This window comes from Shewanella sp. SG41-3 (assembly GCF_014164545.1).
Taxonomy (GTDB): Bacteria; Pseudomonadota; Gammaproteobacteria; order Enterobacterales; family Shewanellaceae; genus Shewanella; species Shewanella vesiculosa.
Genome location: NZ_JACJFJ010000006.1, coordinates 115,343 through 173,013 on the forward strand (window position 1 = coordinate 115,343; position 57,671 = coordinate 173,013).

Here is a 57,671-nt window from a genome sequence, read left to right on the forward strand (position 1 = left end):
GAGGGATAGGGATTTGAACCCAGACTCTCGAATTAAATAGTTAAAATAGTCGTTTAAATTCATTTTGTTGCAGAATTTTACATCATCAGATTCTGCAATTGCTAAGTAAGATTGACTTTATTCCTGAAGTTGAAAAAAGTCAATAATTATGAACTGATTTCATTAGGTTCAGATTTCACTGTTAAGCCCGCGACTTTATAAATATCAGGGCAGTAAAACCACTTCTAGCGGTAAATGCGCGCATAAAAAGCAACGATAAGAGTGAGAATGCTGTACAGGAAACTAAGGCCAAAAAGCCTTCGGTGAGCAGAGTATTATCTTGACTCACCGGGAGCGTCCATATATGGCCATGTTTAATGTCTATGTTTAATTTCTTACCGCCAGTTGGTCGTCTTAATTATTTTCAGTTAATGGATTAACCCTTAATCTTGATAATTTACTTATATTACCGAAAACCCCACTCTTTGAAGGTTTTTTTTGGCTATAAATACCAATTACTTGAACAGCCTTTTGATTAAGACTTTCTTTAGCAAAGTCAAATACTTCTTTATCTACAACAACCTTTATTCTATCAAAAGAATTCTTATTCCCTCGGCTAATATCAACTGGATATAAATAGACTGAGTATTTACCATCATCAAAGTCACCCCAAACTTCTAACCATCCTTGAATCTGTATTTTTTTGCCATCCAAAACAGTCTCATTCGCAGCCAAAGTGAAGAAATTGACATCTTCATAATCAATTTCCTTTGTTGCTAACGTGTTGTTTGAAAAAATAATAAAATATACACATATTGAAAAAGACAACAATTTCATTATTAGCATTTTGTTCCACATATATTGACCTCTGCACCCTTAGAATATTTTTGTAAAACATATGATTTGAGTAAATAATTGTTCGCTCTAGACAAATACGCTGCTCTTGAATCAATCTGGTCTGCCCAGTCTGTATCAGCACCTATAGTAAAAGGTGCCGGATCAGGTCCGTGAGAATGCCATCTTCCAGATATATTTAATTTGGGATTGTTAACTGAACCTGATAAATCTACTTGGTTTCTCATATGAGAGGTCACAACAATACCCAAATAATACTTATCAACAAGCTCTTCTCCCGTCCAATAGGAGTTCTTAAATATTTCAGCTCCAATTTCTGTGTCATAATATATTGCTAATGAATTTACATTATTATGATACCATGCGGCAGCATCGTCTCTTCGTTCAAATCCACCATTTTTATTAACAACACCAGCTATAATATTCAATGCTTTCAACTTAGCTTTCAACTTAGCTTTCAACTTATCTTCAAGCTCATTTCGCTCTTTAGGGTAAGTATTAGATTCTCTTGGACTGTGAGTTCCTTGAACATTTTTTTCTTGTTCATGGGTATCACTAGCCCCTTCATCTTCATGTTTCTTTGAGCCATTACCCGTAGATTTTTCTTCGTTTTTCTCGCCATTTGAAGTTGATTTTTTAAGCGCTTTCATCGCTTTATTATATTGCATCTCCTCAACTGTTTTACGGAAGGAATACATGTCTCCCATGAACTCGTTTGTGGCCCAAGCAGATGCATTACCACCTCGAACAGCACTATACCCGGTCGGATCTGTCCCTCTCATCGGGTTATTCAAAATATACGAATACGGATTAGCGCTCTGGCTATTCTCTGGGAACTGTAAAAACGGGTCAACACTTAAAAAACGGCCGATGTTGAAATCATAAATCCGCCCGTTCATGTGAATGAGCTCTTGATCAATCAAATGCTCATGGTCGGTGTAGCCCTTAGTGACACCTTGCCAATTAGTACCAGATAATAATGTATTACCAGATGCGATGTCCCTTGGACGACCAAATACATCATAACCACGGTGCTGCAGTACAGCTCCGGTTTTGGCATCCATCAAGGTATCGACACTGCCTAAGTGGTCGCGCAGTACATGCTGGAACGGTGATTGATTATCTAAGCTGCCCACATGGGCTTTCATCTTAATAGTGTGGTCACCAATGTAGGTTTTATCTACCGTACTGCTTAGGGTCACTTCACGCTCAAAACTGCCCACATAATACGTGGTCGATACCACACTACCGTTTTGCTGCTTAACCTGTTTATAGCGGTTACCATTCGCATCGTAACTGAATATACTTTTTACATTATTGCTGTCTACCGTTAACGGCTTGTTTTGGTCGTTATAGCTTAACGTTACGCCATCACCGGTGAGCCGGTTACCGTTATTGTCATAGGTGAAGCTTGGGTGCGATTGCGCTCAGCTGTGTTTGGCTTTTGGGGTTCAAAGGGGCTCCCCTTGCCCGAGTTTATCTCCCATCTTTTTGGAACAAAAAGTGGGAGATAAACGTACCGGGTTACGTACTAGTCCCACATAATTGTGGGCTGCTTTTTGCTTCGCAGTCGATGACTGCGAAGTTGTACTTTTTCGCACTCACCAAGTGCGAAGTTAAGGTTTGTTTAGGCTTAGCCTAAACATTATCACGTCGTGAAAACAACTGACCATGCGGGTTTTATACTCTCACCATCTACAGTAATTTCATTTCAACACTAATGGGCTTCAAACATACATGTTGTTCAAACCTCAATTTATCAAATCGATATTTTGACTATTTCGCCTCATCCGTTTGCTCTCTAAAACGACCACTGACATGTTTAATGCCGCCACTGGCAGCGTAAGTGCCATCTATGGCAGCAGTGCTGCCAATTAGGGCTAGATAGCGCTATTGGCACAAACTACACTCCATAACTCGATACAAGCATAACCTCATGCCTGGCCGTCAATTTAAGTCTTACATTCGCAGCGATTAATAAAAAATCGGTCATCACTTTAAAAAGTAATGACCGATCCCCTGCTTATTTTGCGAGCATCTTATATTGTATTGACTCTAATCTGAGAGAATACGGTTAACGCATCATTTAACGAATATTGAACGCGTGCTTTATCACATATCCAATGAGTAGTTAATCTGACTGTCTTTGCGTGTTAACGCGTTTTCAAGCTCTGTATCGCCCGTATTATTCGTAATTTTTATTAGTGTTTTTCGGAGCTCAGCTGGCAAATCTGCACTAAAGGCTTTAATGATATGTTGCATGAACTCCGCCGCTCCCGCTCTTCCTTTTAGTATTAAGCGATTGTTCATGTGCTCCAACATTTTGTGTACTGGATACAATGCCTTAGTTGTCATTACGCTAAGTCTTTCTAAAATTGATTGTTTCTCAGCTATAGCGCTATCTAATTCTGTGTGTTTTTGCTGTTTAAGCAAAATCGATGTATCTAATTTCTTTTCTTTCTCTACCTTTACGTTCAAACGCTCATCAACTTCTTGTTCAAGCAGCATTTTTTTACTGAGTCTACGCTGCTTTTGTTGAACAACTATCTCGATATCAGATAGTCTTTCTTCTTGCTGAATACATTGTTGTTCAAGTGCGTCATGTTTTATTGTCAAAGCGTCATAACTTTCACTCACGTTAATAATTTTGCTCTCTACATCGCCAAGCACTTGTTTTTGCTCAGAAATTTTATCATCAAAACTTTTAAGCTGAATTTCTAAACTGTTTACATTTTCAAGCAGTCGAGCATGATAGTTGAATGCTCTATCACGCTTAGCCAATTTCGCTTCTCTGCGCATTTGCTTTCGTTTTTCAGATTTACGAACCGATTCCGGATGAAATGCAGCATTGATGTTCTTCGGATGAAAGAGATGTTCGTTGACGAACTCATAGAACATCTCTTGCATATGCTTTGCCACATCGCCTGCCTGCTCATAACTCAAACGTCCAGTTTCAGAAAATAAAGTCGCTGACATACCATCACGTTTGAATAGAAACTCATTCACTTTTTTAATTTGTGCGATACGTAAATCGTATTGATGCGTTAAAGCATTTTTCCCCGAAATAAAAGCATGCACATGACCGCCAGTTACTTCACCGGGTAGTCGTTCATCATGATGTAACACCATGAGTTTAATTGGATAATCAGGATAATAACGCTGTAAGAAACTTTTCATTGCGTGCATCATTTCTTCATTGCTCACAATGTCTGTACCTATCTGATTATTTATCGGGATTTTGAATAATAATTCTTCAAAATTGACAGAGTTAAGTGAATTAGGCTTATCTAACAATGCATTGTGGGCTTTGATATAATTCACCAATTGCTCAACTCGCTGAGCTTTACGCTTCATATCAAGCAAATTCAATCGATATGCAGCATGATGCACATTTATTAAGCTATCACTCGAGAAAATTTCATCGACTAACTCAATACCTTTCTTGCAAAAATGACCTGCCTTTATCCACTCTTTAAGTTTGTTTTTTGAGCGTGCTTTGTCTTGCCCCAATTTACGCGCATCAGCACTCTTCATTGTTTCGGGTTGCAAAATTTCGAACATCATTTGCTCTCTTTGCTCTTGTGAAAAGTTATCTAGAGGGACAATTCCATCAGGGGTATCAATCAAATTAGTGTGCGATAGCGAGCTATCCCATTCAATTTCGATCTCATTCTTTGAGCGCATCAGCTTCTGTGACTTAGTCAAATACTTTTGTTTAAGCGCCATTTCTTCTGTGAGACGTAATGAATGAAACAAGGTAGCTTTGCCAGCTCTGCGCCCCTTGTCATTAAATGCATAGTTAACAAATGCAAAGAAGAGAGTCGTTAATCTCATATCAACATCTCCCCAACATTCTGACTTAAAAGCATTTTTAGATGCTGTGTGATTAAATGAGGGTGACTAATGAGCAGTTGTGATAATTGTTGCTCTGAAAGCTGAATATCAGCTCCTGTTGGAGTATTTGAAGGTGCAGGTAATTCTGATGCGCAGGTATTTACTGTTGCTTGCTCAAATGCCTGTATTGGCGTAAATATCCCTTGAAACTGCTGCTCAACTTTATTAACAAAGTCTGGTGCATCTGCACACATCCACCTCGCGTAGTGAATATCAATCATGGCAGTGCTTTCGTGTCCCATTTGCCTTGCCAGCCATTCTTTTGAGATGCCTGATGTCAGGGCTTGACTTGCAAACGTATGTCGCAACTGTCCGGCTCCGCGGTGCTTCACTTTTGCAGATGCTAAAAATGGTGTAAAAAACGTTTTGTTAAATTGTTTTGCGCTAATGAAAGGTTGATTCGTCTGAGTGTTGTAGAAAACGAGTGATAAATTTTCTATTTTTTTCGTTTTATTGTCGCGTTGAAGCACTGATATTTTTCTAGCTTTTCGATGTCCAGTTATCAGTTTTTGTTGTGTTAATATACTGATAGCAGATGCACATAACTCAACTGTACGCTGTGAGCCTAGTGTTTTTGGTGTTTTATATTGTTTATCAACTAATGCGATTTTGACTTTGAGTTTTGCATTAATAAAGTCAATATCTTCCCAGGATATAGCTAAGAGCTCACTTATTCGGAGCCCTGTTAGAGCACATAACTGAAAAGCATTTTTTCCAGATAAACATCGAACCTCTGTTTGTGCTAACGCTGTTAATTCAGAGCGGGTAAATGGATTTGGCTCCGCGTGACAAACTGTCAGGTTAGGTACCCCGTCCATAGGATTTCTAATGATTACACCGTCACGAAACGCATTGTTAAAAACGGCGCGTAGAATGATATAAAACTCATTTATCGACTTGTTTGCATAGCTTTTATGCAATTTTTGACGCAGCTGAATGATTTCGCTGTGACAAATAGAATTAATCGCATGCTTACCAATTAATTTGATAATTTTTTTAGCTTTACACGTTTCTGAATTAAGCGTGGACGGAGCTACTTCATGTTTTCTAGAAGATAAATATTGTTCGACATAAAACTTGATGCTCAGGTCTTGCATAACTAACCCTTTGCAGCTCTAACGGCTGCTTTTTCTTAGGGTTAGATTAACATATCGTTAAACATACACAATACGAAAACAAAAAACAAATTGTTATATTTCAATAATTTACATAATTTCAATATCATAAAAAGTCAATATTACAACGTTTGGGTCATGATAAAACGTTACATAATCACAGTGTTAAATATCATAGCGAACACTTTTAAAATGAGTAAAATCATCATCAACAATTTAGATTATTGAGTACATTATTTTTTGAATATATTGAAAAATAGGCTAAGGAGTTAGGAAGTGTTAAAGGTTCGTCAGACACAGCAAGGTAACTGACATTGTTGCGCTGTCATACCATGCAGTAATTTAGTTAACCTGGCAGTAATCATTTCAATACCAAAAAAGTATCGCTAAATGAAATTATATATTGATGGGCAAAAATAATATTTGGCAGTTGTAACCACTTTAGCCGTTTATCTTGTGCTTAAGTGGTCTTTGCCAGTCAGAATGATACTTAACTAGCATTAATATTCGCCATACGGCAAATGATTGTCATGGAGTTGTGTCTAAATCTCGCTTCGATAAGATTATTCTCATAACTGCATTAAGTAGCATGTCACTCTCCTCTAACGTTAAATAAACCCTCACTTTACTCGGCAATCTTATGTCTTAACGTTATTGATTTTCGGGTGAAAGTTCTTTTTCATCGGGGATTAAATCATGCACTGAGCATTCAAGAATAGCAGCAATTACATACACTTTTTCAAGGCTAATGCTTTTCTCACCGCGCTCTACGATGCCGATATAATTAAGACTAAAGCCACATAGTTGAGACAAGTCTTTTTGAAGTAGTCCTTTTTCTTTTCTTTTTTCTTCGAGTTTTCTTCCAAACTCAATCGCAATCTTTTTTTTCATTCTTATCTTGTAGATCAGAACAAAACACACTATAGTGTGTTTTATGGTAATTAATCACTTAGCTAATATCAGTTTGCCGCTGCCACATTAGCTAAACTCCCGCCCACTGATGTTCGTATCAGTGGGTTCATTTACTCACAACTCGAATCCATCAAAGATGAAACAAATTGATTTTATAGCGATTATTAATAAACATTGCCCCGTTGTTTTTCAAACGGAGTTTTTATTACAAGCACTTATTGTTACCGCTAAAGCTAATTGCTATGAAGACATCGCTATTCTTCGAAAGTGTATGTATAACCACTTATCTCGATTAGAAAAACAACATCTAGTTAAACGGCTTTCCCCTAAAGGAAGCCGCAATGCCCATTATGAACAACTTTTTAGCCTAAAAAGCCCCATTCAAGTGTTCATCAAAAGACATGACAACACTCAAGGTAAGCACTGTCACAACCAGAGCCTGCTGAAAAGCCACTATAGTGTACTTCAACAACATATCAAGCAGTTAACACATAAACTCGATGCGTTTAAATTACTTAATGATAAGTTTGACTCATACAGCCCCATAATTAATCGCAAGCTCAAGCTGTTGGATGCAGAGCTGTATCTTAAAAGTATTGAGTTCAATGCGGTTAATGAGTTGATGGATGAGGTCAAAAAAAGCCATGCTACTTAGAAGGTGTTGTGGACTTGAATCTAGTGTAGTGACCGATGAATACTGCCACTACACAGCGAAAAGGTGGCACAATTAAGCAAAGATTTTTCAAGATGATTAGTGCAAAGGCTTTTTGAATAGGTTATCAAAGTTTTCTGCTTCAATGATTTGAGCAACTAATGGGTAAAACATCAAAACAGGCCCTAAGAATTTATCGCGAATGTGTGTTAAAGGGCGTGGTGTCTAACACCTCAATATGAAAATCTAAATCAAACTGTAAACTTTATACAAAATAGTTAATGCACTTGACTGTGAGTTTGATGAAATTCTACCTGCTAGGCTCAAATATAAAACTAGATTAGTGCTTATATTTAAATTGGGCCTAATTAATTTACATTTACAGCAGCACTTTAGTAATTAAAATCATCAACTTATTAGCTAAGGTTATAATGGAACTGATAAGAAAAGGTTCCAAAGCCATATTGTTTAATCAAATCTGCAACACTGGGCAAATGAGTTTGCAATACATATGCTGCTCGCAAGCGTTTATCATCCATTATGCAAGTTTCATTCATACCCTCGCATTCAATCAATGCGCTTTTCATTTCTTCAAACGAGTAAAATCCTAACCCCGTTGAAAAATAAGGCCCAGCAAACTCGTTAATTTGAGTCTTTGTACCGGATGCTATTACGTACGTAACACCTTCTCCTGTAGCAAAATACTCAGAAATACCAACGTATTTAGTATCCATAGAACTACTGTTTAAATCAGTTGTCATGAAGTTAAGCTTCCTATAATTAATTCAGAGTATTTGTCGTGATTTCAAGTTGATAAGCCTTTAAACAATGAGCTAGTTATGTGCTAATTTAACTTGAAAATGGACATAAACGAGTTAGACCTTTAGATCTAATTCGTGAGTTTCAGGTTAGATTCTCTATGGGTAACAAGGTTGTAGAATAACTCCAACAGCCAAATTCAATTAAATAACGAGCTCCTGTAATTAACTCTAAGCGTTTTTAAAGCATTAGGTAATGCATTTGGAACCCATAAAACAGGCTATTTTTCTTATAAAAGAGTAATTCTACAGCCTCAACGCCTGCTTAAAGGGAGCCTTAGGCGGCCTATCCTTATTTGTTAAAATTTTATTTGCACTTACACCAGTTTAAATCTTCTGATGCCTCCCACCCGTTGCCGTCAGATTCGAAAATAACATTTTGTTTAGGTGTAATAAAAGGTCTGCATAATGTACATGCTCTTTTAGCAACTGATTGCAAGTAAGAATTCCCTGGACGTGATTTATACTTTCCATCGCTACGAATCAGAATGCTTTCATCTGTAATTACATTAAGCTTTGCTAGTTCTTGATATGCGTTTTTATTATGTTCTGAGCCGTGGTGGGGAGCAGTAATAATAGAGTCGCTCCCAACGTGTTGTAAGTTATAATTAAAAGCTAAATCTGAGTCAGCACTGAAGAGAACATTTGCTCTTCCATTTTCTGTGGGAGAATGGAAAACCAGACTCTCTTTGTTAGCCTTGCTTAATGTTAAATAATCTAAAGCTGATTTACGCTTTGAAATTTGAAATATTTCTCTCGAATTAATAGGCTTCAGGTATCTTTCACCACAGGTTGGTGTGGGTGCTTGGCCGAATTCAAACCATCTTATTTTAGCCCCAGAATGATAGGCTAATATTGCCATCTCTCTAATCTTTTCAGCCGTTTGAATTGCATCAACATATATGTCTATATTTCTATTACGCATTTCATAGACATGGCGGTAGTATAACAAGTCAGGGAAATAATCAAATTTCCATTCATTGTTTTGTTCTTGTGCTTCAATTGCTGAATAGATCTTAGATATCTCTATATTTGGATCATCAGATCTTACATTTTCAATGCAATCTGGATTTATACTTTCATAGGTATCCTCCAGGTTGACCCCATAATCCAGATCTTTATCCCTTATTTCCCTGTAGACTTCAAAAATGAATTCGTCAGGTCTGTTTATAAGATCTTCTAATCTGCTGGTCCAAACACCTGGCAGCCAGACCTCTGCAACGCAGAAACCTTCATCTAATAAACCAAGTAAACCATTTATATGGTCAGCATCAGCATGAGTGCAAACTAATATATCAATAAATTCAGAATTTGTTGTTCTTGAAAATTGCCGTGTAAATCCATTTCTAGATTTTCCACCATCAACAAGGATTCTTCGTTCTGCCCTTTCTAAATAAAAGGCATCACCCTGATTGACACTTATTGAGATGAATTTTTCCAATTAAACTCCTAATGCTGCTAACGCCCGCCACAAGCGCGAGCTACTTGTTGCTAGTCGAGCCGCAAAGCGGCGTTTTGATGGCGATTGTGTACGCCCAGCATGGGCATGAACTAATGAGGTGAAAGTCCTCTGTGGGAAGTTCACTCCTGCTAAATTTGAAGAAACGTTTTTTTGGAACAACAGACTGTCGAGTAAAAGCTGGGAAGTTCAAGCCTTATTTATTTCACCCTAATACCCAATACTACTCAGGCGTCAAAAAATATCTCTTTATTCAGTGTGAGCAAAATCAAGTCAGTCATGATAGACGAAACCGAGTGCTCCAATGGAATCTCTCACCACAGCCATGTCAGAATCAGAGAGTAGTTCATGATCTAGGGCCAATACCAATTCCTTCTTTGCCCGTGTAAGCGCTACATAGACCTTTTTCCACTCTTTGTTAAAGTAACTGGCACTAGCTAGCTTGTTTTTTGTTAGATATTTCATTACGTTAGGTGTAACCACAATAACGCAAGTATCGGCGTCCAGCCCCTTAACAGAGTCAATACTTTGTATTTTAAATTGTACGTTGTCTTCAGCACATTTATTACATAGTTCGTTTAGTTGATGATAGTGATAGCCATTTAGTGCTAAAGAATTCCTGGTTTTCAGCCTGTTTATTGCTACTCTTGCACCTCCTTTAGCGACATCATCTATAAAGTCGGCAAAAGCTGCTTTGACAATTAAATTTTTGTCCTTCTTATGATTAGACTCACGAATCATTTCCTCAATCTCTTGTGGGAACGAATGTTTGATCTTAGATGAAGTTGAATAACGACCAGTTCTTTTGTCGATACAAACAATCTGTTTAGTTTCTATATATCCATTTAGTAACTCGTCGTACCGAGCATCGACTGATTCTACGTACGATAGCTCACCAACAATTTCTGATAATGACTCTTGCTGCTGATCTGCATAGCAGAAGCTGTTTGAGACAGCTAGGATTTCCTTGGGTACTCGTCTAGTTTGATTATTAATCTTTAATATCGTTGCGTATTGCTGCACTGAGACTTTAGCTACGAAAGTATCAAGTGCAGTGGGATACTTGATCGCTTGCTTTGGATCTCCGATCATATATACGTCAATGCCATTGCAGCCAAGTATCTCAAATATTCGCAACGCATCGCTATCTAAGTCTTGGACTTCGTCGATGAATATCTTGTCAAAGCAGTTTTCAAGAATAGCCAGGAGTCGTATAACCTTAGCTCTCTTCGCTCTGGTGTTATGCTTGCTAACTTTCTCATCAACAATTTGTTTGGCGATGTTGTAGACGTTCTCTGCGTGAATGACATTTCGTTCTCGCAGCCGTCTATAAAGACTATTTTTATACTTAACATCACTTGGCAATATCATAATTGAAGCGTCGTTATAGACATCGCCGAGAGTGAACGATGAAAACGGGTAGATAATTTCGTTCAGTAAAAAGCTATGCACTGTTTGTATGTAAAGATTTGGCGGGATAAATCCATGCTGTTTGATCATCTCTTGCTCGATCTTTGCTGTTGCCGAGTTTGTGTACGTCAAAGCAAATGTCTTTTTATGGTTAGTACAAGCTTTAATGTGTTCTACCAAGGATTCAGCTAATCCGTAGGTTTTACCAGCTCCAGCCCCTGCAATTTGCACCTCAATCATGATACAGCCTCAATGACCTGAGCAATGTGAGCGGGTAGATTGATGTCTAGTGGTTTTTCTTCATCTACCATTGCATCACATACATCTAACATTCTTGCTGTTTTACCATTGATCATATGGTCTGATACTTTTTTTACGTCTCCTTCCATGCTGAACAAACTATTAAGTAAAGCCAAGTTGTCCTTTGCTTCAACCAAATCAATCTCAAGTGTGTAATTCGTAGTAGTTCTTACAGTGACATTAAGATGAGAAGTGTCATAGGCATCATGTTTTGCTTTCGCTTTATCTGAATTGTCATAGTCACGAATAATACCGATTTTTTTGTTCGGGTTATCTTTGTTTAGTACAAGCCATATATCTAGGAAGGTAGCATAGCCACGTTGGCCAATAGCCATAATATCAATGTCGTTAAGAGCGGCTTTTTTCGATAGGTATGTGCTAATTAACATTTCTTCAGTTGGACCTTCAACAAGAATGACCTTGTTTGCGAACAGGAGTTTAAGGATATCGAAGTTCGGTCTCTTTCTTAGGTAGTCAACTAACTTAGTTGGAGTGTCTGACAAGCTAATCGCTTTCTCACCAGTAAAAGCTAACACATTAGAAATTTTTAGCTTGTTGATTATCGACGGATTGTGAGTCGAAATAATCGTTTGCACAAGCGAACCACTGTTATTTGAACTTTTCTCAATAAAGTCTCTTACCAGGCGAAGATTGTTTACACTCAAGTGAGCTTCTGGCTCCTCTATACAACATAGGTTGAAAGTATCACCGCACGATTTGTAGTAAGCGAAAAGGATCAGTATGTAGATAAGGTTTCTTTGTCCCAAGCCTTTTTGGTAAAGGAATTCATTGCCGTATTTGAGAGTGATGTTGGACAAGATATTCTTTAGGTTAGGCAGATTAGGAGTACATTCAAGCTGTTGGATAATACTGTCGTAGTTGTCAAAGTCTGGATTGGTTCCGATGATTTTGTCGAATGTTTCAGTGTTTTCGATAGCACTAAAGAACTCAGAGTACGCAGTGTTGATTTGGCTCTTGTCATCATCGTTTAGTGTGTTCATAAGAAGTTTTGTAAAAATGCTATTAGACTTCATTGAACTGCTTTCGGAGAAATCATCTCGCTCAGCATTAATACTATGGATACTAACGTGTTTTAGGTCACTATATGCGATAGGCTTTTCGTTATTCACAGATACTATTTGGTAGTCATATAGCTCGATAGGCAGTATAAACCAGTTAATGTCGTCGATTGTTTTACCGTCAAGCGACTTCTTAACGACTTCAAGTAAATCTATGTCGTTTTTTGGCTTAAAGTCATATCTGATTTTGTATGTTTCTTCGTCACCATCTGAAACCAGCCACTTAGCTAGTATTGCCGTTTCATAGCCATCTTGAGGATCTGCGAACTCTAATGTCACTGACACTTTTGGGATCTTCTGGGGCTGATCTGCATCGTTGTTGATTACTGACGTCAAGAAGTCAATAACAGCGTCTTTATTGATATCCGAAATGCTCAAACGCTTCTGATTGAAATCTATCTGATTGCCGCTCAGTGGTAACGAAAGTGCAGTGAAGAAGTTTGTCTTGCCCGTGTCGTTTTCTCCAATAACAACAGTTAGCTTTTGTAATTGAGCCTCAAAAGTTCGAAAGCTACGATAATTATTAATCGTTACCTTTTTGATGTACATAAGAATTTCCCTATAAAGCATACGAGCGCATATGCCATTAATGTACTACAAAAGGTCAAATTTAAATAAGCGTTTTACCATAATGATTACATTATCTAAGATTAGCCCCACATACCCTCGAACAATAGAAAATGTATCGCAAAACCATAGATGAGATTTAACTATTAAACTCACAATGGGGCAACTGTGAGTTACATTGGGAAGTGTTCATTTTCATATGTTTCAACTAATGAAATCCATTTTTCGAGCTCAGAACATTCTGCGGTATTAGGTATTGCATCAAACAATCCTTCAATTTTCTTTAATGCTGCACGATACTCATCATCAGAACTCAGAGGCGTATCTTCGCAATCCGTGATAATTTCATTTCCAACAGAAGGAGAATCAAGCCATTCAGCTAAGTCATCAGGTCTTGGTGCCGTTATGTCACATTTTGAGAGCAATATATTGAGTTTAGTATTCTTCATTATCAATTCTTCTCTTTGAATCGTCACCGTTACAGCAGCCACTCTGTAGTATGACTGAAATTGGGTCTAATTTATCCTGACACTTTGGGGCATAAACGTTTTAGCAGGTTTAATGCAGAATCCCTATATCTTTAAAAAATAAAGGTCCAGCTAAAACTACTTACTCACTCTTTAACACAAATTTTTTACTCTCAGTGAGAGCAAAAAGGTTTGTTTCGCACTCCCCTGTAGCTGATGATAGCTGGGTTGCAGAGCATTTAAGGCAATTTATTAAATAAGCAATGTTTAAAATACTTATTTGATTTACCTGTTATTTTTCGCACTCACTGACTGCGAGCCATTTTCAATACCATTATATTTCGCTCTCTGCTGTAGCGAAATAATTACAGTTTTGGCAGTGTTTGTGCCTCAACTGACACTGTTGCAGTCAATTGCGGCAAGCTTCTTTTCGAACTTTAATGTTTATCTATTTACAACACCCGATCATCAAATGTCATATTCAATTCTATCAATATCCTTGAGCAATGCAGCAACCCTTACATCTTTGCCGTAACGACTGAAAGTGATGTTGGGATTAGCGTGACCGACGATTTGAGCAACGATGTGCTCGCTGATATCCAGTTGCTTCATTTCATCGATAAATGTGTGTCTGAAGCCGTATGACGTGGGACGCAGGTTCGCTTGCATGCCTATCTCGGTTTGAAGCTTGGCGAGCTGTTTACAGTAAGTTTTTGACCAATCTTCAATGATGCCGACAGGTTTATAATCAAACAGCTGAGTATGAGTTGATTTTCTTTGCTCAACAAACGCAATAAAACCTTGCTCAAGCAAGTATTTGTGAATGGGCACATAACGTTTGGCATTGAGGTTCTTTAATCGTTGTACAGCACCACTGTCATCAATGCTAATACAGTGTACGCCATCGATTAGTTTGATATCTCTAGGTTTGAGCTGGCAAGCTTCTGAAGGCCTTAAACCACCATAAAGCATTAATCGGGTGACCCATTTGAAATCAGTTGTTGAAGCCTTGAATGATGAACTGCGAAGTAGTTGCTTAAGTTCAATGTGCGTCCAGCGGTCTCTAGCTTGATTCGGTTTAGCTTTTGGTTTTTGTCCGACAGTAACACTTTCAAACGGGTTGTGGCTGCAATAGATCATTAACTGGCACCACTTAAAAAACTGGAATACGGCAGCTAAGTACTCTTTATTGCTTTTGTAGCTTCGGCCTTGCGTTAGCAACTCATCACGATAGGTCATCGCATCTGCGCTGGTTACGTCGTGAACGCATTTATGCTCAGAGTTAAGTTTAGATTTAGGTTTGGTTTTAAGAGCGGGTTTTGATGATACGGTATCAATAAAATGGCGTATGCGTTGTTCAAGTTGCTTGATAGACAGCGGCCTGATGGCTGATTTTTGTTTTGAGATAATAAATGCGCTTAATGCTTCGTTTAACCCAAGAACAGGCTTTGTTTGCGCGATTGCTGTGGTTTCACGGTATTCTGACAGCTTAGCGTCCCTAATAGGGATAGCATGAGATTTAGGCGTGATGTTGAACGTGATATCAGAATCAGCTGCATCAAACTGAGCTCTGAGATGGTTAATGACCTCATCAACGTAGCGAATAAAGTCATTAATACGGGTTTTATGGTCAATAGACTTAATGATTTTTTTGAGTGTTCCGGCAACATCAATATTGCGGATGACCGCTTCTGCTCTATCTCGAGTCAGCAACGACACTTTTACATCAAAAGGAAAGCCTTTATCGCGAAGCGACTTGGCTAAACAGATACGTGTGAAATACACGTTGTTGGGTGCTCGATAAAGATACATTGTCTGAGTCAATCCTTATGGAGAGCCCCTCAAACGCCAGAAACAAAAAAAGCCGTTGATAATCAACGGCTTTTCTCGTATTTAATGTGGCGGAGGGATAGGGATTTGAACCCTAGAACGGGATAAACCGTTGCCGGTTTTCAAGACCGGTGCATTCGACCACTCTGCCATCCCTCCGAGCGGGCGAATAATATGATAATGCCCCTATGGTGTAAAGAGTAAATTGCAAATAATTTGTTAAGTGGCTATTTTATGCCCAAGTTCAAATCCCCTTTGCACATCTGCTATTAAACATGGTTTACAAAGCTCAGCTTGCTTGATGGTATTCACTCAATAAACACCCATAACCCGCTATTTGTAATAACACCTGTTTAAGCCACAACAAATAGCCATTAGCTTAATGCAAATGTGATTAAACGGTCGATAACAGCGACTTTGCTTGATTTGATTTAGGTTAATGTTTACCTTTACTGCAAGTAATGTTGCTAATGCCAAGGATAGCGAGATGCTTTCAGAACAAGCATTCGAAATGATAGATATTGTGGCCCGCGTAGGCAGTTTTACCGCCGCCGCAAATAAATTAAATAAAGTGCCCTCTGCGGTGAGTTATGCCATTAAGCAGATTGAAGATGACTTAGGGGTAATATTGTTTGAACGTCATCATCGCAGCGTGAGTTTAACCCCTGCTGGTGAACATTTTGTCGCCCAGTCTCGTGAGATCATGACCAAACTTAATAATATTAAGCGTGATACACAAAAAGTGGCTAATGGCTGGCGCCCTTCATTGTCCATTGCGATTGATAATATGGTTCGTGCCGACAAAATAAGTGGCTTAATAGCTGATTTTTATCGGCATTTTACCGACATTGAATTGATTATTCGCTTAGAAGTATATAACGGCGTCTGGGAAGCATTGTCTACAGGAAAAAGTGACATCGCGATTGGCGCTACCTCGAGTATTCCTGTTGGTGGCACCTTTAAATCTCGCGATATGGGGATGATCCAGTGGTCTTTTTTAGTCGGTAAGAATCATCCTTTAGCTAAAGCTGAGCACGCGTTAACCGATGAAGAGTTATTACAATATCCGTCAATCTGCCTGCAAGACACAGCGCATAATATTGCACATCGACCGAATTGGTTATTGAATAATCAACGTCGAATTGTGGTACCCGATTGGATCAGAGCGATAAATTGCTTTAGAGAAGGTTTAGGTGTGGGGTATATGCCATATCATTTAGCCGATATCTTTATCAAAGCTGGTGCGCTAATAGAAAAACAGCTCGCTACTCCCAAACAAGACACCGCCTGCTGTTTAGCTTGGAATACTGCCAATATGAGCCCTGCTCTACAGTGGGTATTAGATCACTTAGGTGACACTGAAAAACTGAAAAAAGAATGGCTTAGCTAAACAGATTATGCAAAATATGTTTTTGTTAATAACATTACTTATCGAATAGTTTATGATAAATTAGCGCCTATTAAGATGATGTTTGTTATGAATTAATTTTTGTTTAATGTACATTGCTTACGCTATAGAAAAAGATTTAGCTTCAGAGTGAGAAAGATTCTTTTCTCGTTGAGCAAATCATTGAGTTAACACCTGGAGACGATAATGAATCAACAATCAGTTATATCACCCAGTCTATCGACGACTGATGTCAATAAAATGCTAAAAAACACCTACATGCTTCTGGCGATGACATTGGCATTTTCTGCTGTTACTGCTGGTTTAGCCATGGCGATTAACCTTGGCCCAATGATGTCATTAGGTTTATCGCTTGGTAGCTTAGTATTGTTATTTGTGACCCTAAAAAAAGCCGATAGTGCTGCAGCCATATTTTGGGTATTTGCCTTTACGGGTATGCAAGGTGCGTCACTCGGTTATATTTTAAATCATTATGTTGGTATGGCGAACGGCCCAGGGCTTATCATGCAGGCGTTGGGCTTAACCTCAGTGATTTTCGTATCACTGTCGGCTTATGCTTTAACCACCAAAAAAGACTTCTCATTTATGGGCGGTTTCCTATTTGCCGGTATGCTAGTGATGATCGGTGCTGTAGTGATTAATATTTTCGTCGGTAGTTCAGTATTATTTATGGCAATGAATGCGGGTATTGCATTGCTTATGACCGGTTTCATCCTCTACGACACTAGTCGTATCGTGAATGGCGGCGAAACCAACTATGTTCGCGCGACCATTTCATTGTACTTAGACTTTTTGAACTTGTTCATGAGCCTGCTACATTTGTTAGGTATGGGCAACGACGATTAATCGTCGATAGAGTTCATTGGTAAATTACGTTAAAATGACCCTACATTAGGGTCATTTTTTTTATAATGAGCAAATTCATCATTCAAGTAAACGGAAGTGTTTATGGCTCAACAGCCAGCTTTCGTGCGTTATCTTTTTGCCAAAGCGCATTAGCTAACGGTCATCAAATCATCAATGTCTTTTTCTATCAAGATGGCGTAACCAACAGTAATGCCCTTACTTGTCCGGCATCTGATGAAATAGATATGCACTCACATTGGCAAAATTTGTCAGCGCAACACGCAATACCATTAACCAATTGTGTTTCAGCAGCATTGCGTCGTGGCATACTCTCACCACAAGATGCATCAGAAAATGGTAAGCCACAGTGGAATAGCAGTGGCGCATTTACCATGGGCGGCTTAGGTGAATTAGTGGTCGGTATTGAACAATCCGACAGATTAATTAGCTTTTAAGATATTTGTGGAATAGATAATGAAATCACTGGTGATTATTTTTAGACATGCACCTTTAGGCACCACGAGTACTCGTGAAGGGCTTGATTTTGCTATGCTCAGTGCCAGCTTTGAACAACAGGTGAGTATTGTGTTTACCAATGAAGCTGTATTGCATTTGCTGGCAGGCCAAACACCTGAGCAAGCAGGATCGAAAGATTATGTGTCGGCGTTTAAAGCGCTATCTCTTTACGATATTGATACCGTGTTGGTTTGCGCTGAATCAATGCACACATTAGGATTGCAGCCCAATGACCTCAGTATTGCGGCAACGGTAGCGACGCCAGAGATGATTAGGCAAACCCTGCAAGCGGCTGATGAGGTGCTAGTATTTTGATATTACATCATATCCAAGCATCAGTAATGAGTGACGATGCCTTAAGTACATGCCTGCGCTATATTCACCCTAAAGACAGTATTTTATTGTCTAGCGATGCGGTGAATTGTTTATTACAACCTCAATGGCAACAGCGTTTAGCAAATATTACACTGTTTGTACTACAAGATGATGTTGTCGCTAGGGGGTTATCCGATCGCTTGATGATTATTTTAGCCAATAAAGCTGCGGGTGATTTTGATATTATTGACTATTCACAATTTGTTGAACAATCTTTGCGACACGATAAGGTGATAACTTGGTAAACTTTTTTGAATTTAATGGCCTGCAAATTGAAACCGATCATCAAGGCTACTTAAAAAATATCAATGACTGGCAAGAACCTATGGCAACTGTGATTGCCGCCACTGAGAACATTGAGTTAACCGCGCAACACTGGGAAGTTATTCGTTTTGTGCGTGATTTTTATCTAGAGTACAAAACCAGTCCTGCTATTCGTGTGCTGGTTAAAGCTATCGGTCAACGATTAGGAGCCGATAAAGGTAACTCTAAATATTTGTATACCTTATTTCCTGGGGGCCCGGCTAAGCAAGCAACCAAAATTGCTGGGCTGCCCAAACCTGCTAAATGTTTATAGTTAATTAAAGCCTACAAAAAAGCCCGCTTAAGATAACTTAAGCGGGCTTTTAAATAATTAACCTCAATAAAGATTATTTAGGGAAAATGTTTTCTACCACTATCAATGCTGCTTGAGCTAGTTCAACAATTACCAACAAAATAAAAAAGAAGATAACTGATAAATAGATAAGCCTACGATTATCACGCCGACTTGAACCCATTGCTGGTTGTACCAATCCTTATCAATAATGCTCAACTTAAACAAAGTGGCACCAATTTAAATACTCTAAGTAAGCCCAAATATAATGCGTTGTTACCTCACTCTGTGCTCATAGCAATAAGCACAGAGTGATTAGAGAACCTAGCCAATAACGCTTAAGCCGCCCATGTATGAACGTAATACCTCAGGTACTGTGATAGTGCCATCTTGATTCTGATAATTTTCAAGCACGGCAACTAATGTCCGTCCCACTGCTAAACCAGAACCATTTAAAGTGTGCAATAACGCAGGTTTGTTATCTACCTTGCTACGGTATCGAGCTTGCATTCTGCGTGCTTGGAAGTCTTTCATGTTTGAACACGATGAAATTTCACGGTAAGTATCTTGTGCTGGTAACCACACTTCAATATCAAATGTTTTACTTGAACCAAAGCCCATATCACCAGTACATAACACCATAGTGCGGTGTGGCAAGTTTAATAACTGCAATACTTTTTCAGCATGTGCGGTAATTTCATCTAACGCATGCATTGAATTGTCTGGATGAGCAATTTGCACTAATTCGACTTTGTCGAATTGATGCTGACGGATCAAACCACGGGTGTCACGACCATAAGAGCCCGCTTCACTTCTGAAGCATGACGTTAATGCGGTCATTTTTATGGGTAGCTCACTTTCATCAACAATCATGTCGCGCACATAGTTAGTTAATGGCACTTCTGCGGTCGGGATAAGTGACAAGCCTTGGCCTTCTTCTGTTGCAGGTTTGGTGTGAAATAAATCTTCACCAAACTTAGGAAGCTGACCAGTACCTAACAAGCTGTCTTCGTTAACCAATAGCGGTACATAGGTTTCGCTATAGCCATGTTCAGTGGTGTGTAGGTCTAGCATGAACTGACCTAAAGCACGATTTAAACGGGCGATTTGGCCGCGCATGATAATAAAACGTGAACCAGTAATTTTAACGGCACTTTTAAAATCTAATCCGCCGAGTGCTTCACCTAAATCTAAGTGATCTTTCACTTCAAAGTCGAATACTTTTGGTGTACCCCAACGACGCACCTCTACATTGTCATTTTCATCGGCACCAATTGGCACAGACTCATCAGGCAAGTTTGGTATGCTCATGGCGATGCTATTGATTTGTTGCAATAACTCAGCAAGTTCAGCTTTCTTTGCATCAAGCTGCACACCTAAATCCCCTACCTGCGCCATAATGGAACTGGTATCTTCGCCACGAGCTTTAGCTTGACCAATCGACTTGGAGATCGCATTACGCGACGCTTGTAAGTCTTCTGTTTCTACTTGAAGCGATTTACGCTTTTCTTCAAGTTTGGTCAAATTATCAACCTCTAAAATAAAGCCACGAGTGGCTAAACGCTCGGCGGTGACGTCAAGTTCATTACGCAAAAATTTTGGATCTAGCATGTTGTGAGTTCTTTTTAGTTAAACGCGAGAAAATATAAGTTGTTGACCTACATACACCATAAATAGACATAAGGTGACATTCAACAACACATTTAAAATAGCTTTATGCCATAAGCCTTCTTGCAACAGCAGTAAGGTTTCATTCGAGAAAGTTGAAAATGTAGTTAATGCGCCCAATAGGCCAATGCCAACAAGCGCTTTAATTTCAGGGCTAACATGACTTAACTGCCCTAGCGCATAAACTACGCCCATTAAAAACGATCCCAGTAGATTGACCAACAGTGTACCAAAAGGAAAACTGCTTCCAAATAGCTGGATCATAAAAATTGATAGAAGATAGCGTAAAACTGCACCAATTGAACCACCTAATGCCACCAAGATCACATTAGTCATAGCGTTTGTCCTCGCTTTGTTGATCAAGCTGACGCAATTGCCCTAATTTATCTTGAATGCGTTTTTCAAAACCTCTGTTCGTTGGCTGATAAAACTGGCTGTGTTGCAATGATTCAGGGAAGTAGTTTTCGCCGGCAGCATAGGCCGCGGGTTCATTATGAGCATAGCGATATTCTTTACCAAAACCGATTTCTTTCATCAATTTTGTCGGCGCATTACGCAGATGATTAGGCACAGGTTCGTGTCCAGTTTGCTTAGCAAGCTCACGGGCTTGATTAAACGCACTATAAACGGCGTTACTTTTGGGCGCGCTGGCTAAATACAACACGGCTTGAGCAATTGCGCGTTCGCCTTCAGCGGGTCCGATACGGTGATAACAATCCCATGCGTTAAGTGCAACTGTCATGGCAATAGGATCGGCATTACCAATGTCTTCTGAGGCAATGGCCAATAAACGACGAGCAACATATAAGGCATCACCACCACCTTCTAAAATACGGCAATACCAATATAACGCCGCATCGGGCGCCGAGCCGCGCACAGACTTGTGCACTGCAGAGATTAAATCGTAAAATTGATCGCCATTTTTATCGTAACCCGCTGCTTGATGGCCCGCAACTTGAGTGAGCATCTCGGTGGTAAACGCACTTTCATCTGCAACTAAATCGCTCATTAACTCGATTAAATTAAGTGCTTTACGTGCATCACCCTCGCTAATATCGGCTAATTGCTTAGCCACTGTGCTAGGTAATGTTAATTGGCGTTTGCCTAAACCACGTTCAACATCAGTTAACGCTTGAGTCACAATTAAGCTGATTTCATCGGAGCTTAAGCGATTAATAAGGTAAACACGCGCCCGGGATAACAAGGCGTTATTAAGTTCGAATGAGGGGTTTTCAGTGGTAGCACCAATGAAGATAACCGTGCCATCTTCAATAAAGGGTAAAAATGCGTCTTGCTGGCTTTTATTAAAACGGTGTACTTCATCGACAAATAATAAGGTACGTTGACCGCGACTTTGGGCCACGGCTTTGGCTTGTTCAATCGCCGCACGGATCTCTTTCACCCCAGAAGTCACCGCAGAAATACGCTCAACATGGGCGTTTGCATAATGGGCAATAAGCTCAGCTAAGGTGGTTTTCCCGGTACCGGGCGGGCCCCACAGTAACATTGAGTGGGCTCGATTTGCCTCTAGCGCCTTACGCAGTGGCTGGCCCTCACCCAATAAGTGTGCCTGACCTATGTATTCACTAATATCCCTTGGGCGCATACGCGCAGCCAAGGGGCGAAAGTCTGGGGCGAAATCAAAACCTAAGTTAGCCATAAACTGCTTAGTGAGCTTGCTTTAAGCGTTGATCGTCTATATCGACGTTATCAGGTACAGCAAAATTAAAGATATTGGTCTCGTCTGCTTTTACGCTGCGCTGCTCAGTGAGCGAAAATTGGCTTAAATTACCTTGCTCGTCGGTTAAGTTAAATTTGACTAACTGCTTGGCGTCAAAGCACACACTAACAGCAATAACGTTACTGTTGAGTTTCTTAGGCTGAATATCAAAACAGCTAGATGTCGCATTAATAACTCGTTTGGTGACTGAATATTTAGCCCATGTGGCTTCATCTCGATGCACTAACAAAGCCATCGGCGATGCATCAACCGCTTGAGCAACATCCATTACGGTTACTTCTTCGGCGAAGGGGTTATAAATCCATAAATTAGCGCCATCGGCCACAATCAAAGATTCATCTGGCTGAGTTAAATGCCAGTAAAATTGATTGGGATATGCCAGGGCAAATACACCACTGCCAGTTTGGATTGGTTTATTATTAATATCGGTAACTTGCTGGGAAAATGTCGCATGCAAACTATCAATGTTAGACAGTTTTGCTCGTAGCTCAGTGGCGTCATCGGCCTTCGCGGCAAAGCAAGTTACGCTGGTGGTTAATAATAGGCTCAATACAGCAAAACGTTTATTCATTATCATTCCTATTATGATCTCGGTGGCGGTGGAGCCAATACTTCACGATTACCATTATGACCTTGAGCTGTAACAATACCTTGGCTTTCCATCATTTCAATAATACGGGCGGCACGGTTATAACCAATTTTAAATTTACGCTGTACGCTAGAAATAGAGCCACGGCGCGTTTCGGTAACAAACGCAACGGCATCATCATATAACGCATCTAACTCTTCTTCACTGTCTGAGGTTTCACCGGGTAACAATACTTGCTCGCCATCGGTGGCGCCGTTAAGAATGTCGTCAATGTATTGCGGTTTGCCTCGAGCACACCAATCGGCAACCACTTTATGAACTTCGTGATCATCAATAAACGCTCCATGAACACGATTAGGTAAACCGGTACCAGGTGGAAGATACAGCATATCCCCCATACCTAATAAGGTTTCTGCACCTTGCTGATCAAGAATGGTACGAGAATCAATACGTGATGACACTTGAAACGCAATACGGGTTGGAATGTTAGCTTTAATCAGACCAGTGATCACATCAACCGATGGCCGCTGTGTCGCCAATATTAAGTGGATCCCTGCAGCACGAGCTTTTTGAGCAATACGGGCAATTAACTCTTCAACTTTTTTACCAACAATCATAATCATGTCAGCAAATTCATCAACCACCACCACGATAGATGGTAGCTTTTCAAGCGGCGGCGCATCATCTAACATACTTTCAGATGACTTCCATAATGGATCGGGAATGTACTCCCCTTTTGCAGCAGCATCTTTAATTTTGATGTTGTAACCTTTAAGGTTACGTACCCCTAATGCCGACATTAATTTATAACGTCGCTCCATTTCACCGACACACCAACGCAATGCATTAGCAGCTTCTTTCATGTCGGTAACCACTTCACAGAGTAAATGTGGGATCCCCTCATACACAGATAATTCGAGCATTTTAGGGTCAATCATAATAAAGCGAACATCATCCGGGCCTGATTTATACAATAAGCTGGTGATCATCGCGTTCACACCCACAGACTTACCAGAACCTGTCGTACCGGCAACCAATAGATGAGGCATTTTACCTAAATCAACCACCACAGGTTCACCGGCGATGTCTTGACCCAGCACCATAGATAATGTTGATTTGCTGTCTTTAAAAGCGGCAGAATCGAGCACATCACGCATAAATACGGTTTCACGGAATTTGTTTGGCAACTCTAAACCGACATAAGCTTTACCAGGAATCACTTCAACAACACGCACGTTTTCAGATAATAATGAGCGGGCTAAGTCTTTCGAGAGATTGGTAATTTTAGAGGCTTTAACCCCAGGGGCTAATTCAAGCTCAAAGCGAGTAATCACCGGGCCAGGATAAACGCCAACAACATTGGCGATAATATTAAAATCCGCCAGCTTTGCTTCAACTAATCGAGCGACTTGCTGAAGTTCGGCTTCACTAATAGGGTTTTTCTTGCGATCAGGCACATCAAGCAAGGTAATGCTTGGTAAAGGATCCATTTTCTGGCGAGCTTGTTGCGTGGTTTGACCATCGATTACCACTACGCCGTCAACAATTCTGGCTTCTTTTTTCGGTTTTTGTTGTGCAACTAATGCCCCCTTTGAATGAGGTTTGGCAAAAGCTTCCTCAAATGGTTCATCACTATCAGAGTGATTCATACTCTGAGCAATATCGAGGTCATCATTGTCGTCGTCAAGATTGAAGTCAACGTCGTCTTTTGTCGCGACCCAAGGCGCAAATGGCGTGTCTTCATGATCAAATTGTATTGACGGTTCTTGACGATCGTCACTATCAAACTCTTGGTCATCAATGTCTGAAACCGCAATATCTTCAGCGGGTTTAGGCTTGCGACTAAAGAAGCTACGTTTCTTTTCTACAACCGGCGGTTTCTCGACTGCTTGTTTAATATGGATTGGCGTTTTAACTGGCTTGTTAGATTGAGCTCTTGTTGGCTCATGTTGATCATCCATTTCGTTACGACGTTGGGTAAATTTATCCACTAATGAAAGGAAGCCTTTAGTATCTTCGGTTTCTGTTTCACGTTTAAATAATTTAGGTAAATGCCATATTTTCTTGGCACACCAGATAGAACCTAAGCCGGTTAATTCAATAATGGTTAACCAACTAATCCCAGTCGCTAAAGTGAAGCCTGCGCCAAAAAAACACATTAGCAATAATGTGGTTCCTAGCTTATTAAAGTACGGCAGCATCGCCTGACCAATCACATCACCAGCGACCCCACCGGCTGAAAAGACGTACATATTGTCGGCATTCATACTGACCAATGCAGCTAAGCCTAACAACATCAAAATAAAACCAATAATTCTTAATCCGACTGAAAAATAATCTATTTCAAACAAACGATGTGCACGATTAAAAATAAACCAACCCGTGGTGGCTATCATAATAGGAATTAAAAAGGCGATGAAACCAAAGAAGTAAAACAGCACATCTGCAGTCCAAGCGCCAACAGCACCAGTCCAGTTGTGAATTTCACCTTGGAAATGCGACTGACTCCAGCCTGGATCACTTGGATTAAAACTGGATAATGCCAATAGAATGTATGTCGCGATCATGCAACATAAAATAAGGCCACCTTCAAGCAATCGTTGAAGGCCACTGAGTGTTTTTAGACTATTTTCCTGAGTCAAACGAAAGAATCCATAAAAAGTGAAAAATAAGGGTTAAGATAACAGAATATCACTGTATTTGCAGTGATTATGCACCTTGAATTAGTCAAGCTCAATCGATTGTTATACCGAATTAATCCAGAAACAAAAAAGCCTTAACGATTACTCTCAAGATGATGATTTTATATACAAAGATTAGTTCTATTTGATTAGATGATGAATATAAGTGGACAATGGTCATCTATATTCATCAATCAGCGGCTAAAGACTTGATGGGAGATTAAACTGTAGGATTAGCCTAAGTTGTATAACGCGACCTTATTCGTCTGTTTGACCTCTTCCATTACCACGTAAGTACGAGTATCTGAAATTGAGGGCAGTTTCAGCAATGTTTCACCTAATAAACGCCTATAAGCAGACATATCTGATACTCGAGTCTTTAATAGGTAGTCGAAATCACCAGAGACCAAATGGCATTCTTGGATATCATCGAGTAATTGTACTGCACGATTAAAGCGGTCAAAAATATCAGGAGTATCACGATTAAGGGTGATTTCAACAAATACTAATAAAGAAGCACCAAGGAAATGTGGATTAACCAGTGCAGTGTAGCCACTTATAAAACCTTGTTTTTCAAGCCTTTTCACTCTTTCTAAGCATGGAGTTGGACTCAACCCCACTCGTTTTGATAGTTCAACATTCGAAATGCGACCATCCAATTGAAGCTCATTTAAAATATTGCGATCTATACGGTCTAAATCTTTTACTGAAAAGCTTTTACTATTTGCCATATATTTAACCTTGCTTTGTACTTAAAACAATATTTTTGTCTATAAAAAGTGCAATTTCAGCAGCATAATCTGCTAAAGCAGCACTATACTAGAGTGGCTTGAAATAAGCACGTTCAGGTCACAATTAATAACAATTATACCCATTTGAAGTGGGTTTTATGTCAATCGAGGCTCAAAAATGATTATTGGTGTTCCAACAGAAATCAAAAACCACGAATACCGTGTAGGCATGGTCCCTTCAAGCGTACGTGAATTGACCTTAAAAGGTCACGATGTTTTTGTACAATCAGAAGCGGGTGTGGGGATTGGGTTTACCGATCAAGATTATATAGACGCTGGTGCCTCGATTTTAGCCACTGCAGCTGAAGTTTTTGCTAAAGCAGAGATGATTGTAAAAGTAAAAGAGCCGCTAACCGTTGAACGTGCAATGCTACGTCACGACCAGATTTTATTTACTTATTTACATCTTGCACCAGATTTAACACAAACAAATGAGCTAATCGCCAGCGGTGCTGTGTGTATTGCTTATGAAACCGTAACAGATGACCGTGGTGGATTACCATTACTTGCACCTATGTCAGAAGTGGCTGGGCGCATGTCAATCCAAGCTGGTGCTCGTGCTCTTGAGAAATCATTAGGCGGACGTGGTATGTTGCTTGGTGGTGTACCGGGTGTTGAACCTGCTAAAGTTGTCATAATTGGCGGCGGTATGGTAGGTACTAATGCTGCACAAATGGCTGTAGGTATGGGTGCTGACGTTGTTGTATTAGATCGTAGTATCGATGCATTACGTCGCTTGAATATTCAGTTTGGTTCTGCTGTAAAAGCGATTTACTCAACAGCGGATGCCATTGAACGCCATGTATTAGAAGCCGATCTTGTGATTGGTGGTGTATTGGTTCCTGGTGCAGCGGCACCAAAATTGATTACCAGAGATATGGTTAAGCGTATGAAGCCTGGTAGCGCGATTGTTGACGTGGCAATTGACCAAGGTGGCTGTGTTGAAACATCACACGCAACGACGCACCAAGACCCAACGTATATTGTTGACGACGTTGTGCATTACTGTGTGGCAAATATGCCAGGTGCAGTTGCCCGCACTTCGACGTTTGCATTAAACAATGCAACGCTTCCTTACATTATCAAGTTGGCGAACCAAGGTTACAAACAAGCATTATTAAATGACAAGCATTTACTTAATGGCTTAAATGTTATCCACGGAAAATTAGTCTGTAAAGAAGTGGCTGAAGCATTAAGCCTTGAATTTACTGAACCTAAGAGCATGTTGGCTTAATTTATTTTGACCTAACATTGCCTTACTAAATAAAAATGCCGCATTAATTGATGCGGCATTTTTTTTACTTCACTATTCTGATTAAGAAAATGAACTTATCAACCAGGATATGAATAAATAACTTGCTGGCACCACTCTACTCATCATTCTGGGTAATTGACGTTCTGCCGTTCTATTTTAATCTTGCTATTGATTCGGCTTGTTTAGCTAACAAATCGAAAAACGCCTCTTGTGGCATCGGTTTATGAAAGTAGTAACCTTGTACAGCGTCTATGTTTTGCTGCTTAATAAAATCAAGCTCTGCTTCGGTCTCCACTCCTTCAGCAACAATCGATAAGTCTAATGCACGACTCATGCTAACAATGGCTTCAATTAAGGATTTGTGACGTGAACCTGATGAAATTCGTTGAATGAATGATTTATCAATTTTGATTTGATCAACGGGGAAGTTAACTAAATACGATAAAGAAGAATATCCGGTACCAAAATCATCTACCGAAATCTGCATGCCGCGATGCCTTAGATCTGTCAGTAACTGATTTATGCTGTCTTGTTGCGTCATCATTAATGATTCTGTTATTTCAAGGGTAAGCAGAGAGTAAGGAAAAACGTCAAGCCCAAATTGTTGCTGTAACACATCAAAGTAAGCGGCAAAACGATGTTGTAAATCAGTATTCCAAAACTCAATAGTGGACACGTTAATGGATAACGGGATAGTAAAATCACTTTTTTGCATCGCGACAATACTTGTTAACGCTTGCATTCTTACCCACTCACCGATTTGGACAATTAGCCCAGACTCCTCTGCAATAGGAATGAACTCATCAGGGGAAATAAACTGGTCATCATGTATCCAGCGTAACAAGACTTCAGCTTTGGTAATTTGAGCAGTAAAAGGATTAACAATTGGTTGATAATACAACTGAAATTCATTTTGGATTAATGCGGTTTTGAGGTAGAGATGCAGTTCAGCATTTCTTTCGGCATCTTTTTGAATTTGTTGATTAAAAAACTGCATACAATTACGGCCATGCGCTTTGGCACTGTACATAGCTTGAGTGGCACAATTTAATATTTGTTCAACATTATCGGCATCATAAGGATAACGAGCAAGACCGGTACTCATTGATAACATCATATCTTGGTCGGCAATAATAAAATGCTTTTTTAACTCATCAGTGATGTTGTTAAACATACTTATCAATGACTCAGTACACATTTTTCCCGGTATGACCAAGGCAAATTCGTCAGCGGCAATACGGGCAATAAGGACATTCTCGGGAATTGTATTTAACAAACGTTGCGCGACTAATTTGAGAACCAGATCACCGTTATCATGGCCAAACGTATCATTAATTTGTTTGAAGTGATCAATGTCCATCAGCATCAAACTGAATTCTTGCTTTTTACCATCAATACTATTTTTGCACTTCATTGCTTGCAGAGTTTCAAACAAGTACTTGCGGTTTGACAATCCGGTTAATTGATCATAATTAGTTTGGAAACTTATTATTTTCTCAGCATTTTTACGTGCAGAAATATCAGTAATTAGCCATGCAAAACAATTTTGTTGAGTAAAGGTATCTCTAATAACCGTCACATTGAGCGCTATGTCAATGATATCATTATCAGTTTTAAGTCCTTTTAACTCCCCTTTCCAAGCATGCCCGCGTTTTAAATGTTCAAATAAATCTGCAACCTCCTCCGCTTTGGAGTGGCTTAAAAAGCGATGAACATCGAATAACTTAAGATTGGCATAATAGGTAGATGTTAACGACTTAAAAACAGGGTTAGCAGACAAAACGACATTATCTTCACTGGTGATCACTAGCGAGATAGGCAAACTGTTAAATATTGTGCTGCTTAAACGTTGAATATGCATGCCACGACTGCGTTCAATGGCTAAACTGGCCAAACGTGCCGCCTCTTGAATTAAGTATAAATCTAGCTCTGAAGGCGATTTAACCGTGTCATAATACATGGCAAACGTGCCGAGTACTTTTTGATTGCTGTCTTTTATCGGTTCTGACCAACACGATTTTAATCCCGCTTTAAGCGGTAATTCTTTATACTTTGTCCAATTGGGATGATGTTCAATATCTTCAACAATCACTCTTTCACAGGTATATGCCGCTGCACCACAAGAACCGACATCAGCGCCGATCTCAACACCGTTAATGGCATTATTATATTCTTCAGGCAGATTTGGCGCCGCCCCGAATAGTAGACGTTTACCGTCATCACTCAATAACAGCACAGATGCTCGAGTGCCTATCTTTTGAGCTTCAATCAACAATATTAAGGCGTGGAGCATTTCGCCTAATGGAAGGCCCTTTAGTACCATATCAAGTATTGCACTGTAACGCTCAATACTCGATTCACGAAAATCGGCTTGAGGCGTATCTTCTATGAATTTATTGATATGCGGACCTATATCCATAACACTCCAACATCACAACGAATGATTCGACATACTTTTTATAATACACATAAGATTATGCATTTGTGAGAATATTATCAATATATTAACGTTTTTTTAATAAATTAATTACACCTAAACCCTAAATATTCCCCATAAAAAAACAGCACAATATTTTTGCGCTGTTTTTAAGTGATTAATAATCAATGTCGTGCTTGTAAAAAAGAGTAATGATGAATAACTATTCTGCTATCCGTTCCATCTTAGCTAGATAGAAGCCATCAAAACCACGTTCCGACACTAAAATATTTTCATCTTCTATCAGCGAAAACTGCGGATTTTCAGCTAGAAAAGCATCCACTTGATGACGATTTTCTTCAGGCATAATTGAGCAAGTTGCATAAATTAACATGCCGCCCACTTTCACCATGCGGCTATAACTTTGTAAAATATGCTTTTGTAACTCAATCAATACCGGCAAGCGCTCTGGAGTATCACGCCATTTTGAATCCGGATTTCGTTTCAATACCCCAAGCCCAGAACAAGGGACATCTAACAATACCCTGTCTGCGGTTAATTTTAAGCGCTTAATGGTTTTCGAACTGGCGATAATCCGCGTTTCAACATTATGAGCACCTGCACGTTTAGCGCGTGTTTTAAGATTATCGAGTTTCCATTGCTCAACATCCATGGCTAACAAACGGCCTTTACCCTGCATCTGTGCAGCAATGTGTAAGGTTTTGCCGCCCGCACCAGCACAAGCATCAACAACTCGCATACCCGGTTTTGCGCCAACGGCATCGGCAACCAATTGCGATCCGGCATCTTGTTGTTCAAACCAGCCGTCTTTAAAGGCGTCAGTTCGAAACAGTGCAGAGTCAGAAGTTACCTCAATTGCAGAAGCCACATCATCCAAAGGTACAGCTGTTACACCTTCTTTTTGTAAGCGACTGATCAATTTTTCACGGTCACATTTAAGCTCATTAACGCGTAAATACCGTTTTGGTTGCTCGGCAAGTGCTGCACGTTCAGCTGGCCATTTATCACCTAATTGTGCTTGTCCAAGTAAGTCTAGCCATTGTGGACAACCGTCCCAAAGCACAGGATCCATTTTGGCCTGTTCAAGGTTAGCATCAAATTTCGCTTGCTCAATCTGCAATGAATACTGCATTTTGGGTAAATCTAAACCGTGAAAGACGTGCCAACCGTTAAGTAACTTCGATCCTAAACGATCGAATTCTTCCGGTTCAATATCCACCAGAAAACAATATAAGTTTAATCGACGTAAAATATCGCCAGTGACCTGCGTGATCCGCGCTTGCTCTGATGGGTTAAGCGTTAAACCAGAAAAATGCTCTGAGTAAGCTCTATCTAATGGTTTTCCTCGGGTTAACACCATAGTAAGTACATTTAAGACTAACTCTGATGAACTGCCTGACAACGGATAAGTCAACATGGGGGCTCTCTATCTAAGATTACGTTCAATTTAAAAACGTGCTGATCATAGGGATTAAAACACTTGATAGCAAGGCAATATCGGCCTTTGTCCCTTCAGTTGGGTGATTAAATCAGTCATTTCGTCAATCCATTTAACGTCAGTTTATTGCTTCAACTCATTCGGACTCTGTTTGCGAGTTATCCTCAAGATAAACCACAGACCAATGATATATTGCTTTAAATAAAAAAGCGGCCCGAAGCCGCTTTTTCATCATGACATAAGTGAGTGTTTACACGACACTACATTCTTGAGCCTTTAGCACCATAAAAGACAATAAAGGCATAACATACAACCGGCAGAATAAACGCCAATTGCAGCCCCATATTATCGGCCAACACCCCTTGTAACAGTGGTAAAATCGCCCCACCGACAATCGCCAAACATAAAATACCACTTCCTTGAGAGGTATGTGGACCTAAATCTCGTAGCGCTAAACTAAAGATGGTTGGGAACATGATTGAATTGAATAGACCTACAGCCAAAATTGACCACATGGCCACGGCACCACTGCTGTTCATAGCAATCAAAACCAAAGTCGCTGCGACACAAGCATTAAACGCTAATAAGGTCCCTGCAGGAATTTTCTGCATGATCACAGAGCCCACAAAACGGCCAACCATGGCGCCGCCCCAGTAGTAAGTAATGTACTTAGCGGCATCAGCTTCTTGCAAACCTGCAATTTGTTCTTCACCTAGAAAACTCACTAAAAAGCTGCCAATTGAGACTTCAGCACCAACATAAACAAAAATACCAATTGCTCCCAGGACCAAGTGAATGCTTTGTAATGCGCTAGTTTTACCATTGTGAGTTACCACACCAGTATCAGAAGTATCATTGTGTTCGGTAATCTTAGGTAAATTAAGCTTGGCAAAAATTAAAGCCAGCAAACCGAGCATTGCAGCAAGAATTAAATAGGGCAGCTTAACCACTTCAGCTTCGGCTTGGGCGTGATCCAGTCCATCTAATGCACCTGACGCTACCGACAAAATTAATACCGCGCCAAAAAAGGGGGCCACCGTGGTGCCAAGGGCATTAAAGGCTTGGGTTAAATTTAAACGACTTGAGGCTGTTTCAACTGATCCTAACGCATTCACATACGGATTAGCTGCCACCTGCAAGATAGTTATCCCTGATGCCAATACAAATAATGCACCTAAAAATAATCCGTAAGTTGCAAATGCAGCAGCAGGATAAAACAGTAAACAACCGATACAGGCAATAATAAGCCCTGTGACGATACCTTTTTGATAGCCTAATTTTTTGACTAACTTACCGGCTGGTAATGAAACTAAAAAATAGGCGCCAAAGAAACAAAATTGAATCAACATGGCTTCAGTGTAATTTAACGAAAATACAGCTTTTAAATGAGGAATTAAAATATCATTTAAGCAGGTAATGAATCCCCACATGAAAAATAATGATGTCAGTGACACGAGCGCAAAGCGGTAATTACCACTATTGCCTGTTTCTGTTGTTTCAAGGGTACTGTGAATTGCTGTAGCCATAGGGAGATCTCTTCTTAATGATTATTGTTATACTACTGTTTTTAATCGTTAAACTCACTATCACATCCGCTATGATAGTGTAAAACTTTATCGCCGATATACTGAAAATAGTTCAATCAAAAAATAAACCAAAAAAAACCGAAATACAGCAGTATTTCGGCTTAGTCATGCTATCCAAGTAGGCCATAAAAACTGGCGAAGCTTGGCAACACAATAGTTGCAGGGTCCAGTACATCTTGCGCGCCACAGAGTAACCCATGATCGTCTATAATTGAAGACAATCGTAACTCATTTAATGCAAAAGTTTGTTGCTCACCACACAAATTAAACAACACTAGCATGCGCTGATCATCTTGACTGCGGATGAAGGCTAACACATCAGGATGACTGTCGATAAAGGTAATATCACCCTCAATCAGTAAATGTTGCTTTTTGCGCCACTGTAAAAAATGACGGTAACTTTGCAAAATCGAATCTTGATCAGCTTCTTGCACATCCACAGCACTATTATTATGTGCAGGATCAATAGGTAACCAAGGCGTTGCTTCACTAAAGCCTGCATTAGCAGCCCCTTTTACCCAAGGCATCGGGGTACGGCATCCATCACGACCTTTAAACATCGGCCAAAAGGCAATACCAAAGGGATCTTGTAACTGGTCATATTCAATTGAGGCTTCAGTTAACCCCAGCTCTTCCCCTTGATAACTGCACACACTGCCACGTAATGAAAATAACATCGCATTGAGCATTTTCACCATTGTTGGGTTCACGCTGGCTTTACCCCAACGAGACGCAACCCGTTTAACATCATGATTACCTATGGCCCAACATGGCCAGCCATCACCAATACTAGCTTCTAGTTCTTCCACGGTTTGACGAATATAAGCCGCGCTAAAGTCATCGGTTAACAACTCAAAACTGTAGGCCATATGTAATCGGTCATCACCTTGAGTGTATTCAGCCATAGTGGCTAACGAGTCTTCAGATGACACTTCACCTAAGGTGACGGCGCCAGGATAACGATTAATTAACGCCCGCAGCTGTTCAATAAAGCCAACGGTTTGCGGCCGAGTATTATTGTAATAATGATATTGGTAAGCATAAGGATTATCTTCACTGAAACCACGGCCTTGGCGCTTATCTTTGGGTTTAGCAGGGTTGTCACGTAATTGTTCATCGTGGTAACAAAACGTAATCGCATCGAGGCGAAAACCGTCAACACCTTTTTTGAGCCAAAACTCAACATTGTCTAATACCGCTTGACGAGCCTGAGGACAGTGGAAGTTTACATCCGGCTGACTTTTGAGAAAGTTATGCAGATAGTATTGCTGACGACGAGGTTCCCACTCCCATGCACAACCACCAAAAATGGCGAGCCAGTTATTAGGCGCACTGCCATCGTCTTTAGGATCAGCCCACACGTACCAGTCAGCTTTGTCATTGTCTCGGCTTTGACGACTTTGCTCAAACCAAGCATGTTGGTCTGAAGTATGGCTTAGCACTTGGTCAATCACGACCTTGATATTTAACTGATGGGCTTTTTCGATAAGCTGATCGAAATCAGCCATGGTGCCAAACAGCGGGTCAATTTCGAGATAGTCGCTGATGTCATAGCCAAAGTCTTTCATTGGCGACTTAAAAAACGGCGAAATCCAAATTGCATCAACATTCAGGCTGGCAATATAATCAAGTTTAGCAATGATGCCCTGCAAATCACCAACACCGTCACCATTAGTATCCATTAAACTGCGAGGATAAACTTGATATATCACTCCGCCGCGCCACCAACTGACCTGACCCATTGCATCCCCTTAGAAGTAAGTTAACCCTGAAATAAATCGACGAGTTACCTTGATGTTGCGACTGCGTAACAGTTCGCTAGTGTTTTTTTATTACCCCGAGGATACGTGAATAAGGAAATCAGGTTCAATACACCTGCATACGTATGCAAAGAAATAATTAGCTTGCAACATACAACTGAAACGCCATAAGCCTCATTAATACAACGAATTAAGTATGATACCAAGCCCCACTCAGTTGTTTCAAAATTGTAAAAAACTGTCACTAATTAGCCATGATTAGCGCTGAATACGTATGCATAATATTGTCGGCAAAACTGAACTGGGAGTAGTATCGTCACTGTTGTGCAACAATTTGGTCATAACTTCAGCACTTATGCAGTCACTTACAAAAGTTAATTAAGCATGCTGAGGTAAAAACACAATAAAGAATGTAACCAAAAATCAAAAGGATACTAACACTCAACTTGTACTTTACGTTGTTAAGTATCCACAAAAGGGGAAATATTGATGTTGCTATTTAAACCGAGCCTACTCACGCTGGCGTTAGTTGCAGCAGGTGCAAGCATGACTGCTTACGCTGCTGATGACGTAAATACTACGGCAACTGCCGACGAAAATATTGAAGTGGTAAAAGTCACAGGTATTCGTCGCAGCTTACAAGAATCACAATCACTAAAAATGTCTTCGTCATCAATTGTTGAAGCCATTTCAGCCGAAGACATCGGTAAATTACCCGATGTTAGTATTGCAGAATCACTCGCCCGTTTACCTGGCGTATCAGCACAGCGCCTTGATGGCCGTGCTAACGTTATCTCTATCCGTGGTTTAGGTCCAGATTTCACTACTGCAACATTAAATGGTCGCGAGCAAGCCTCGGTAAACGATAACCGTGGTGTTGAGTTTGACCAATACCCTTCTGAATTATTAAACCGTGTGGTGGTATACAAAACACCAGATGCTTCTGTCATGGCGCAAGCCATCGGCGGCACGGTAGATATGCAAACGATTAGCCCGTTAACTCATGGCGAACAAACGATAGCCATGTCGCTTCGCGGCGAAATGAACGACTTAGGCTCACTTAATAGTGGTTCAAGCGATACCGGTTACCGTGGCAGTATTTCATATATTGACCAGTTTGCTGATGACACCATAGGTATTGCCCTAGGTTATGCCCGCATGATGTCGCCTAACCAAGAAGAACGCTGGCAGGCATGGGGTTACCCAGAAAATGATGCTGGTGACAGTGTTTTAGGTGGCGCAAAACCATTTGTGCGTTCAAGCGAATTAGAACGTGATGGTGTATTAGCAGTATTTGAATACGCACCTAACGAAAAATTCACTTCAGTTGTTGATATTTACTATACAAAATTTACTGATGATCAACGTTTACGTGGTATCGAAATCCCTGCTGCTTGGGGCACTAATGGCGGCGTAACATCGACCACTGCTGAAGACGGTTTAGTCACTCAAGGAACCATTAATGGTGCCGAAGTCGTTGTGCGTAACGATGTTAACAAACGAGATGCTAAATCGCTTGCGATTGGTTGGAACAACAAGTTTACCATCAATGATAACTGGCGCGTAGAAGCTGATATTGCCCTATCAAAAGCAGAACGTACCGATATTGGTATGGAAAGCTACAGTGGCACAGGCCGTGGAACCGGCGTCGGCGCAGTGGATGACTTAGGTTTTAACTACAATGGAAATGGCGGCTACGACTTCACCCATAGCCTTAACTATGCAGATCCTAATGTCATTAAATTAGGTGATCCACTCGGTTGGGGCAGCCCACTGGGCGCTAATACTCAAGACGGTTTTATTAACAAGCCTGAAATTGACGATGAGCTTAAATCATTCCGTTTAACAGCAGAATACGTGTTTGATGAAGGTGCAGTGCGCAGTGTCGAGTTTGGTGTTAACCGCACTAATCGCGATAAAAGCAAACTTGATAAAGGTTATTACCTGACTTTAGCGGGCTATGACGGATCTGATAATTACTTAGAGACCGTTCCTGAACAGTATTTACTATCACCAACTTCACTTGATTTCTTTGGCATGGGTGACGTACTAAGTTATGACTCATTAGCGTTTTATAATGCTGGTGGTTATACCGAAACTGACGTAGCAGATGTGGATTTATCACGTGCGACTAACTCTTGGGCTGTATCAGAAGAAGTCACCACGACTTATGTTAAAGCCAATATAGAATCTGAATTGTTCGGTTTTCCTTTAACGGGTAACGTCGGTATTCAAGCTGTAAACACAAACCAAAACTCAGACGGTACAGTGGCCACAGTTGAAGATGGCGTTGTGACTTTAACGCCTCGCACTGCGGGTGACTCTTACCTTGAATGGTTACCTAGCATGAACTTAGGCTTTGAAGTTGCCGATGGTCAAATGTTACGTTTTGCTGCTGCACGTACGTTAACCCGTGCTCGTATGGACAAAATGAACGCTAACGTTAACTTTAGCTACACTCAAAACCCTAATGATGGTGTTAACTGGTCTGGTGGGGCTGGTAATCCAGAACTACGTCCTTGGTTAGCGCGTCAATACGACATTAGCTATGAAAACTATTTTAGTGACCAAGGTTATTTCTCATTAGCAGTGTTCTACAAAGACTTAGAAAACTACGTTTATGATCAACAAACTAACTTTGATTTCAGCACTATTTTACCACAGAACCCAGGTGACAACCCAATTGGTAATGTTAGCCAACCTTTAAATGGTAATGGCGGTTATGTACAAGGTATTGAGGCCTCGTTATCAATCGACTTTGGTTTGTTTGCTGATTCTCTAAGTGGTTTTGGTACTATCTTAAGTGGTTCGTACAACGACAGCGAAGTAAAAGAAACTGCAGACAGCGATCCAACGACTCTGCCTGGTCTTTCTGAAAAAACCTTCAATGCCACTGTTTACTATGAAAACTCAGGTTTCGAAGCTCGTATCAGCTCTCGTTACCGCAGTGACTTCTTAGGTGAAGTGACTAAAATCAGTCTTCAACGTGAAAACGTTAACATCAAAGCAGAAACGGTTGTTGATGCGCAAATTGGCTATGACTTTACTGAAAGCGGTATCGATGCGCTATACGGTTTATCAGTACAGTTCCAAGTGAATAACTTAACCAACGAGCCATTTACGTCTTACACTGGTGATGACCAACGTTTAGTGCGTGATTATCAAAACTACGGTCGTAACTTTATGTTAGGCGCAAACTACAAGTTCTAATGGGCTTGTAGAATGTACTAAACCGACAAAAAAGCCTCTGTAACCTATTACAGGGGCTTTTTTACTTTATCGGGTTCAGTAAAAATAAATCCCAAATAGTTAAAAGGCGATAACAATGGATCAAACGATAATAAAAAACATTGTCATTGTAGGCGGCGGAACGTCGGGCTGGATGACCGCAGCAATGTTAGCCAAGTTGTTTAACAAACAACTCAACATCACCCTTATTGAATCCGACGCCATAGGTACTATCGGTGTGGGTGAAGCCACTATCCCGCCACTGCAGATATTTAACAGTGTACTTGGGATTAGTGAAACTGATTTTATCAAAGCCACCCAAGCCACTTATAAATTGGGTATTGAATTTCAAAATTGGCATCAACAAGGCGAAGCTTATATGCACGCCTTTGGTAATATTGGCCGTGACCTAGGCTTTACCTCATTTCATCATTATTGGCTTAGTGCTCAGGCCAATCTTTCTCCAAGCAATCCTTCTCAAGCCAATGGCAGTCAATATAATGCCAATGACTTTTGGCAATACTCGCTTAACTATCAAGCGGCCAAACACAACAAATTTCAACCCATTCAAACCATTGCTCAAGCACAAATGAGCGGTATTACCCACGCGTACCACTTTGATGCAGGCTTATATGCCAACTTGCTATGCCAATACAGTGTTCAACGTGGTATCAATCGAGTTGAAGGCATTATTACCAGCACCGAACTTAGCGTCGATGGCAGTATAAAAAGTGTCACCTTACAAAATGGTCCTTGTATTAGTGGCGACTTATTTATTGATTGTTCGGGTTTTAGTGCATTATTAATTGAACAGGCATTAGGCGTCGAATACGAAAACTGGCAGCATTGGCTACCTTGTGACAGCGCATATGCAGTGCCTTGTGAAAGCACCTCTCCCCTTACGCCTTACACTAAAGCCACTGCCCACCATGCTGGTTGGCAATGGCGTATTCCACTGCAACATCGCACAGGCAATGGCATTGTATATAGCAGCCAACATATGAGCGACGAACAAGCAAAACAGCATTTATTAGCCAACCTAGATGGAAAACCCTTAGCCGAGCCGCGTAAAATAAACTTCACCACTGGCAGGCGCGTCAAGCAATGGCATAAAAACTGCGTGGCTATTGGCTTATCGAGTGGATTTTTAGAACCGTTAGAGTCCACCAGCTTACATTTAGTCCAATCAGCAATCATTCGTTTAACTAAATTATTTCCACGAAACGGTATTCAACCCCAGCACATTGATGAATTTAATCGCCAATCACAAACTGAGTTTGAGCAAATCCGCGACTTTATTATTTTGCATTACCATCTTAATGCAAAACAATCTGCCGACAATGAACGCGGTTTATGGCAGCAATGTCGCGATATGGATATTCCCGAAAGCTTGCAACATAAAATCGATTTATTTAAAGCCACAGCAACAGTTTTCAGGCATCAAGATGAATTGTTTACTGAAGCAGCCTGGATCCAGGTGATGTTAGGACAAGGCATTATTCCAGAGGATTATCATCCGCTTACACAAGCGGTCAGCCAAGACGATTTAACCGACTACTTAACTAATATCCGTAAGGTTATTAACACCACTGTGAGTCAAATGCCGAGCCATAAAGACTATATTGCAACGCTGTAACTGGTTTATAACAACATGATTTAATTATCTTTAGCGACTAATTAACCGTCATCAATAAACAACAAAAAAATACAGGATGAATAACTATGTCATTTCATTACCCCCATTTAGCACAAGCCTACCAACAACACCTGGGCAGGTTAGCATCAAGCTTCTTACTCGGTTGTGCATTGAGCACATATGCCATGTCGGCCAATGCAACACTCAGTGTCGAGCCAATGTCATGGTGGGCAGGCATGCAACAACCCCAGCTACAACTATTGCTTACGGGGGAAAATATTCGTGAAAGCCAAGTTAAATTAATTAAGGCTCAAGGTGTCACGCTGATTAATGTCGAGAGAACTGATAGCAATAATCATCTATTCGTAAATTTGGATTTAAGCCAAGCTAAACCACAACAATTGATCTTAGGCTTATTTAAAGATGATCAATTAATTGAACAATTTGATTATGAGCTACAAACCCGCAAAAAAGACTCACGAGATCGCCAAGGCTTTAGTAATAAAGATGTGATTTACTTAATCACCCCGGATCGTTTTGTTAACGGTAATCCAGACAATGATAATCAGCCAGACATGCTTGAAAAAGCTGACCGCAGTTTTGATGGCGGTCGCCATGGCGGTGATATTTTGGGGATCCGCAAAGCACTGCCCTACTTACATGACTTAGGTGTGACCCAGTTATGGATAAATCCACTGCTTGAAAATAACCAACAAAAGTATTCTTATCATGGTTATTCCACCACCAATTTCTATCGCATAGATCCACGTTTTGGCAGCAATGAAGAATACCAATCACTCGTAGAAGAAGCGCAATCATTTGGTATTGGGATCATTCAGGATGTCGTGGTTAATCATATGGGATCAGGCCATCAGTGGATGAGCAGTATGCCGAGCAACACCTGGATTAATGGTCAATCACGTTGGCTAAAAGATCCAACCGATGTCAGTTACTCAAGCCATAGACGCACTACAGTACAAGATCCTTACTCTGTGAATGCAGACAAAACTGATTTTAGCGACGGATGGTTTGACGTCACCATGCCAGACCTCAATCAACGCGATCCACACATGGCAACATACTTAATCCAAAATAGTATCTGGTGGGTCGAATATGCAGGGCTGAGCGGTATTCGCGAAGATACTTACTCTTACGCAGATAAAGCGTTTTTAACTGCTTGGTCAAAAGCCATTATGGATGAATACCCTCATTTTAATATCGTTGGTGAAGAATGGAGCAGTAATCCAGTGACGGTGAGCTACTGGCAGGCAGGAAAGAAAAATGCCGATGGTTATCAATCTTTTGCACCTAGCATGATGGATTTCCCGCTTTACGACACGCTCATATCCAGCTTAACTAAAGAAGAAGATTGGGGAGCTGGCTTTATCGACCTTTATCAAATGTTGGCTAACGACGTGGTGTATGCCAATCCAAGTCAGTTAGTGTTATTTGAAGGTAATCACGATACTAACCGTATTTATAGTTTAATGAAAAACGACATTGAACTGTACAAAATGGCCATGGCTTATGTGCTCACCAGCAACCGTATTCCGCAAATATTTTACGGTTCAGAAATAATTATGCAAAGCCCTGCAGAAGGCCGTAACGACGGCGCTGTTCGGGGTGATTTTCCGGGTGGCTGGCCACAAGACAGTGTCAATGTGTTTACAGGAAAAGGCTTGGATCCACAACAAACTGAAGCACTGACCTTTGTGCGTACATTACTCAATTACCGTAAAAACTCGTTAGCGATTCAACAAGGTAAATTGCAGCACTTTGTGCCACAGGACGGTATTTATGTCCAAAGCCGTCATCAAGGCAATGAAACCTTGCTGGTCATCTACAATAAAAATACCCAAGCCGTTGAGCTTGATTTACAGCGCTTTAAACCTGCTATTAATGACAATACTATCGGCGTTGATATTATCAGCAAACAATCGTATTCATTATCCAAGCCACTTTCGTTGGCTAACAAAGGTGTCACTATACTTAAACTTGAACGCTGATATGTAGACGATTCAATCATTAAGGTACTGCAAATTATGGCGTGTTTCTATTGTCTTCAATACAAACACGCCAATAAAAACAATAAAAGAGAGACTCATGGGCCCCATCACCAAACCGTTAGTAAGCCAACTTCACATTCACCTACCGTCACCAAGCGTAAAAGTGTTGGTTATCGCCTGTATGCTGGGTTTAGGATTAAGTGCTTGCCAACCTAGTAAAGTTGAACAAACCAATACATCGATAAAAATCGATAAAAATAAACTATCAGTTACTCCCCCCCCCCAAATACCTGCAACGGGCAAACCTGTGGTATATCAAGTATTCACACGTCTGTATGGCAACACTAACACCACAAATAAACCTTGGGGCACAATTGCAGCTAATGGTGTAGGTAAATTTAGCGACTTCACGGATGTGGCATTACAAGATATCAAATCCTTAGGTACCACTCACGTTTGGTATACTGGGGTACCACATCATGCGCTGATCAATGATTATACTGCCTATGGCATTAGCAATGATGATCCTGATGTTGTCAAAGGCCGTGCGGGCTCACCTTATGCCGTAAAAGATTATTACAACGTCAATCCGGATTTGGCCAATAATCCGGCTAGCCGCTTGGCAGAGTTTGAAGCACTGATCGCCAGAACTCACGCCAATGACATGCAAGTTATCATCGATATAGTGCCAAACCATGTTGCACGAAATTATCACTCTATTTCAGCGCCCAAAGGTGAACTAGACTTTGGTGTTAATGACGATAAAACCCAGGTGTACAGCAAGCACAACAATTTTTACTATGTGGTCGGTGAAGACTTTCAAGTCCCTGATGCGTCAAATGGCTATCAAGCATTAGGCGGTGAAGCTCAGCCACTCAGTGATGGTAAGTTTCAAGAATCGCCCGCTAAATGGACCGGAAATGGTTCGCGTTTAGCCAAACCCGACGCCAATGATTGGTATGAAACCGTTAAAATTAACTATGGCGTTAAACCCGATGGCAGCCATGACTTTCCAACGCTACCGCGTGACTATGCGACTAAATCTGCTGCAGAGCATTTAGCCTTTTGGCAAGCTCAAGATACAAACAACATTCCCGATTCATGGCGTAAATTTGAACATATCGCCCAATATTGGCTAGCCAAAGGCGTAGATGGTTTTCGTTATGACATGGCCGAAATGGTGCCAGTTGAATTTTGGAGCTATCTCAATAGTCACATCAAGCACACTAATCCAAACGCATTTATCCTTGCTGAAGTGTATAACCCCGACTTGTACCGTGACTATATTCATTTAGGCAAGATGGATTATCTTTACGATAAAGTCGATTTATACGACACCTTAAAAGCCATCATTCAAGCTAAAGCTAGCACCGCAGCTATTGCTGCGGTTCAAGCAAAAGTCAGTGACATTGACCAGCATATGCTGCACTTTTTAGAAAACCATGATGAGCAACGCATTAATACCAGCGATTTTGCCGGCAATCCATTTAACGCCTTACCTGCTATGGTGGTATCGACCACGTTAAGTCGCTCACCTACCTTATTGTATTTTGGCCAAGATGTGGGCGAACAAGGCGCTGAAATAGCAGGCTTTGGCCAACCGACTCGCACTAGTATTTTTGACTATGTGGGCGTGCCAGCCCATCAACGTTGGATGAATAACGGCAAGTTTGATGGCGGCCAATCCACAGCCGATGAAAAAACCCTGCGCACCTATTATCAAACGCTATTAAGCCTAAGCCATACAGCATCGGCATTAAGCGGTGATTACATGGAATTAGACACCCTACAGCGCCAGCTGAATACTCAAGGTTACGATAACCAAGTATTTGCTTTTAGCCGTTTTAACCACAACCAGCAATTGATCATTATCAGTAATTTCAGCCAAAAACAAAGCAAACAATTTACCCTTGTGTTACCAAAGACGTTAATACAAAACTGGCATATTACAGGCAATAAAACGCTGACGAACTTATTAACAAATAACACAATAAGTCAGCAACTTATTTTAAATAACCAAGGTGGTGCCAGTGTTGATATTAACCTGCAACCACTGCAATCAGTGATCCTTGAACTAACAAACTAACATCGGGCGCAGCGCTCCTAGGCTGCCCAGACACATAACAATCATTATCCTCTGACAATTTATGGAGGATAATGATTGTACTCAAGCTATCGGCCCTGCAATTTACCCATCCCTCTCTGTACGCAGATATTCCTCATCCGTTTCAAACAACAATTATTCTCTAATAGGCGTTAAATCAATTCGCTAATAGCGACACATAACAGTACTGATCATAGACCTGCACTGGCGTATTAATGATTAGCCAACTAATGTTATCTTCGATACATGAACATCATCGTGTTATAGGACATAACAATGATCAAACCACTTATCGTAACAATAACAACACTATCGCTTTCTATGAGTGCGATTGCGAAGGAAAACCACAGCGAACATCAGATCTCGATAGCTGATAATGTTATTGCTACACAAAGGGCAAACCTTGCAATTAGTACTAAAGGTAGAGGTTTTGGGCCTCAATCACCCCGAGATTTAAACTCACTGGTAGGAACCAATCCAATCAATTTTTCTCCTGCGCCAGCTTATACAGAAATGAATTTATGTAACATCCATTTCCATAAAAATGCTGAACATTCAGGAGGTGAATTTACTACCTATGCCGGTAACGGCAATGGCCAAGGCGTGACATCTGGCTATCAATATTCAGGCAAATTAACTAAAGCCGAATTGATGCCAGTGGACCATGCTGTTTGCTCTAGTGAACACGGCGCTTTAATCTCTGGTGATACCATAGAAGTCCATTATGTATATTCAAGTGCACAGGTTAGCCCTGGCCCAACATTAGGCGCTTGCTTAAACGAGGCAATCAATAACCCACAGCTACGAGTTGAAACGCAAGTTTTTGTCTTAGTCAATGACGCTAAAGCGCTAGATTTTTCAACATTAACAGCATTAGATATCAAAAATGGACTTCACCAAGCACTGAATATGCTTAGTAATACTGGCGAAGCGATTCAATATCTTGGCTCAACAACAGGCCCAAGCTACAATCAAGTCGGTTCGCCATTTCAAGTGTCTTGGAGTGTTCATCCTAAAGTCGCGAAAGTGAATATTGACACTGTCGGTAACTGGTGTGAGGGTAACGTGTTCAAAGAAGATCATGCTCATGGTGTGAGAAACTTAGTCACGAATCCTGCACTACTGTCACCGATGAAATAAGCTATATAATCAATAAGCTTAATTGGTCAAATCTAAAAGTCTCAGCTAACCTCTGTGACTTTTTATTTTTGGCCTTATTATTTTACCTATCAATAATATTAGAACTAAACAGCCTTTTATTGGCCTGATGAGCAGCATCAACAGTTGAATAAATCTCACTTCAGCATGCTCAATCACATCACGCTTAGCGCTTGTTTTAACAAGTGTATTGCTCAATTGTACTTGTCTATGCCAACTAAAACTCAACCATTAGATTAATCAGGTTACAGTCAAGCTTAAAACTGGGATAATAGCGACAATAAAAGCTGTAACTGATTGATTATTCGACTACGTTATCGCTTTATGCTTAATTTACTTTTAAATAGGATATACCGATGCGCGCTTTTGTAGTTAGAGCCAGAGCTGCTCCAGTTGATAGTCAGCAGTTTTTGGCGGGTATTGGCGAATCGGCTCATACTGAAATTTTAGCCCACACCTTAATGAACACCATTTTTGTCGCTCAATCCCATCGCGATGATGTCGTGGTATATTTGGTGTTAGAGAGCACCCTTGATTTTTCACGTACCATCTGTTTTCGTTCAAGCGAATTAGGTCATATCGGTGGGTTTCATGAGCAGAACCTAACCAATAAAATTGCTAAAGCCTTAAGCGCATCAAAAGGGATGACGAAAGAACAGTTACGTGAAGTAGAGCCTGGAATTACGGTGCGCACGGTGAGTTTTGAAAAGTTAATACAAGAATTAGCTGAAGATTATCAACTGTATATGTTGGAGAAAAAAGGCACCCCAGTACGTGATGTAGAGTTTGCTGCTAATCCATGCTTTTTACTAACAGATCATATTCCTATGCCTAAAAAAAGCTTTAACAGCTTGAAGCGTCTGGGTACCCAACATATCAATTTAGGGCCAAAAATGTTGTTCGCATCTCAGTGTGTGGTGTTAATCCACAATGAATTAGATATGAGATTGTAATCGATATGGCCTGCAGTCATTAATTGAATTGTGGGTCAGTCAATTTTGCCATCATTCCGCTAATGCTTGTAGAATGGAGTTTCATTTTATCTTTGTCGTCTCATCGCTTCTTGCAAATCATCACAAAAATAGCCACTACCACTCTACAGAGCTAAAAATTCTTTAACACCTTAACCAATATTGTATTTCTCGCTAAACTGAATAGACAAAGCGACCTAAACTGTTCAATGTTTAGTGGTCTCAACTAACTTAACTCCGACAATCGATGGACGCATTCCTGCTACAATCATAGCGGCAAGCTTGATAACGATGCTCTATAAACCGTCGATATAGAGGGGTTAAACAGTTTGGCGAATAACTTAAGCGGCTGATTTTATAATATCAGTCATTTATAAGCTGATATAAATTAATATAATTTAGGAGGTTACAAATTTGAACCAATTAACAGAGCAGCTTATAGATTGCCCCTATTGTGGTGAAACAATTGAAGTTCTTATTGATTCATCAGATGCAGGACAACAGTATATTGAAGATTGCCAAGTATGTTGCAAACCGATAAATTTCTTGGTTACTGAAAGTGTTAATGGTGAGATTACGGTGAATGTTTATAGTGAAGATGAGGCATTTTAATCAATATTAAATCACTTGGGCTTTTACTGTATAGATTCTTATATTTAAAAAGTTCGCTAAAGATTTGTGTTATCAATTGTCTGGCCCAGACTGTAGAACATATGCAGCTAAAACACACAGTGCCCCCATCCATTGGTGGTCGGTGAAAGTACAGGTTTAGCTCCTTTTAAATACATGCGTACCAAATAGTATTTTCTTCGATGTAGTCTCAATTGAACCGAGGAGTCAATCTAGGGTTATTAAACTTCATATTTTAGGCGTTTTTCAGCAATGTACGCCTGTATTCAATACAGGCCCGTATCGGCTAAAGTTTATCTGGCGCTATAGTTACTCTAGTAAGAGTTATCAAATTAGCACTACATCCCTAGGGCATGATATCAAGCGACTGATGCTGCTTTAAATCAGCTTTATTGCGCACTTTTTAATTTAATGCCGAGCGAATTGATCATTACCGCTCAAGCTTTAACCTTGTATTAAAATACCAGCCCAAAGCTGAAACAGCACAGTCCTTTGTGAATTCCATACGCGGCTTATCACTTTGAGTTATCAGCGCAATCGACCAAGTGGTAGTGCATTAACGCTTTTTATCCGAAAATGAGTTAGCTAATAAACGGTTATCTTTTGCGATCTGACATCCTGAATACGTATGCAGATCTTTGCTGCAAAATCTAAAAACGTCATATATTGATTGCTGAATAAATAAAATAATAAACAAGGACTTCGTATGACGTACGCTAACTCATCAGACTCAACTGCCTCAACAACTCATATAAGCTTTACTCCCAACATGATTAGTTTTTCATGTGCTCTGGCACTGGCAGCAATGCCTTGCATGGTGCAAGCTAAAACGGTTAATGTGACCTCTCCAGATAAACACATTGCCATCAGTTTGACTGATGACAATGGTCGTCCTGAATACCAAGTTCAATTTAACGGTAAAACCGTAGTTAACCCGAGCAAACTAGGTCTGGTATTCCAGCAATTAGGTGAATTAGGGCTGGATTTCAACATAAAAAATGTAACTAACAACAGCGTTGACCAAACTTGGCAGCAACCTTGGGGTGAACGTGAAAACGTGCGTGATCATTACAATCGTATCGTAGCGACCCTCAGTAATGGCCAGGTAGATTTCGATATTGAATTTAAAGCCTTTAATGACGGGATTGGTTTTCGCTACTTAGTACCAAAACAAGCAGGGCTTGCTAACACGCCAAAGCTGGATATTACTGATGAATTAACCGAGTTTGCGATACCTGACCCGCAGCACACGACCGCCTGGTGGATCCCTGGACGTGGTTGGAACCGATACGAATATTTATATCGTACTACCTCGCTTGATAAAATCGATAGAGCTCATACGCCCATGACGTTTCGAACGGCAGATGGCGTTCATTTAAGTATTCATGAAGCGGCCCTAACCGACTATGCTGCCATGGTGTTAAACCAAGGTAGAGATGGTATTTTACGTGCCGATTTAACCCCGTGGTCAGACGGAATACGAGTTAAAACCCAACCGGGATTTTCTACACCTTGGCGAACCATTCAAATTGCTAAAGATGCCCCTGGTTTATTAAATTCTGATTTAATTCTAAACCTTAACGAGCCTAACAAGCTCGGCGATGTGTCTTGGGTGCAACCGGGTAAATACGTCGGAATTTGGTGGGGAATGCATTTAAATGAAAACACCTGGGGAAGCGGCCCTAAGCATGGCGCCACCACCAGCGAAACCAAGCGTTATATGGACTTTGCCGCCCAATATGGTTTTGATGGGGTATTGGTTGAAGGTTGGAATGAAGGCTGGGATGGCAGTTGGTTCGATAATGGCGACGTGTTTAGCTTTACTAAAGCGTACCCAGATTTTGATATGGATGCGATTACTGAATACGGTCAAAGTAAACATGTTCGCTTAATTGGACATCATGAAACCTCTGGCTCGGTAACCAATTACCGTAAGCAAATGAGTGATGCTTATGATTTGTATCAAAAGCATGGCGTGACACAAGTAAAAACTGGTTATGTGGCCGATGGTGGCGATATTAAGCGGGTTGACGAAAACGGCATTGTGCGACACGAATGGCACGACGGCCAATTTATGGTTAATGAATATTTGCACAGTGTGACCGAAGCCGCTAAGCGTGGTATTAGCATCAACACCCATGAACCCATTAAAGATACTGGCCTGCGCCGTACTTATCCAAACTGGATCGCCCGCGAAGGTGCTCGTGGGCAAGAGTTTAATGCATGGGGTAATCCACCCAATACGCCTGAGCATACGGCAATATTACCTTATACTCGTATGCTAGCCGGTCCGATGGACTTCACCCCGGGGATTTTTAATTTAGCCCCTGAGGGTTTAGATGCAGTCAATCGAGTTAAAACCACATTAACAAAACAATTGGCTTTGTACGTTGTGCTGTATAGCCCAATCCAAATGGCGGCAGATTTACCCCGTAACTATGTACAACGCTTAGATGCATTTCAATTTATTCAAGATGTGCCGACTGACTGGAGTAACAGTATCGCCCTTGCCGGAGACGTTGGCGATTACGTAGCTTTTGCACGCAAACAACGCGGCGCTGAAGATTGGTATTTGGGCGCGTTAACTGATGAACAACCCCGTAAATTAAGCTTAAAGCTGGACTTTTTAACTACAGGTAAACGTTATGAAGCGCAAATATATCGTGACGGTAGCAAAGCTGATTGGTTAACCAACCCTTATGATTATGTGATTGAAACTAAAACCGTCACTGCAAAAGATACTCTCGATTTATCATTAGCAGCCAGCGGCGGTACTGCCATTCGTTTTAAAGCACTGTGATGTGTTAAAACGAATGTTGCATCTGTGTTTGTATCAGGTTACTTGAATGGCATGAATACGTATGTATTCAGTTGTACCATTCTCTCGCTCAGGGATACTATAAACCAAGCTATTTCGTCTGTGATTGCAGGATGAAATGGGTTAGGTCGTTTCTGATGTATCTTGGTCCATAGAGAGCATCAGCTTTAAAGTACCTTCATTATCTTTATTAATTGCTGATTTAATAGAAGTCGACAGAGAATAAAGCGTAGGTCTTGGCGAATACCCGTCTTAGGGAGATGCGTATTCGCTATTTTTTTAGCTATTAATAACGGGATCTTCATCGCGATCAGCAACAAACCAGCGGTAACCCCTTGGGCTAAAAAGGTAGCCAAAAACCAGTAAAACTAACAATAAATAAGATAAAGATTAGAATTAAAAGAAGTAAGCACAACGACTTACCAAAAAGGATGTCACATGTCTGGCCATAATCATAAAAACGTCACCCAACAACCGCAGCTAAATTTTTGGCAAATTTTCAACATGTGTTTTGGCTTTTTGGGGATCCAATTTGGTTTTGCCCTACAAAATGCCAATGTCAGTCGTATTTTTCAAACCTTAGGCGCGTCTATCGACGACATTCCCATTCTGTGGATTGCCGCCCCACTTACAGGCCTAATTGTCCAGCCCATCATTGGCTACTTAAGCGACAACACTTGGAATAGCCTTGGTCGCCGTCGCCCGTATTTTTTAATTGGTGCCGTTCTTACTACCTTGTCACTGTTTATAATGCCGCACTCGCCGACATTATGGATTGCTGCGGGCATGCTGTGGATCATGGACGCCTCAATCAATATCGCCATGGAGCCCTTTCGCGCTTTTGTTGGTGATAATTTGCCTAAAAGCCAACGTACCCAAGGGTACGCCATGCAAAGTTTCTTTATCGGCATTGGCGCTGTGGTCGCTTCAGCCATGCCATACATGTTAACCAATGTGTTTGATGTGGCTAATACTGCCCCTGCTGGTGAAATTGCCGACTCGGTGCGTTATTCATTTTATTTTGGTGGGGCCATTTTATTTATCGCGGTTGGCTGGACCATTATTTCGACCAAGGAATATTCGCCGGAACAACTGGCAGCGTTTCACCAACATGACACCACAGACAATGAGGCAACCCGCGCGAATACTCGCACCAGCGGTCAATATCAAACTGGCGCGATTATTTGGATAGTCATTGGCGCATTGTTTACTGCTGCCATTATGATCCAAGACCTTGATAAACAATTGTACATATTAAGTTTAGGTATATTTGTCTTTGGCCCATTACAACTATTTTGTGCGTGTAAATTAGCGAAAACGACAACAAACGCTCCCGTGTCAACCCAACAACGTGAAAGTTTTGGCATGTTATTTAATGTGGTCGATGACTTATTTCATATGCCCAAAGCCATGCGACAGCTTGCTGTGGTGCAGTTTTTCGCCTGGTTCGCCTTATTTGCCATGTGGATTTATACCACTGCTGCCGTAACGTCACATCATTACCATACCTCAGATGTGCTCAGCCAAGCTTATAACGACGGTGCGGATTGGGTCGGTATGTTGTTTGCTTCTTATAATGGCTTTGCCGCCATTGCCGCGATTATTATTCCATTTTTAGCCAAAGCGGTTGGCATTAGATTAACCCACACCATCAATATGTTTTTAGGTGGACTTGGGCTAATTAGCTTTATGTTTATTCAAGATCCCACTCAATTATGGATCCCCATGATTGGTGTTGGTTTTGCTTGGGCATCTATCCTATCAGTTCCTTACGCCATGTTATCAGCCGCACTTCCTCCTCAAAAAATGGGAGTGTATTTAGGCATATTTAACTTTTTCATTGTTATCCCACAGCTACTTGCCGCCAGTATTTTAGGTTTACTACTCAAGACGTTTTTTGATGGCGAACCAATTTATGCACTGATTTTAGGCGGCGTATCTATGATGATTTCGGGTATTGCAGTGTTATTCGTTAAACAAGAAAAATAACTCTCTTACGATTATCTGTCTTTGTCACAGGTAGCGACTCACGTTTAATTTTGCTTAAGACTATTTTGGGGAATTCCATGATAAAGCCTTTTCTCACCCATCGCAGCACCATAGCGGCTGCGATAACTGCTAGCTTTCTCGGTTTATCGTTAAGCGCATGCTCTCCTGCTGAGGAGCAAAGTGATGCATCAACCGAAACAACCACTGAAGTCGTTAAGCTTGCTCCTGGTGCGCCAGGTGTCGAACCCACTTGGGCTTTTTCAGGTAAAACCGGTATAGGTACCTCCTATGAGCCCTATGTAAATGGTCAATACCAGGACCAAGCGACAAATCCTGTCAGTAAGGTGTGGTTTTCGATTGCACAAGGTGTGTTAACCGAAACCATGTTTGGCCTTATTCATAACGCTCAGCTTAAAGAACTGCAATTTATTATTACCGGTAATGGCTTTGTTGATACAGAAAAAGACCACACCATTAGCACTATTGAATATTTAGACACAGATGAAACGGGCCGCCCTTTATCTTTGGCTTATAAAATTATCAATAAAGATATTCAAGGTAAATACCAAATCGAAAAGCATATTTTTACCGATCCCGATAGAAATAGCTTAATGATGAAAGTCACTTTTACCGCATTTGAAGCAGGCATAACCCCACATCTTTATGTTAATCCACATATCGATAACAGCGGCGCGAATGACATTGCCAGCGTTGAAGGGCAAACACTCGTTGCCCACACCAGCGATGCTAATTCAACCGTAATGACAATTAAAACCGATGTTGACTTTGTTGCTGCCAGTGCTGGCTTTGTCGGCACATCTGATGGCCTAGTTGATTTACAAGATAATGGAACATTGGATTGGCACTACCGTACAACCAGTGATACTAATCAAGGCGGTAACGTCGCACTAACTGCACAATACCCTACCCTGACGAAAGCAAACGACAGCCTAAGTTTTAATTTGGTCATCGGTTTTGGACAAGACAAAGCCAGCAGCTTAGCCACAGCTCAAGCAACATTAAATTCAGGTTACGATGCAGTTAAACAAGCTTATTTAGGTGACGAAACCCATCTTGGTTGGAAAGACTATTTAGCGTCACTTGCGCCATTAAATAATATGAGCGCAAACACTACAGATAACGGCCAACTTCTTTATGCCAGTGCATTAGTGTTAAAAGCACAAGAAGATAAAACCCATGCGGGTGCCCTGATTGCCTCGCTGTCTAACCCTTGGGGCGATACGGTTTCAGCAACGATTGGCAGTACAGGTTATAAAGCCGTATGGCCACGTGATTTTTACCAATGTGCGATGGCGTTTTTAGCCATGGGCGATACCCAAACCCCAAAAGTGGCATTTGAATATTTAAAACAGGTACAGGTTCAGCAACAAACACCTGGCTTTATTGGTACACCAGGGTGGTTTTTACAAAAAACCCATGTTGATGGTGAAATTGAGTGGGTTGGCGTGCAGCTAGATCAAACCGCCATGCCTATCATGCTTGGTTGGAAATTATGGCAAGCTGGCATACTAAACGATGCTGAGATCAGCCAGTGGTATCAAGACATGCTTAAACCTGCGGCGGATTTTTTAGTAAACGGTGGCAAGGTAAAACTGGGCTGGAATGACACTGCAATCAACCCGCCAAGCACTCAACAAGAACGTTGGGAAGAACAAACAGGATTTTCACCATCAACAACTGCGGCTATCATTGCCGGTTTAGTTGCCGCCAGTGACATCGCTATGCTGGTAAAAGATGAACAAGCATCTGTATATACCGATTTAGCACGTAAATTACAACATCAGCTCGAAAGCACTATGGTGACGACGACAGGCTCGCTTGGTAAACAAACAAACGATACTTCATCAGCCCCTTACTATGTGCGTATTAGCCCAAATGGTAATCCGAACACTACAGATAAACTACTGGATAACAATGGAAAACCAGGCCTAGATCAGCGGATGATTTTAGACGGTGGTTTTTTAGAATTAGTTCGCTATGGCGTAGTCGATGCACAAGATCCTGTGATTAAAAACAGCGTGATGCTGATTGATGATCAAAGTCTTGCTGACAATCTGCGAGTTAAGTATGAATTTAGTGCTAAAGATGGCAGCACAATCCCTGGCTATCGTCGTTATGGTAACGATGGTTATGGTGAAGATACTGTCACGGGCCTTAGCTATGCAGAAAAAGGCAATACCGAAGAGCAACGTGGCCGAGTTTGGCCATTCTTTACTGGCGAGCGTGGCCATTATGAATTAGCGCTAGCCAAGGCAAATGGCACATTATCGGCTGACACCAAGCAAGCACTAATTAATACGTATGTTCAAGGCATGGAAACTTTTGCCAACCAAGGGCTTATGTTGCCAGAACAAGCTTGGGATGGTGTTGGTAATGCTACTCGTTATGACTACAAAATGGGTCAAGGTACTAACTCTGCGACACCACTGGCATGGACTCATGCTGAGTACATTAAACTGGTTCGCTCAATGACCGACGAACAAGTATGGGACTTTTACCCAGTAGTTAAGCAGCAATTAGCACGGTAAACACCATCGCCATTTTACGATTAATAAAGCCGTTGTCGTTTACAACGGCTTTATTTTTTTGTATAGATTTTGAAATAAAATCTTGTTAATTCAAGGCTATCTTGTTACAAATGCACTAGATTAAAAAACATTAACGTTAAGGAATAACGAATGGATTGGTATGTAAAAGTATTGAAGCAGTATTTTGATTTTAGCGGCCGTGCACGTCGTAAAGAATACTGGATGTTTGGATTAATCAGTGCGGTGATCAGTATCGTACTGACGCTATTAGACATGGGTGTCGGTTTTTACAGCGACGTTTACGGTGCAGGGGTATTAAGCTCAATTTATTCACTCGCCATCATGATCCCAAGTATCGCTGTGAGTGTCCGTCGTTTACACGACACAGACCATTCTGGTTGGTGGTTATTATTGATATTTATTCCATTGCTTGGCGTATTAATTTTACTGGTTGTGATGTGCTTTAACAGTAAAGATGACAACGAATATGGCCCGAATCCAAAAGCGGAACCAAACCTTGGTGAGAGTGACAACTTAGCCGTTTAATCTCAAGTGATTAACTAACAGAGGTTAGTATCACAGATCAAAAAAGAGCATAGTCATTGACTATGCTCTTTTAGTATTTGCAGCCGGCTTTATCACTATTAAACTAGCTTTTAGCGGGCATTAACTTACTCACACCTTTGATGGCTAATAGTACAACGCCACCAGCAACCACGCCAAATAATGCATTGAGTATACTGGGTGTAAGCAATCCTAGAAAGCCACCCACAACATTGATTTGAGTCACCACGGCTTGTGCATGCTCAATCCATTCAGATACCAAATGAATACCATGGGTTAAGATACCGCCACCGACCATAAACATGGCAATAGTGCCGACAAAAGTGAGAGTTTTCATTAAATAAGGGGCGGCAGACACGAGAGTTAATCCCAATTTATGCCCCACTCCACTTGGCTTACGCCTAGCAAGATATAAACCGAGATCGTCTATTTTGACAATACCAGCCACTAAGCCGTACACCCCAAATGTCATCACAATAGCAATAACCGATAAGGTTAAAAATTGCGCCATTAAGTCCATATGAGCTGCGACGCCTAAGCTAATTGCGATAATTTCAGCAGATAAAACAAAATCGGTACGAATGGCACCTTTAATTTTTTGTTTTTCATAGGCGCCTAAATCATCGATGTCTGCTTGTGCTTTCGCGACGACAGTATCGTCATCGACCAAATGAGTCTGCTTATGGGTCATTGAATGGTAAACTTTTTCAAAGCCTTCGTAGCATAAAAATAAACCGCCACACATCAATAACGGCGTAATAGCCCAAGGAATAAAGGCACTGATCAGCATTGCTAAAGGCACTAAAATGACTTTGTTACGCAAAGAGCCCATAGCCACAGCGAATACCACAGGCAGTTCTCGCTCAGAGGCAACACCTGATACTTGCTGCGCATTTAACGCTAAATCATCCCCTAGAACCCCCGCGGTTTTACGTGCAGCAACTTTACTCATTGCCGCCACATCATCCAAAATGGTGGCAATATCATCTAATAGGGTTAATAGACTGGCTCCTGCCATAAATCGACTTATCCTTTTAACAGCAAAAAATTAATATCAATAGCAATCATCTAAAACCCCATTCGATTACATTTATAACTACTGGGTAATAGGTAAACTAGTTGTCTTCTACATTGGCACCGCAAGAACTACGCACCACTATATTTGTTTTGATTAACCGCTGACTGACCTCTTGACCACGGATTAATTTCAATACACTTTCAACAAGAATTTCACCCGCAAACTGAGTATCTTGCTTAATCGTGGTCAACGCCGGATTAGCAAAGCTCGCCACTGGGATATCGTCATATCCAACTACAGCAACTTGCTCAGGAACGGAAACTCCGCGCTTTTTCAGCGCCCGAATGGCACCTATAGCAATAAGATCGCTGGCAGTAAAAATGGCATCAAATACTATACCGCTGTCTAATAACTGGTTGGTGGCATCATAACCAGAACCTTCAGTATTAATCGCATCATGCTGGAGCTGTTTATCAATTGAAATTCCAGCTGCTTTTAAGGCATCAAGGTGACCTAAATATCGATCGCGAAACTCAGGGCTGCGACTGGACGAATCACCTAAAAATGCGATGTGTTTACGGCCTAATCCGAGTAAGTGCTCAGTGGCAATGATTCCACCCTGATGGTTATCACAGCCAATCGACAACACAGATTTGTTGTTATGCTCTGCCCCCCAAATAACGAAATGGGTTTCTTTCTCTATCAATTTATCCAGCTTGTGTGCGTAGTCCATATAATCGCCATAGCCTAATAAAATGATGCCATCGGCTTTGTTACTATCCTCGTAATCTGCATGCCAATCACTTGAAAGCTGCTGAAATGAGACCAGTAAATCATAGCCTTGTCGTGCAGTAGCACGCGTAATGGAGCCTAGCATCGATAGAAAAAAAGGGTTAATCATTGAGTCGTCATTGGTAGGATCTTCACAGATCAGTAAAGCTAATGTATGACTGTTTTGTGTCCGTAAATTGCTGGCATTTTTATCAACTTTATAATTAAGCTCTTTGGCAATAGCTTGAATACGCTGACGCGTTTCTAGATTAACCAATGGACTGTTTCTCAACGCACGTGATACGGTCGATTGCGACACGCCTGCGCGGTAAGCTATATCAATAGAAGTCGCTTTAGATGCCATTTTTGATGATTAGCCTTGTATAAGTGATACGCATTACTAAACAAAAGCCAAGCTAAATGAATTAACTGGCCTTTTTCATTAACTCTGTGTGCTTATAACCCAAGCTCACTGAGTAAATCATCAGCATCATCAACAACAATGCCTTTTACATTAGGATCAAGTACATATTTTGAGGCTTCTGATTGAGCTTGCTGTTTTTGTCCGTGAGTTTCAATTAATGAATCAAGATCAAACTCTTCGTCCATTTCAAAATCGGCAGAACGAATGAATTCTGTTTTATCCATAGCAAATTCAAGATAAAAAATATGATTATTTTCGGTTTTAAAAGTCACTCGTCTTGCGACAGCGTTATCAAGGTTAGTATCAATTGAAATCGTCAACTCTTTATTAATAACCAACATTTTTGGCTGGCTCTGGCTAATTGACGTTTGTAATTCTTTTGAAATTTTGCCAATAAAGTCGCCCAAAATTTGGTTCATTAATTCGCCCATCACATTACTGACATCATCAGAAGTATGTGAAAAAGCTAATTCAGTTTCTGGCATGCCCATGTTGAGCATATAACGACGATAAATTTCAATTGCTGCGGTGGCAGAAAAGTTGATCACAACTAAACCTGAAAAGCCGCCATCGAAAATAGAAAAACACGCCAAATCAGGTTTTAAGCGAGTACGAGAAATACTTTGAACCATCCCAGCATGGCTAATATGGCTAGCACTTGTACTAGAAAGAACATGAGAAACAGAATGACAAAGCTTTAGTAAAATATCGTCATTCTTTACTGTAGAAGATAAATTCATCGTATTAATACCTTTTCGTTAATTACCCTAATCTTGCGGGTA

43 protein-coding genes and 1 tRNA gene are annotated in these 57,671 nt (G+C 40.7%); 19 read left to right on the forward strand and 25 right to left on the reverse strand.

Annotation, left to right across the window (positions count from 1 at the left end; all coding sequences use genetic code 11):
• Nucleotides 1-393: 393 nt before the first annotated feature.
• The 5 genes from H5164_RS13195 to H5164_RS13215 form a co-directional block, all read right to left on the reverse strand.
• Nucleotides 394-816, reverse strand: coding sequence for a hypothetical protein (locus tag H5164_RS13195; protein WP_220492703.1), 423 nt, complete (start codon nt 814-816; stop codon nt 394-396).
• 2 nt (nt 817-818) lie between these two features.
• On the reverse strand, nt 819-2,078 hold the full coding sequence (locus H5164_RS13200) for an RHS repeat domain-containing protein (RefSeq protein ID WP_220492704.1): 1,260 nt from the start codon (nt 2,076-2,078) through the stop codon (nt 819-821).
• A gap of 868 nt (nt 2,079-2,946) precedes the next feature.
• Complete coding sequence (locus H5164_RS13205) at nt 2,947-4,668, reverse strand: hypothetical protein (RefSeq protein ID WP_182756584.1); 1,722 nt, start codon at nt 4,666-4,668, stop codon at nt 2,947-2,949.
• Entirely contained in the window at nt 4,665-5,825 is a 1,161-nt protein-coding gene (locus H5164_RS13210; protein ID WP_182756587.1) for a site-specific integrase, read from the reverse strand. The genes H5164_RS13205 and H5164_RS13210 overlap by 4 nt, the downstream gene beginning before the upstream one ends.
• A 669-nt stretch (nt 5,826-6,494) precedes the next feature.
• Entirely contained in the window at nt 6,495-6,734 is a 240-nt protein-coding gene (locus H5164_RS13215; RefSeq protein WP_182756589.1) for a helix-turn-helix domain-containing protein, read from the reverse strand.
• Between the two features lie 157 nt (nt 6,735-6,891).
• Between H5164_RS13215 and H5164_RS13220 the strand changes: the two genes are divergently transcribed.
• Nucleotides 6,892-7,410 (forward strand): hypothetical protein, encoded by a 519-nt coding sequence (locus H5164_RS13220; RefSeq protein WP_182756592.1) that lies wholly within the window; start codon nt 6,892-6,894, stop codon nt 7,408-7,410.
• Between the two features lie 413 nt (nt 7,411-7,823).
• Here H5164_RS13220 and H5164_RS13225 read toward each other — a convergent pair whose 3' ends face one another.
• The 7 genes from H5164_RS13225 to H5164_RS13255 all read right to left on the reverse strand — a co-directional run bounded on the left by H5164_RS13225 (nt 7,824) and on the right by H5164_RS13255 (nt 15,496).
• Nucleotides 7,824-8,168 (reverse strand): hypothetical protein, encoded by a 345-nt coding sequence (locus tag H5164_RS13225; protein WP_182756594.1) that lies wholly within the window; start codon nt 8,166-8,168, stop codon nt 7,824-7,826.
• Nucleotides 8,169-8,532: 364 nt separating this feature from the next.
• Nucleotides 8,533-9,666, reverse strand: a complete 1,134-nt coding sequence (locus H5164_RS13230) for a hypothetical protein (protein ID WP_182756596.1) — start codon at nt 9,664-9,666, stop codon at nt 8,533-8,535.
• Between the two features lie 291 nt (nt 9,667-9,957).
• Entirely contained in the window at nt 9,958-11,334 is a 1,377-nt protein-coding gene (locus tag H5164_RS13235) for a UvrD-helicase domain-containing protein (RefSeq protein WP_182756598.1), read from the reverse strand.
• Nucleotides 11,331-13,022, reverse strand: coding sequence for an ATP-dependent endonuclease (locus tag H5164_RS13240; RefSeq protein ID WP_182756600.1), 1,692 nt, complete (start codon nt 13,020-13,022; stop codon nt 11,331-11,333). Before H5164_RS13240 ends, H5164_RS13235 begins: the two co-directional genes overlap by 4 nt.
• A 191-nt stretch (nt 13,023-13,213) precedes the next feature.
• Nucleotides 13,214-13,489 carry a transcriptional regulator gene (locus H5164_RS13245; protein WP_182756603.1) on the reverse strand — a complete coding sequence of 92 codons (276 nt, stop codon included), beginning with the start codon at nt 13,487-13,489 and terminating at the stop codon, nt 13,214-13,216.
• A gap of 486 nt (nt 13,490-13,975) precedes the next feature.
• Nucleotides 13,976-15,319 (reverse strand): tyrosine-type recombinase/integrase, encoded by a 1,344-nt coding sequence (locus H5164_RS13250; RefSeq protein ID WP_182756605.1) that lies wholly within the window; start codon nt 15,317-15,319, stop codon nt 13,976-13,978.
• A gap of 87 nt (nt 15,320-15,406) precedes the next feature.
• A tRNA-Ser gene (locus H5164_RS13255) sits at nt 15,407-15,496 on the reverse strand.
• 328 nt (nt 15,497-15,824) lie between these two features.
• Between H5164_RS13255 and punR the strand changes: the two genes are divergently transcribed.
• From punR to H5164_RS13285, 6 genes are all read left to right on the forward strand, one after another.
• On the forward strand, nt 15,825-16,727 hold the full coding sequence (gene punR / locus H5164_RS13260) for a DNA-binding transcriptional activator PunR (protein WP_124015962.1): 903 nt from the start codon (nt 15,825-15,827) through the stop codon (nt 16,725-16,727).
• 204 nt (nt 16,728-16,931) lie between these two features.
• Nucleotides 16,932-17,591: a Bax inhibitor-1/YccA family protein gene (locus tag H5164_RS13265; RefSeq protein ID WP_124015961.1), complete on the forward strand. Its 660-nt coding sequence runs from the start codon at nt 16,932-16,934 to the stop codon at nt 17,589-17,591.
• A gap of 65 nt (nt 17,592-17,656) precedes the next feature.
• Nucleotides 17,657-18,046 (forward strand): sulfurtransferase complex subunit TusD, encoded by a 390-nt coding sequence (gene tusD / locus H5164_RS13270; RefSeq protein WP_182756607.1) that lies wholly within the window; start codon nt 17,657-17,659, stop codon nt 18,044-18,046.
• A gap of 19 nt (nt 18,047-18,065) precedes the next feature.
• Complete coding sequence (gene tusC / locus H5164_RS13275; RefSeq protein ID WP_182742940.1) at nt 18,066-18,422, forward strand: sulfurtransferase complex subunit TusC; 357 nt, start codon at nt 18,066-18,068, stop codon at nt 18,420-18,422.
• Between the two features lie 26 nt (nt 18,423-18,448).
• Nucleotides 18,449-18,727: a sulfurtransferase complex subunit TusB gene (gene tusB / locus H5164_RS13280; protein WP_404948427.1), complete on the forward strand. Its 279-nt coding sequence runs from the start codon at nt 18,449-18,451 to the stop codon at nt 18,725-18,727.
• A complete protein-coding gene (locus tag H5164_RS13285) occupies nt 18,721-19,059 on the forward strand; it encodes a TusE/DsrC/DsvC family sulfur relay protein (protein ID WP_182756611.1) in 339 nt (112 codons plus the stop codon). Before tusB ends, H5164_RS13285 begins: the two co-directional genes overlap by 7 nt.
• Nucleotides 19,060-19,401: 342 nt before the next feature.
• On the opposite strand, the gene serS is transcribed toward H5164_RS13285, so the two are convergent.
• The 6 genes from serS to lrp all read right to left on the reverse strand — a co-directional run bounded on the left by serS (nt 19,402) and on the right by lrp (nt 26,487).
• Entirely contained in the window at nt 19,402-20,688 is a 1,287-nt protein-coding gene (gene serS, locus H5164_RS13290) for a serine--tRNA ligase (RefSeq protein ID WP_182756613.1), read from the reverse strand.
• Between the two features lie 18 nt (nt 20,689-20,706).
• Nucleotides 20,707-21,081 (reverse strand): fluoride efflux transporter CrcB, encoded by a 375-nt coding sequence (crcB, locus tag H5164_RS13295; protein ID WP_124015955.1) that lies wholly within the window; start codon nt 21,079-21,081, stop codon nt 20,707-20,709.
• Nucleotides 21,074-22,405: a replication-associated recombination protein A gene (locus H5164_RS13300; protein ID WP_182722806.1), complete on the reverse strand. Its 1,332-nt coding sequence runs from the start codon at nt 22,403-22,405 to the stop codon at nt 21,074-21,076. The genes crcB and H5164_RS13300 overlap by 8 nt, the downstream gene beginning before the upstream one ends.
• Before the next feature lie 7 nt (nt 22,406-22,412).
• On the reverse strand, nt 22,413-23,057 hold the full coding sequence (gene lolA / locus H5164_RS13305; protein WP_182756615.1) for an outer membrane lipoprotein chaperone LolA: 645 nt from the start codon (nt 23,055-23,057) through the stop codon (nt 22,413-22,415).
• Nucleotides 23,058-23,068: 11 nt separating this feature from the next.
• Nucleotides 23,069-25,717, reverse strand: coding sequence for a DNA translocase FtsK (locus H5164_RS13310; RefSeq protein ID WP_182756617.1), 2,649 nt, complete (start codon nt 25,715-25,717; stop codon nt 23,069-23,071).
• A 272-nt stretch (nt 25,718-25,989) separates the two neighbouring features.
• Nucleotides 25,990-26,487, reverse strand: a complete 498-nt coding sequence (gene lrp / locus H5164_RS13315) for a leucine-responsive transcriptional regulator Lrp (RefSeq protein ID WP_124015951.1) — start codon at nt 26,485-26,487, stop codon at nt 25,990-25,992.
• A gap of 178 nt (nt 26,488-26,665) precedes the next feature.
• On the opposite strand from lrp, the gene ald reads away from it, so the two are divergent.
• Nucleotides 26,666-27,781 carry an alanine dehydrogenase gene (gene ald, locus H5164_RS13320; protein ID WP_124015950.1) on the forward strand — a complete coding sequence of 372 codons (1,116 nt, stop codon included), beginning with the start codon at nt 26,666-26,668 and terminating at the stop codon, nt 27,779-27,781.
• Between the two features lie 172 nt (nt 27,782-27,953).
• On the opposite strand, the gene H5164_RS13325 is transcribed toward ald, so the two are convergent.
• From H5164_RS13325 to H5164_RS13340, 4 genes are all read right to left on the reverse strand, one after another.
• Entirely contained in the window at nt 27,954-30,221 is a 2,268-nt protein-coding gene (locus H5164_RS13325; protein WP_182756619.1) for an EAL domain-containing protein, read from the reverse strand.
• 220 nt (nt 30,222-30,441) lie between these two features.
• Nucleotides 30,442-31,656 (reverse strand): RsmB/NOP family class I SAM-dependent RNA methyltransferase, encoded by a 1,215-nt coding sequence (locus tag H5164_RS13330; protein ID WP_124015948.1) that lies wholly within the window; start codon nt 31,654-31,656, stop codon nt 30,442-30,444.
• A gap of 281 nt (nt 31,657-31,937) precedes the next feature.
• A complete protein-coding gene (locus H5164_RS13335; protein ID WP_124015947.1) occupies nt 31,938-33,203 on the reverse strand; it encodes a sugar MFS transporter in 1,266 nt (421 codons plus the stop codon).
• 170 nt (nt 33,204-33,373) lie between these two features.
• Complete coding sequence (locus H5164_RS13340; protein WP_182756621.1) at nt 33,374-35,005, reverse strand: alpha-glucosidase; 1,632 nt, start codon at nt 35,003-35,005, stop codon at nt 33,374-33,376.
• Between the two features lie 507 nt (nt 35,006-35,512).
• Between H5164_RS13340 and H5164_RS13345 the strand changes: the two genes are divergently transcribed.
• From H5164_RS13345 to H5164_RS13395, 11 genes are all read left to right on the forward strand, one after another.
• On the forward strand, nt 35,513-38,233 hold the full coding sequence (locus H5164_RS13345) for a TonB-dependent receptor (protein ID WP_182697184.1): 2,721 nt from the start codon (nt 35,513-35,515) through the stop codon (nt 38,231-38,233).
• A 115-nt stretch (nt 38,234-38,348) separates the two neighbouring features.
• Complete coding sequence (locus tag H5164_RS13350; RefSeq protein ID WP_182756623.1) at nt 38,349-39,887, forward strand: tryptophan halogenase family protein; 1,539 nt, start codon at nt 38,349-38,351, stop codon at nt 39,885-39,887.
• Between the two features lie 86 nt (nt 39,888-39,973).
• Nucleotides 39,974-41,893, forward strand: a complete 1,920-nt coding sequence (locus tag H5164_RS13355) for a glycoside hydrolase family 13 protein (protein ID WP_182756625.1) — start codon at nt 39,974-39,976, stop codon at nt 41,891-41,893.
• Between the two features lie 181 nt (nt 41,894-42,074).
• On the forward strand, nt 42,075-43,979 hold the full coding sequence (locus H5164_RS13360) for an alpha-amylase family protein (protein WP_182756734.1): 1,905 nt from the start codon (nt 42,075-42,077) through the stop codon (nt 43,977-43,979).
• 294 nt (nt 43,980-44,273) lie between these two features.
• Nucleotides 44,274-45,137: a delta-class carbonic anhydrase gene (locus tag H5164_RS13365; RefSeq protein WP_182756627.1), complete on the forward strand. Its 864-nt coding sequence runs from the start codon at nt 44,274-44,276 to the stop codon at nt 45,135-45,137.
• Between the two features lie 374 nt (nt 45,138-45,511).
• Complete coding sequence (gene trmY, locus H5164_RS13370; protein WP_182697180.1) at nt 45,512-46,108, forward strand: tRNA (pseudouridine(54)-N(1))-methyltransferase TrmY; 597 nt, start codon at nt 45,512-45,514, stop codon at nt 46,106-46,108.
• 432 nt (nt 46,109-46,540) lie between these two features.
• Complete coding sequence (locus H5164_RS13375) at nt 46,541-46,738, forward strand: CPXCG motif-containing cysteine-rich protein (protein ID WP_124015939.1); 198 nt, start codon at nt 46,541-46,543, stop codon at nt 46,736-46,738.
• A 787-nt stretch (nt 46,739-47,525) separates the two neighbouring features.
• On the forward strand, nt 47,526-49,556 hold the full coding sequence (locus H5164_RS13380) for a glycoside hydrolase family 97 protein (protein ID WP_259396812.1): 2,031 nt from the start codon (nt 47,526-47,528) through the stop codon (nt 49,554-49,556).
• Nucleotides 49,557-50,012: 456 nt separating this feature from the next.
• Nucleotides 50,013-51,563, forward strand: coding sequence for an MFS transporter (locus tag H5164_RS13385; RefSeq protein WP_182756631.1), 1,551 nt, complete (start codon nt 50,013-50,015; stop codon nt 51,561-51,563).
• A 77-nt stretch (nt 51,564-51,640) separates the two neighbouring features.
• Nucleotides 51,641-54,112 (forward strand): glucan 1,4-alpha-glucosidase, encoded by a 2,472-nt coding sequence (locus H5164_RS13390; RefSeq protein ID WP_124015936.1) that lies wholly within the window; start codon nt 51,641-51,643, stop codon nt 54,110-54,112.
• A 150-nt stretch (nt 54,113-54,262) separates the two neighbouring features.
• Entirely contained in the window at nt 54,263-54,658 is a 396-nt protein-coding gene (locus tag H5164_RS13395; RefSeq protein WP_124015935.1) for a DUF805 domain-containing protein, read from the forward strand.
• A gap of 103 nt (nt 54,659-54,761) precedes the next feature.
• Here H5164_RS13395 and H5164_RS13400 read toward each other — a convergent pair whose 3' ends face one another.
• From H5164_RS13400 to H5164_RS13410, 3 genes are all read right to left on the reverse strand, one after another.
• On the reverse strand, nt 54,762-55,694 hold the full coding sequence (locus tag H5164_RS13400; protein WP_182756634.1) for a DUF808 domain-containing protein: 933 nt from the start codon (nt 55,692-55,694) through the stop codon (nt 54,762-54,764).
• A 97-nt stretch (nt 55,695-55,791) separates the two neighbouring features.
• A complete protein-coding gene (locus H5164_RS13405) occupies nt 55,792-56,829 on the reverse strand; it encodes a LacI family DNA-binding transcriptional regulator (protein ID WP_182756636.1) in 1,038 nt (345 codons plus the stop codon).
• Nucleotides 56,830-56,921: 92 nt separating this feature from the next.
• Nucleotides 56,922-57,629 (reverse strand): DUF3334 family protein, encoded by a 708-nt coding sequence (locus tag H5164_RS13410; RefSeq protein WP_124015932.1) that lies wholly within the window; start codon nt 57,627-57,629, stop codon nt 56,922-56,924.
• Nucleotides 57,630-57,671 lie beyond the last annotated feature (42 nt).

Coding starts and splice junctions, on each gene's coding strand:
- H5164_RS13360 (WP_182756734.1), top strand. CDS start 42,075: ATGCTGGGTTTAGGATTAAGTGCTTGCCAACCTAGTAAAGTTGAACAA.
- trmY (WP_182697180.1), top strand. CDS start 45,512: ATGCGCGCTTTTGTAGTTAGAGCCAGAGCTGCTCCAGTTGATAGTCAG.
- H5164_RS13400 (WP_182756634.1), bottom strand. CDS start 55,694: ATGGCAGGAGCCAGTCTATTAACCCTATTAGATGATATTGCCACCATT.
- H5164_RS13340 (WP_182756621.1), bottom strand. CDS start 35,005: ATGGGTCAGGTCAGTTGGTGGCGCGGCGGAGTGATATATCAAGTTTAT.
- H5164_RS13235 (WP_182756598.1), bottom strand. CDS start 11,334: ATGATTGAGGTGCAAATTGCAGGGGCTGGAGCTGGTAAAACCTACGGA.
- H5164_RS13335 (WP_124015947.1), bottom strand. CDS start 33,203: ATGGCTACAGCAATTCACAGTACCCTTGAAACAACAGAAACAGGCAAT.
- H5164_RS13240 (WP_182756600.1), bottom strand. CDS start 13,022: ATGTACATCAAAAAGGTAACGATTAATAATTATCGTAGCTTTCGAACT.
- H5164_RS13210 (WP_182756587.1), bottom strand. CDS start 5,825: ATGCAAGACCTGAGCATCAAGTTTTATGTCGAACAATATTTATCTTCT.
- H5164_RS13365 (WP_182756627.1), top strand. CDS start 44,274: ATGATCAAACCACTTATCGTAACAATAACAACACTATCGCTTTCTATG.
- H5164_RS13265 (WP_124015961.1), top strand. CDS start 16,932: ATGAATCAACAATCAGTTATATCACCCAGTCTATCGACGACTGATGTC.
- H5164_RS13205 (WP_182756584.1), bottom strand. CDS start 4,668: ATGAGATTAACGACTCTCTTCTTTGCATTTGTTAACTATGCATTTAAT.
- H5164_RS13380 (WP_259396812.1), top strand. CDS start 47,526: ATGATTAGTTTTTCATGTGCTCTGGCACTGGCAGCAATGCCTTGCATG.
- H5164_RS13250 (WP_182756605.1), bottom strand. CDS start 15,319: ATGTATCTTTATCGAGCACCCAACAACGTGTATTTCACACGTATCTGT.
- H5164_RS13225 (WP_182756594.1), bottom strand. CDS start 8,168: ATGACAACTGATTTAAACAGTAGTTCTATGGATACTAAATACGTTGGT.
- H5164_RS13410 (WP_124015932.1), bottom strand. CDS start 57,629: ATGAATTTATCTTCTACAGTAAAGAATGACGATATTTTACTAAAGCTT.
- ald (WP_124015950.1), top strand. CDS start 26,666: ATGATTATTGGTGTTCCAACAGAAATCAAAAACCACGAATACCGTGTA.
- H5164_RS13215 (WP_182756589.1), bottom strand. CDS start 6,734: ATGAAAAAAAAGATTGCGATTGAGTTTGGAAGAAAACTCGAAGAAAAA.
- H5164_RS13395 (WP_124015935.1), top strand. CDS start 54,263: ATGGATTGGTATGTAAAAGTATTGAAGCAGTATTTTGATTTTAGCGGC.
- serS (WP_182756613.1), bottom strand. CDS start 20,688: ATGCTAGATCCAAAATTTTTGCGTAATGAACTTGACGTCACCGCCGAG.
- H5164_RS13350 (WP_182756623.1), top strand. CDS start 38,349: ATGGATCAAACGATAATAAAAAACATTGTCATTGTAGGCGGCGGAACG.
- H5164_RS13330 (WP_124015948.1), bottom strand. CDS start 31,656: ATGTTGACTTATCCGTTGTCAGGCAGTTCATCAGAGTTAGTCTTAAAT.
- lrp (WP_124015951.1), bottom strand. CDS start 26,487: ATGGCAAATAGTAAAAGCTTTTCAGTAAAAGATTTAGACCGTATAGAT.
- H5164_RS13325 (WP_182756619.1), bottom strand. CDS start 30,221: ATGGATATAGGTCCGCATATCAATAAATTCATAGAAGATACGCCTCAA.
- H5164_RS13405 (WP_182756636.1), bottom strand. CDS start 56,829: ATGGCATCTAAAGCGACTTCTATTGATATAGCTTACCGCGCAGGCGTG.
- lolA (WP_182756615.1), bottom strand. CDS start 23,057: ATGAATAAACGTTTTGCTGTATTGAGCCTATTATTAACCACCAGCGTA.
- H5164_RS13390 (WP_124015936.1), top strand. CDS start 51,641: ATGATAAAGCCTTTTCTCACCCATCGCAGCACCATAGCGGCTGCGATA.
- crcB (WP_124015955.1), bottom strand. CDS start 21,081: ATGACTAATGTGATCTTGGTGGCATTAGGTGGTTCAATTGGTGCAGTT.
- H5164_RS13345 (WP_182697184.1), top strand. CDS start 35,513: ATGTTGCTATTTAAACCGAGCCTACTCACGCTGGCGTTAGTTGCAGCA.
- H5164_RS13300 (WP_182722806.1), bottom strand. CDS start 22,405: ATGGCTAACTTAGGTTTTGATTTCGCCCCAGACTTTCGCCCCTTGGCT.
- tusB (WP_404948427.1), top strand. CDS start 18,449: ATGAGTGACGATGCCTTAAGTACATGCCTGCGCTATATTCACCCTAAA.
- H5164_RS13220 (WP_182756592.1), top strand. CDS start 6,892: ATGAAACAAATTGATTTTATAGCGATTATTAATAAACATTGCCCCGTT.
- tusC (WP_182742940.1), top strand. CDS start 18,066: ATGAAATCACTGGTGATTATTTTTAGACATGCACCTTTAGGCACCACG.
- H5164_RS13355 (WP_182756625.1), top strand. CDS start 39,974: ATGTCATTTCATTACCCCCATTTAGCACAAGCCTACCAACAACACCTG.
- tusD (WP_182756607.1), top strand. CDS start 17,657: ATGAGCAAATTCATCATTCAAGTAAACGGAAGTGTTTATGGCTCAACA.
- H5164_RS13195 (WP_220492703.1), bottom strand. CDS start 816: ATGAAATTGTTGTCTTTTTCAATATGTGTATATTTTATTATTTTTTCA.
- H5164_RS13385 (WP_182756631.1), top strand. CDS start 50,013: ATGTCTGGCCATAATCATAAAAACGTCACCCAACAACCGCAGCTAAAT.
- punR (WP_124015962.1), top strand. CDS start 15,825: ATGCTTTCAGAACAAGCATTCGAAATGATAGATATTGTGGCCCGCGTA.
- H5164_RS13245 (WP_182756603.1), bottom strand. CDS start 13,489: ATGAAGAATACTAAACTCAATATATTGCTCTCAAAATGTGACATAACG.